At 61.3% G+C, this 57,671-nt stretch carries 42 protein-coding genes (1 of these 42 only partly in view); 15 read left to right on the top strand and 27 right to left on the bottom strand.

Going from position 1 to position 57,671, the window contains the following annotated elements:
• Positions 1-21 precede the first annotated feature (21 nt).
• The 6 genes from ACTNB2_RS02250 to ACTNB2_RS02225 all read left to right on the top strand — a co-directional run bounded on the left by ACTNB2_RS02250 (position 22) and on the right by ACTNB2_RS02225 (position 4,697).
• Positions 22-1,494 (top strand): InlB B-repeat-containing protein, encoded by a 1,473-nt coding sequence (locus ACTNB2_RS02250; protein WP_441044672.1) that lies wholly within the window; start codon positions 22-24, stop codon positions 1,492-1,494.
• 355 nt (positions 1,495-1,849) lie between these two features.
• The gene (locus ACTNB2_RS02245) at positions 1,850-2,443 is read left to right on the top strand and encodes a hypothetical protein (protein WP_441044670.1); all 594 of its coding nucleotides are present in this window, start codon (positions 1,850-1,852) and stop codon (positions 2,441-2,443) included.
• Between the two features lie 397 nt (positions 2,444-2,840).
• Entirely contained in the window at positions 2,841-3,011 is a 171-nt protein-coding gene (locus ACTNB2_RS02240) for a type II toxin-antitoxin system HicA family toxin (RefSeq protein ID WP_427795745.1), read from the top strand.
• A gap of 45 nt (positions 3,012-3,056) precedes the next feature.
• Complete coding sequence (locus tag ACTNB2_RS02235; protein WP_427795744.1) at positions 3,057-3,509, top strand: helix-turn-helix domain-containing protein; 453 nt, start codon at positions 3,057-3,059, stop codon at positions 3,507-3,509.
• A 142-nt stretch (positions 3,510-3,651) separates the two neighbouring features.
• Positions 3,652-4,440 (top strand): ADP-ribosylglycohydrolase family protein, encoded by a 789-nt coding sequence (locus tag ACTNB2_RS02230; protein WP_441044666.1) that lies wholly within the window; start codon positions 3,652-3,654, stop codon positions 4,438-4,440.
• Positions 4,441-4,475: 35 nt separating this feature from the next.
• The gene (locus ACTNB2_RS02225) at positions 4,476-4,697 is read left to right on the top strand and encodes a hypothetical protein (protein WP_441044664.1); all 222 of its coding nucleotides are present in this window, start codon (positions 4,476-4,478) and stop codon (positions 4,695-4,697) included.
• Between the two features lie 267 nt (positions 4,698-4,964).
• Here the strand turns inward: ACTNB2_RS02225 and ACTNB2_RS02220 are convergent, their stop codons facing one another.
• A complete protein-coding gene (locus ACTNB2_RS02220; RefSeq protein WP_441044662.1) occupies positions 4,965-6,302 on the bottom strand; it encodes a hypothetical protein in 1,338 nt (445 codons plus the stop codon).
• Positions 6,303-6,520: 218 nt separating this feature from the next.
• Here ACTNB2_RS02220 and ACTNB2_RS02215 point away from each other — a divergent pair, with 218 nt between their 5' ends.
• The gene (locus tag ACTNB2_RS02215) at positions 6,521-7,702 is read left to right on the top strand and encodes a cation diffusion facilitator family transporter (RefSeq protein ID WP_441042061.1); all 1,182 of its coding nucleotides are present in this window, start codon (positions 6,521-6,523) and stop codon (positions 7,700-7,702) included.
• A 110-nt stretch (positions 7,703-7,812) separates the two neighbouring features.
• Here ACTNB2_RS02215 and ACTNB2_RS02210 read toward each other — a convergent pair whose 3' ends face one another.
• The 12 genes from ACTNB2_RS02210 to ACTNB2_RS02155 all read right to left on the bottom strand — a co-directional run bounded on the left by ACTNB2_RS02210 (position 7,813) and on the right by ACTNB2_RS02155 (position 30,869).
• Positions 7,813-8,769, bottom strand: a complete 957-nt coding sequence (locus ACTNB2_RS02210) for a hypothetical protein (RefSeq protein WP_441042063.1) — start codon at positions 8,767-8,769, stop codon at positions 7,813-7,815.
• A 180-nt stretch (positions 8,770-8,949) separates the two neighbouring features.
• The gene (locus tag ACTNB2_RS02205; protein ID WP_427794639.1) at positions 8,950-10,617 is read right to left on the bottom strand and encodes a formate--tetrahydrofolate ligase; all 1,668 of its coding nucleotides are present in this window, start codon (positions 10,615-10,617) and stop codon (positions 8,950-8,952) included.
• Between the two features lie 146 nt (positions 10,618-10,763).
• Positions 10,764-11,831, bottom strand: coding sequence for a Holliday junction branch migration DNA helicase RuvB (ruvB, locus tag ACTNB2_RS02200; protein WP_441042065.1), 1,068 nt, complete (start codon positions 11,829-11,831; stop codon positions 10,764-10,766).
• Entirely contained in the window at positions 11,831-12,451 is a 621-nt protein-coding gene (gene ruvA, locus ACTNB2_RS02195; protein ID WP_427747730.1) for a Holliday junction branch migration protein RuvA, read from the bottom strand. The genes ruvB and ruvA overlap by 1 nt, the downstream gene beginning before the upstream one ends.
• Positions 12,451-12,972 (bottom strand): crossover junction endodeoxyribonuclease RuvC, encoded by a 522-nt coding sequence (gene ruvC, locus ACTNB2_RS02190; protein ID WP_035137351.1) that lies wholly within the window; start codon positions 12,970-12,972, stop codon positions 12,451-12,453. The genes ruvA and ruvC overlap by 1 nt, the downstream gene beginning before the upstream one ends.
• Positions 12,973-13,266: 294 nt before the next feature.
• Positions 13,267-15,279 (bottom strand): hypothetical protein, encoded by a 2,013-nt coding sequence (locus tag ACTNB2_RS02185; RefSeq protein ID WP_441045694.1) that lies wholly within the window; start codon positions 15,277-15,279, stop codon positions 13,267-13,269.
• 90 nt (positions 15,280-15,369) lie between these two features.
• Positions 15,370-15,732, bottom strand: coding sequence for a desulfoferrodoxin family protein (locus ACTNB2_RS02180; RefSeq protein ID WP_427747728.1), 363 nt, complete (start codon positions 15,730-15,732; stop codon positions 15,370-15,372).
• Between the two features lie 165 nt (positions 15,733-15,897).
• Positions 15,898-19,371, bottom strand: a complete 3,474-nt coding sequence (locus ACTNB2_RS02175; protein ID WP_441044659.1) for a DEAD/DEAH box helicase — start codon at positions 19,369-19,371, stop codon at positions 15,898-15,900.
• Between the two features lie 162 nt (positions 19,372-19,533).
• Positions 19,534-23,337, bottom strand: coding sequence for a DNA polymerase III subunit alpha (gene dnaE, locus ACTNB2_RS02170; RefSeq protein WP_427727452.1), 3,804 nt, complete (start codon positions 23,335-23,337; stop codon positions 19,534-19,536).
• A gap of 263 nt (positions 23,338-23,600) precedes the next feature.
• Positions 23,601-27,227, bottom strand: coding sequence for a UvrD-helicase domain-containing protein (locus ACTNB2_RS02165; protein ID WP_441044656.1), 3,627 nt, complete (start codon positions 27,225-27,227; stop codon positions 23,601-23,603).
• A 3-nt stretch (positions 27,228-27,230) separates the two neighbouring features.
• Positions 27,231-30,329, bottom strand: a complete 3,099-nt coding sequence (locus ACTNB2_RS02160) for a PD-(D/E)XK nuclease family protein (protein ID WP_441044654.1) — start codon at positions 30,327-30,329, stop codon at positions 27,231-27,233.
• Between the two features lie 240 nt (positions 30,330-30,569).
• Complete coding sequence (locus tag ACTNB2_RS02155; protein ID WP_154515917.1) at positions 30,570-30,869, bottom strand: YerC/YecD family TrpR-related protein; 300 nt, start codon at positions 30,867-30,869, stop codon at positions 30,570-30,572.
• A gap of 326 nt (positions 30,870-31,195) precedes the next feature.
• On the opposite strand from ACTNB2_RS02155, the gene ACTNB2_RS02150 reads away from it, so the two are divergent.
• Positions 31,196-31,561 carry a phage holin family protein gene (locus ACTNB2_RS02150; RefSeq protein WP_427717799.1) on the top strand — a complete coding sequence of 122 codons (366 nt, stop codon included), beginning with the start codon at positions 31,196-31,198 and terminating at the stop codon, positions 31,559-31,561.
• Between the two features lie 137 nt (positions 31,562-31,698).
• Here the strand turns inward: ACTNB2_RS02150 and ACTNB2_RS02145 are convergent, their stop codons facing one another.
• Positions 31,699-32,127: an RrF2 family transcriptional regulator gene (locus ACTNB2_RS02145; RefSeq protein WP_154515923.1), complete on the bottom strand. Its 429-nt coding sequence runs from the start codon at positions 32,125-32,127 to the stop codon at positions 31,699-31,701.
• 251 nt (positions 32,128-32,378) lie between these two features.
• Between ACTNB2_RS02145 and cysK the strand changes: the two genes are divergently transcribed.
• Positions 32,379-33,317, top strand: coding sequence for a cysteine synthase A (cysK, locus tag ACTNB2_RS02140; RefSeq protein ID WP_154515926.1), 939 nt, complete (start codon positions 32,379-32,381; stop codon positions 33,315-33,317).
• A 58-nt stretch (positions 33,318-33,375) separates the two neighbouring features.
• Positions 33,376-34,599 carry a tRNA 2-thiouridine(34) synthase MnmA gene (gene mnmA, locus ACTNB2_RS02135; RefSeq protein WP_441032308.1) on the top strand — a complete coding sequence of 408 codons (1,224 nt, stop codon included), beginning with the start codon at positions 33,376-33,378 and terminating at the stop codon, positions 34,597-34,599.
• 8 nt (positions 34,600-34,607) lie between these two features.
• On the opposite strand, the gene ACTNB2_RS02130 is transcribed toward mnmA, so the two are convergent.
• The 4 genes from ACTNB2_RS02130 to ACTNB2_RS02115 all read right to left on the bottom strand — a co-directional run bounded on the left by ACTNB2_RS02130 (position 34,608) and on the right by ACTNB2_RS02115 (position 39,517).
• The gene (locus ACTNB2_RS02130; protein WP_441044652.1) at positions 34,608-35,981 is read right to left on the bottom strand and encodes a hypothetical protein; all 1,374 of its coding nucleotides are present in this window, start codon (positions 35,979-35,981) and stop codon (positions 34,608-34,610) included.
• Positions 35,982-36,120: 139 nt separating this feature from the next.
• A complete protein-coding gene (locus tag ACTNB2_RS02125; protein WP_441044734.1) occupies positions 36,121-37,140 on the bottom strand; it encodes a M42 family metallopeptidase in 1,020 nt (339 codons plus the stop codon).
• 264 nt (positions 37,141-37,404) lie between these two features.
• Positions 37,405-38,571, bottom strand: a complete 1,167-nt coding sequence (gene fucO / locus ACTNB2_RS02120) for a lactaldehyde reductase (RefSeq protein ID WP_154515935.1) — start codon at positions 38,569-38,571, stop codon at positions 37,405-37,407.
• A gap of 229 nt (positions 38,572-38,800) precedes the next feature.
• On the bottom strand, positions 38,801-39,517 hold the full coding sequence (locus tag ACTNB2_RS02115; RefSeq protein WP_154515938.1) for a YoaK family protein: 717 nt from the start codon (positions 39,515-39,517) through the stop codon (positions 38,801-38,803).
• A gap of 250 nt (positions 39,518-39,767) precedes the next feature.
• On the opposite strand from ACTNB2_RS02115, the gene ACTNB2_RS02110 reads away from it, so the two are divergent.
• On the top strand, positions 39,768-41,912 hold the full coding sequence (locus ACTNB2_RS02110) for a YgiQ family radical SAM protein (protein WP_441032249.1): 2,145 nt from the start codon (positions 39,768-39,770) through the stop codon (positions 41,910-41,912).
• Here the strand turns inward: ACTNB2_RS02110 and ACTNB2_RS02105 are convergent.
• The 7 genes from ACTNB2_RS02105 to ACTNB2_RS02075 all read right to left on the bottom strand — a co-directional run bounded on the left by ACTNB2_RS02105 (position 41,909) and on the right by ACTNB2_RS02075 (position 51,109).
• The gene (locus ACTNB2_RS02105; RefSeq protein WP_441044650.1) at positions 41,909-42,820 is read right to left on the bottom strand and encodes a CPBP family glutamic-type intramembrane protease; all 912 of its coding nucleotides are present in this window, start codon (positions 42,818-42,820) and stop codon (positions 41,909-41,911) included. The two genes, ACTNB2_RS02110 and ACTNB2_RS02105, sit on opposite strands and share 4 nt — an antisense overlap.
• An 88-nt stretch (positions 42,821-42,908) precedes the next feature.
• A complete protein-coding gene (locus tag ACTNB2_RS02100) occupies positions 42,909-43,112 on the bottom strand; it encodes a type II toxin-antitoxin system RelB/DinJ family antitoxin (protein ID WP_117647680.1) in 204 nt (67 codons plus the stop codon).
• Positions 43,113-44,032: 920 nt separating this feature from the next.
• Complete coding sequence (locus tag ACTNB2_RS02095) at positions 44,033-45,415, bottom strand: 6-phospho-alpha-glucosidase (protein WP_427795718.1); 1,383 nt, start codon at positions 45,413-45,415, stop codon at positions 44,033-44,035.
• A gap of 3 nt (positions 45,416-45,418) precedes the next feature.
• Positions 45,419-47,035, bottom strand: coding sequence for a PTS transporter subunit EIIC (locus ACTNB2_RS02090; RefSeq protein ID WP_441042084.1), 1,617 nt, complete (start codon positions 47,033-47,035; stop codon positions 45,419-45,421).
• Between the two features lie 99 nt (positions 47,036-47,134).
• The gene (locus tag ACTNB2_RS02085) at positions 47,135-47,989 is read right to left on the bottom strand and encodes a PRD domain-containing protein (RefSeq protein ID WP_441042086.1); all 855 of its coding nucleotides are present in this window, start codon (positions 47,987-47,989) and stop codon (positions 47,135-47,137) included.
• Positions 47,990-48,007: 18 nt separating this feature from the next.
• A complete protein-coding gene (locus ACTNB2_RS02080; protein WP_427795715.1) occupies positions 48,008-48,520 on the bottom strand; it encodes a PTS sugar transporter subunit IIA in 513 nt (170 codons plus the stop codon).
• Positions 48,521-48,967: 447 nt separating this feature from the next.
• A complete protein-coding gene (locus tag ACTNB2_RS02075) occupies positions 48,968-51,109 on the bottom strand; it encodes a DEAD/DEAH box helicase (RefSeq protein WP_441042088.1) in 2,142 nt (713 codons plus the stop codon).
• A gap of 639 nt (positions 51,110-51,748) precedes the next feature.
• Here ACTNB2_RS02075 and ACTNB2_RS02070 point away from each other — a divergent pair.
• The 4 genes from ACTNB2_RS02070 (at position 51,749) to ACTNB2_RS02055 (ending at position 55,401) form a co-directional block, all read left to right on the top strand.
• A complete protein-coding gene (locus ACTNB2_RS02070; protein ID WP_441042090.1) occupies positions 51,749-54,091 on the top strand; it encodes a heavy metal translocating P-type ATPase in 2,343 nt (780 codons plus the stop codon).
• A gap of 147 nt (positions 54,092-54,238) precedes the next feature.
• Positions 54,239-54,460 carry a heavy-metal-associated domain-containing protein gene (locus ACTNB2_RS02065; RefSeq protein WP_154515953.1) on the top strand — a complete coding sequence of 74 codons (222 nt, stop codon included), beginning with the start codon at positions 54,239-54,241 and terminating at the stop codon, positions 54,458-54,460.
• A gap of 51 nt (positions 54,461-54,511) precedes the next feature.
• Complete coding sequence (locus tag ACTNB2_RS02060) at positions 54,512-54,781, top strand: metal-sensing transcriptional repressor (RefSeq protein WP_229778266.1); 270 nt, start codon at positions 54,512-54,514, stop codon at positions 54,779-54,781.
• Between the two features lie 146 nt (positions 54,782-54,927).
• Complete coding sequence (locus tag ACTNB2_RS02055; protein WP_427747716.1) at positions 54,928-55,401, top strand: hypothetical protein; 474 nt, start codon at positions 54,928-54,930, stop codon at positions 55,399-55,401.
• A gap of 90 nt (positions 55,402-55,491) precedes the next feature.
• Here the strand turns inward: ACTNB2_RS02055 and ACTNB2_RS02050 are convergent, their stop codons facing one another.
• Together ACTNB2_RS02050 and ACTNB2_RS02045 are read right to left on the bottom strand one after the other, a co-directional pair.
• A complete protein-coding gene (locus ACTNB2_RS02050) occupies positions 55,492-56,895 on the bottom strand; it encodes an amidohydrolase family protein (RefSeq protein ID WP_441044647.1) in 1,404 nt (467 codons plus the stop codon).
• Positions 56,896-57,353: 458 nt separating this feature from the next.
• On the bottom strand, positions 57,354-57,671 hold the final stretch of the coding sequence (locus tag ACTNB2_RS02045; RefSeq protein WP_441042094.1) for a hypothetical protein. The gene runs 759 nt beyond the window's last position; the window shows 318 of its 1,077 coding nt (coding positions 760-1,077); its start codon lies off the right edge, out of view; it ends in the stop codon at positions 57,354-57,356.

Genomic DNA, 57,671 nt, shown 5'->3' with positions numbered 1-57,671 from the left:
TAGAGTCGAAGGAGTCTCAGCATGAAGTCGTTTTTGAAAACGGCCTCTCGTGCGGTCGCAGCGCTGTTTGCCGTTGCGCTCGTCACGATGGGCGTAGCATCGCCTGCTTTCGCAGACGACGTCACCAGCACGATTACCAATGCCCGCACCGGTAAAACCTACGATAAACTTGCCGACGCTACCGCCGATGCGCAGACCGGCGACACCATCCTGCTCGGTGAGGGCAACTACACCCTTTACAAGGTGAACTCCGAGGGTCACACCAAGGGCAAGGATCTTACCTTTGAGGGTCTGGGTACGGACAAAACCGCATGGAACATCGGTGCGGAGGTTCCCGATCCTGCAAACTATGGTACCGAGTACAACGGCGACTATTCCTTTGACGGTGCCGGCACCGTTACGTTCAAGAACATGAAGCTGCGTTCGGGCTCTGCGAACTATCTTGGCTTCATTCGTGCCGACAAAACCGTGGTAGACAGCTGCATTGTTAATGGCAAGACGTTCTACTGGGGTTATTCTTCCGCCGAGTTCAGGAACACGACGTTCAACGCCCCGAATGGCGATTACGCCATCTGGACGTACAGCTCGCCGACCATGACGTTTGACAGCTGCACCTTTAATGCCAGTGGCAAAGTCATCAATGTCTATACCGATCACAGCGCGGGCAGCCATGACATTACCGTTAACGTGAATAGCTGCACGTTCAACTCGAAGGCGCTTATGGGCATTTATAAGCAGGCGCTCAATATCAACGATTCGAACATGGGGAACTATAAGTACGATATTTACGTGACCGGAAGCAATAAGGTCACGGCCGAGCGCGACAACACCACCTGCTCGCAGCTCTTTGGCTTTGGTGGCAAGCCGGGCAACAACACCGGCCGTACCGATGTCACCATCGACGGCACGAAGGTGTGGTCCAACAAGACGATGCTCACCCACAGTTACACCGACGGCGAGCACGACAACAAATTCAATGTCACCTACACCGAGTGGGCCTCTGACAATGCCGGCACTTGGACTCGCACGGGAACCCCTAAGTGCGAGTACTGCGGCTTCGTCAAGCCTGATTTCGTGGAGAAGGCCTACGATCTCTCCTACGACCTGAACGGTTCCGAGGATAAGCAGACTGCCGATTTCGCACCCGCTGAGTGCAAAATCGAGGCCGAGGTTACGGCCGAGCAGCCGGTGCGCAAGGGCCACTCCTTCGTGGGCTGGAACACCGCAAAGGACGGCTCCGGCACAAGCTATGCCGCGGGCGACAAGGTCGAGCTTTCCGCTCCTGTGACGCTGTTCGCCCAGTGGAAGAAGGACGAGCCCGCGCCCAAGCCTTCCGACAACAAGCCTGCCGGCAAGCCTGCAAATAAGACCAAGGCAAACAAGCAGGATCTGCCCAACACGGGTGACGCCTCAGCCAACATCGTCGCTGCTATGGGCATCATGGCAATCGCCTGCTTTGTCGCCAGCGCTGTCGTGTCTAAGGTTCGCAAGTAATTTCAACTTCGAAACACGCCGCAGCAACTTGTTGCAACGCAAAGGGGTCCGCACCGCAAAAGGTGCGGACCCCTTTTTACACAAAAAGCTGTGGCGAGGCGCCCACGATGACCAACCGGATGCGTCCGTCGTCAAGATCCGCAGCCCCGGCTACGCTCCGCCCCACCGCACCAAACATGGGACCAGTGGAAGGACAGCAGCACCGGCCCTCCCCTCTTTTGCGCCCAGACATATTGCCACTTAACGGCGCAAATCCGGCCATCAGAAAGGGACACATGGCCCACCCTAGCGAGCCGTCCACGCGTACAGTAAAGGCAGGTAATCCATGGGCGGTTACAGATGAGGAGACACGACCATGAAAAAGAAGGCCTTTGCGATTCTCACCCTCTGCATCAGTCTCTTTGCTGCAGTTGCCCTGGTAGGTTGCGGCGGAAGCGGTGGCGCTACCGGCAGTGACGATGGCAGCGGCGCGGAAAAGCCGGCCGTGGATATGAGGACCGACTTCATCTGGTTTAAGGTCGAGGTCCCCGAGGGCGTCGAGATCACCGACGTCGCAGGCGACACCGCCGATAGGGCCCAGTTTAAGTTCACCGAGAGCGAGCACGCCAGCGACCGCTTCATCCCCGTCTTCGACTCTGACAAGAACGCCGACGAGCTGTTCGACTACGAGGCAAAGTGGAAGGCCAACTCCGGATGGACCGAGAGCGATCCCGTTAAGTACAACGGCAAGACCTGGCGCAGCGCCTACTTCACGCACTCGGGCGGCGTGACGACCGAGTACTTCACCGACGTTGACGGTGGCAGCGTGTATGTGCGCATCGACAACGTAGAAGAGCACAAGGACGCTGTCGAGACCATGATGAAGTCCCTGGAGTTTGCCGATGACATCGCCAAGGCCAAGACCGAGGCCATGGACGTCAAGCTCGACGATATCGAGATCAAGCGCTAAAGCTCCAACGGCATGCAGCAGCGCCGTTTTAGCTCAGCCGGGATGCAAGGTGTGACTCCTTGCATCCCGGTTTTTTGTGTTCGAAAGCGCCCGGTCACATCACCATATTGAGCACGTTGACGAATTCCTGCGCCTGGGAGCGGCTGCTCAGGCTAAAGACACAGGCAGTCAACAGCCGGTTACGTAGAAAAACGTCGCGGTCCTTGATCCTGTTGACCCTTTTCGCGGTCGCGCGCAGAACACCAAATCGTGTCCGCACGAGCAAATAAACTAATACCACAAGGAATATAAGCCGCCATCCAAGGATGGCGAAGTGAGACAAAGGGTTAGCAATAGCGAAGATTTAAGTCTAAAACCCTTAGGAAGTGCTAATATATAGTTATTGAAAGAGGCTAAGATGCAGAGACGCGAATTGATTCGCATCCTCGAAGAAGCCGGCTTCATCTCGAAAGGAGGCACTAATCACGAGAAGTTCGTCAAAGGAGATAAACTCGTGCTCGTGAAACGCCACCGAGAGATTGAGGATCAAATTACCAAAAGAATCTTAAGGCAGGCAGGACTTCGATAGCTCATCCTCATCACATTTCGCATCGAGTTTTAGAGGAGGTCTTACATGGTTTACATATGGGAATTCGAGTTCTTTGATTCGGACGGCGTTGTCGACGCTGTGCCATGTGGCTCGCTGGGCGGAGGTGGAACGTTCGGATCCGACCTAAACGACGCTGTCGAAAGCGCCGCTGATTTTCTCGCATGCATGGTCGATGACCACCTAATGGGCGGCGTCGACCTGCCTGCGCCGGACTTTGGCCACGAGCCGCAGCACGGTGGCAAGATTATCGCCGTGGCCGTCAGTCGCGAACTCGGCGACATCCCCGCCGTCACCGCAGCGGATGCCGCGCGTATGCTCGGTGTTAGCTCAGCACGGGTATCGCAACTGATAAATGCAGGACTGTTGGATTCATGGAAGGATGGCACCAAGCGCATGGTGTCCAAAGCTTCCATCGAGGCACGACTCGCCGACGCACCAAAGGCAGGGCGCCCAAAAGAGGTCCCTATTGCTGTATAAAGCAATAGCGTTGCGGGTTTTTTCATTTGTCAGATTAGCTGACAAGCTCTCTCAATTCGGGACTCGCTGCGTCCCGAATTGAGCTGGACACACTGCCGCAGGTAGCCGCGCATCCTCAATCCAAAGTACGAGAGGTGTTCCCATGACAGACAGACCGAAAACAACGCTACGCGACTGTATTTACGGGCTTGCCGTCGGCGACGCGCTGGGCGTTCCTTACGAGTTCAGGCCCCGCGACACGTTCGAATGCACGGACATGATCGGCTACGGCACGCATGGGCAGCCCGCCGGTACCTGGAGCGACGACACATCTATGACGCTTGCCACCTGCGACTCGATTAGGGAGCTCGGGCATATCGACACCGCGGACATGCGCGACAAGTTCGTAGGCTGGATTGCCCGTGGCGAGTATACGATTGACGGTGTTTTCGATTATGGCGGCACGACCGCCCGCGCCCTGCACGCCGGCAAAGGAGGCTCTGGCGAGCGCGACAACGGCAACGGATCGCTCATGCGCATCGCGCCCTTGGCGTTCACCGATGCGACAGACGAAGAGATCAGCAAGGTCTCCGCGATCACGCACGCTCACAGAACGTCGACCGAGTCATGCGTCACGTTCATCGAGCTGATGAGGTCCGCGATGGACGGCGCGCTTCCCTCATGGGTGCTCCAGCTGAAAGACGTGCCCGAGCGTGAAATCAGGTCTGGCGGCTTCGTGCGCGACACCCTTAAGGCCGCCAGCTGGTGCTTTGTCAACACTAACAGTTACGAAGATTGCGTCCTTGCCGCCGTCAACCTGGGCGACGACACCGACACCACCGCAGCCGTCGCAGGCGCCCTCGCCGGCACAGCCTACGGCATGGACGCAATTCCGCAGGAGTGGATCGACACCCTGCGCGGCAAAGAGCTGATTGAGAGCTGCTTGTTTTAGATCGCGGCGGCAACAGAAACAAGCCAGGAGGCATCATGGAGAGGAAGACTGTACACATAGATGAGTTCCAAGTGGACGAGCACGAGATTCCGCTACTCCCAGCAGGGCTGAAGGAGGAAGGAGACCTCTATGTCCTCCCCGACGGGCGTTATCTTCCCTGCGGAGTCTACAAGACCGCGGACGGCGACTTGCTCCTCTATGAGCCATCCGAACTTAGTTTCTTCGGGCAGATGACTACCCAATTCAAAGAGAGCTAAAGGCTTGATTGCCCGTTAGATCGACACTGTTCCAAACCAGGGGATGGGTGGAGAAGGGGGTCATAGAAAAGGGCCGGTTGCAGCCGGCCCTTTAGACATTAGCTCCTGCGTTGCCCGCGTCTCCGAAGTTTAAGCGCTGAGGAGCGGGTTCCGCGGCACACCTTGATTTTACACGGTGGGGCGGCTCTTTTGCAGCCGTCCCACCGTTTATTTAGATCTACTACGACGGACAGCTCGCACTACTGCGCACTGTCCCGTACCGCCCCCCTACTTACCAAATATCGCGCCAAACAAACCCTTGCGTTTGGGCTTCTCCTCTCGGTAGGAGCCCTCGACTGCCGCTGCCACCTGGCGCGGTTGCTCGCCGCCTCCGCGGCGCACGATCTGGTACAGGAAGGGCGATTTAACGTATTTGACCTCGATGGGTGTGGCGTGCACTGTACTTTCGTTCGATAGATGCAGGCTCGGGTTGAGCGGTGCCACCACATGCGTCTCGCGCTTGTTGCTAAACACCACCGCGGCCGCGCGGCCCGTCTGGCCGTTTACGGCAATGCGCACCTGCTCGCCATCGCGGCTGTCCGACGCGGGACGGTCGACAAAGTAGACCGGCACCATCACCAGGCCGTCCTTATGCTTGCGGGCCTTGCGCGCCCACGTGCGGATACTCTTTTTATTGAGCCCCAGCACCGCCTCGGCATCGTTGCCGGCAATGTCGAGCGCCAGCTTATCAATGACCACCTGGTCCTTGGTAGATGCATCGACGGAAACGACGCGGAAGTCGCCTTCCTGCATGGCGGGATCGAACGGCCCCACCTTGGCAAAGTCCCACGGCTCCAAAATGCCCATAAGACGAACGTCCAGGTAGTTTGCCCGCGGATATGCCCAGTCGAGCACCTCGTAGTACACCAAGGTCTCCTTGCTCAGCCCCTTGCCCGGGAAGGACGCCATCATGCGCAAATCCGCGAGCGCCATGGGAAAGTAGAAGAGCATCATATCGTTTTGGATCGCGTCTTCTACATCGTGACCGGCAAAGGCTTCCGCATACTGGTGCACCAGCTGCAGCGCGTTGGCACGTGCCTGCTGCGGCGAGATTTCGCATGGAATACCCTGCTCGGGTACATACTCCGCGCCAACGCCCATGGTCAGGCGCTTGCTAAAGGTACCGGGCTTGAGTAGGTCTGCAACGCCGATCTTATTGCCGCAGGACGGGCACTCAAACACGCGCTGAGTGGACTCGCCTTCAAAGGATGCGCCACAGAAGGGGCACGGGATGCTCACGTGCGTGGCCTCCTGGAACTCCTGCGCCGTGCCGCGGTCCTCCCACAGTAGATGCTCCAGAACCGACTGGTTGCGCCAGTGCGTATTAAAGAAATACCAGTCGGGGTCCACCGGGCGCTCGAGCTGCGACACATGGGTGAGCTTAAGCAGCCCATCGACAACCGTCAGCGGCGCATGGCGAATGCCCAGGGCGCTCTTGGGCTCCCCCGCATCGGCCTGCCACGGAACGACCGTGCCGCAATAGGCGCACTCAAAGCTGCGTTTAGCCTGGTGCGAGTACATGGGGCCGCCGCAGTTTTGGCATTTAATGGCAAACATCTCGTCCATGGATACGTCCTCCTTTACGCAGGGGCTGTCGACATTAAGTATGTCGAGCAGGCAGGCACATGCCCATACCCATGTGGCCCAAAATGGAGCACCCGGTCGGACAAAAAGCCCCGCTCGTTAGCTCCCGCAGACCATTACTGCATTTTCTGAGCATCGGCGCACGGCGCGCCCATGCGAGCTACACTATCCCCTTAAACGAGGATGCGAGGAGGTACGCCATGCTATTTGTAAATCGGCTGGTACATACACTTGTTCCTGGCAGCGAGGGCGAGCCGGTCGATGCATCTTGTCGCACCAACGCGGGCTTTGCCGCAAGCCTCATTTGCATTGGCCTCAACATTACCTTGTGCCTGGCCAAGGGCATCGCGGGTCTGCTCGCCGGCTCTGTCTCGCTTGTCGCCGACGCCTTTAACAACCTCTCCGACGCCTCGAGCAACATTGTGAGCTTGCTCGGGTTCCGCCTTGCCAGCCGCCCGGCAGACGAAGGCCACCCCTATGGCCACGGCCGTTACGAATACCTCGCCGGCTTGTTTGTCGCCGTCCTCGTTTGTGCCGTCGGCATCAACCTGGTGCTCGAATCGATCTCCAAGATCATCAAGCCCTCCCCCACCGCCTACACGCTGGTCTCCCTAGCAGCCCTCGTCTTATCCATGCTCGTCAAATTATGGATGGCCGCATTCAACCGCGCGCTGGGCGACCGCATCGACTCGGAGACGCTCATCGCCACAGCGCAGGACTCCAAAAACGACGTTATCACCTCGGGCTCGGTCTTGGCGGCGGCGCTTATTTCGCAGACGACCGGCTTTGACCTCGATGGCTGGGCAGGCCTGGGTGTGGGCATCTTCATTTGCATCAGCGGCATGGGCCTGGTGCGCGACGCCATCAGCCCGCTGTTGGGACAAGCGCCCGACCCCAAGCTCGTCCAGGAAATCCGCGACAGGATCATGTCGTACCCCCAGGTCTTGGGCACACACGACCTCATGGTGCACGACTACGGCCCCGGCCGTCAGTTTGCCAGCGCACACGTAGAAATGCCCGGCGAGGGCGATGCCTTTGAGCACCACGAGATCCTGGACGCCATCGAACACGACATCAAACGCCAGATGGGCATCGACATCACGCTGCACTGCGACCCCATCGCCACCACCGGCGACGACCTGCGCGGCTGGGTCAAGCGTGGCGTCATGCAAATCGATCCCGCGCTCTCCATCCACGACCTGCACGAACACGACGGGTTCGTTTCGTTTGACCTGGTGCGTCCCGACGGCTTTCGCATCTCCGACGACGAGCTGTTGGAGCGCGTAACGCATATCGTGCACGAGCGCAGGCCCGATGCATCATGCGTTGTCACGTTTGACTCGGGCTTTAGCTCGCCCGACCGTCCGGCCGAACAGCTGTAATCGACAGCAAAACGGGACGCAGGACCGCCGACCAACGCGCATATGCGCCCGGTCACGCGATCCTACGTCCCGTTTTTGTTTGCACCGCTAAGGCTCTAGCCGCTCGGCCGCTAGTTTCCCTGCGCGCCCGAAATGCCATTTTGCAGGGCATCCCAGGCGTTCGTTGCCATATCACCCAGATTCTGAGCAGTATCACCGAGGTTCTGGGCTGTGTCGCCCAGCTCTTGCGCCTTATCCCCAAGCTCCTGTGCCTTGTTGCTCAGGTCCTCCAGCGTGTTAGAGCTCGAGCTGTCCGTGGTGCCCTGGTCGCCGGACGCATTGCCCGACGAGCCGTCCTTGCGCGTAAGCTGGACCTCAAGGTTGCCGTCAGCGTTGTAGTAGGCAGATGTGACGACCCAGTTGGCATCGACGACGGGCGTCGAGCCGTCGTCGGTCAGAATCACGGCATTCGAAAGATCGGCCCCGCGCGACTTGAGAATCTTTTTGGCGTTAGACCAATATTGCCCCGGGATATCGCTCAGGTCGACGGTGCCGGACTGGGCAGTCTCGGTCTGCTCGGCCGTGGTATCAGTCGTGGCGCCCCGCTTGTTGAGCATGCCCGACACGATGGCAAACACAACCGACAAGGCAAAGAAGATCGCCAGCACGATGAGGATCTTCTTAATCACGCTCGACGAACGCGAAGGCTTCTTCTCCTCGTCCTCGCCATACTGGGGGATGGACTTGGGATACTCACGATACGGCTCGCGCGCGTATCGGTCGTGCGACTCGTAGCGCGGCTGTGCCGTGCGCGGCATATATGTCGTCTGCTGAGGTTGTGGAATGGGATTTTGCAACAGGTCATCATAAGGGTCTACCGCCGCGTTGCCGTAGGGGTTCTGCGATGAGACACCATGCGGGTCCTGCGCCGCGTTTCCGTAATTCACAACGCGCGTGGGATCGGCCGGCACCTGCGTCGTATCGGGGGCAGCGTAGCCGGGATTCGGCACGATACGGGTCGTGTCGGCGCTACCGCCGGCCTGTGCGGAGCCATATCCGCCCATCACGGTCGTCTTATCCTGGTCCATGCAACGATTCCTTTCCGTCGCCCGTAAGCATCAAGTTATCCATGCATTCTACCCGCGTACAAGCCTATGACAGGCTAAGCCCGTCGGTATCTACAAGACGTGTGCGGGCCTAAGGATCAAAAAAGCCCCGCCGGGCTTTAGGAGCACGGCGGGGCGGGCTAGCGGCTATGAGCAACAGGCTTAGAACAGACCGGTGATGTTGCCGTCGTTGTCGACGTCGATGTTCTCGGCCGCGGGAACCTTGGGTAGGCCCGGCATGGTCAGAACGCTGCCGGTCAGCGCGACCACAAAGTGGGCACCGGCGGAAACCTTGAGCTCGCGCACGGTGATGCGGAAGCCCTCGGGCGCGCCCAGAGCCTTGGCGTTATCGCTGAAGCTGTACTGGGTCTTGGCGACGCACACCGGCAGGTTACCAAAGCCGTTCTCGCGCAGCTCGGCGAGCTGGCGCTTGGCAGCCGGCGTAAAGTCGACGCCATCGGCGCGGTAGACCTTGGTGGCAACGGCCTCCAGGGCGTCGGCCACATCGGCACCGTCCTCGTAGGCAAACTTGAGCTCGCTCGGCTGCTCGATCAGGCGCATGACCTCATCGGCCAGGTCGAGCGCACCCTCGCCGCCCTTAGCCCAAACCTCGGACAGCTTAACGTTGACGCCGAGCTTCTGGCACTCGGACTCGATGAGCGCAAGTTCGGCCTCGGTGTCCGTCGGGAAGCGGTTGATGGCGACCACGCAGGGAAGACCATAGACGTTCTGGATGTTGTCGACGTGGCGCAGCAGGTTGGGCATGCCGGCCTTAAGGGCCTCGAGGTTCTCGTCGTTGAGGTCGGCCTTGGCGACACCGCCGTTGTACTTAAGCGCGCGGGCGGTGGCGACGACCACGACAGCACTGGGGCGAACGCCCGTCATGCGGCACTTGATGTCCAGGAACTTCTCGGCACCAAGGTCGGCGCCAAAGCCGGCCTCGGTAATCGCGACGTCACCAAAACGCATGGCCATGCGGGTGGCCATGATGGAGTTGCAGCCGTGGGCGATATTGGCGAAGGGACCGCCGTGGACAAACGCGGGCGTGCCCTCGAGCGTCTGCACCAGGTTGGGCTTGAGCGCGTCCTTAAGCAGCGCAGCCATGGCGCCCTGAGCCTTGAGGTCGCGGGCGCGGACGGGCTCGCCGGCATAGCTGTAGCCGACGACGATCTCGCCCAAGCGCTCTTTGAGGTCGTTGATGCTCGTGGACAGGCACAGGATTGCCATGACCTCGGAGGCAACGGTGATATCGAAGCCGTCCTCGCGCGGCACACCCTGGGCCTTGCCGCCAATGCCATCGATAACATGGCGCAGTTGACGGTCGTTCATGTCGACGACGCGCTTCCAGGTGATGCGCTTAACATCGATGCCGAGCTGGTTGCCCTGCTGAATATGGTTGTCGAGCATGGCGGCCAGCAGGTTGTTGGCGGCACCGATAGCGTGGAAGTCTCCGGTAAAGTGCAGGTTGATGTCCTCCATGGGGATGACCTGGGCCCAGCCGCCGCCGGCGGCACCGCCCTTGACGCCAAAGACGGGGCCGAGCGAAGGCTCGCGCAGGGCAACGGCGCTCTTGACGCCGCGACGACGCAGACCGTCGGCCAGACCGATGGTCGTGGTGGTCTTGCCCTCGCCTGCAGGCGTGGGATTGATAGCGGTCACGAGGACAAGCTTGGCCTGGTGATCGGTCGGCTCGTTGAGCAGTGAATAGTCGACCTTTGCCTTGTCGAAGCCGTACGGAATCAGGTGCTTAACGTCGACGCCGGCGTTCTTGGCCACCTCGGTAATAGGCAGCGGCGTGACGGAACGTGCGATTTCGATGTCAGTAGGCATGGGCGGTCCTTTCGTTACCGGATGAGAAAAAGACCAATTCAGCATAGCACGGGCGCGCAATAGTAAAACGCCCATAACCGATGAACGGCGATATGTTTATCCAATGCCCAGCGATAGCCTACAGATGCGCTAAAACAAGCCCATTCCTACAGGGTCGGCTCGATACCCAAATGCTCGAATGTGCGCAGGGTTGCCTGACGGCCCTGCGGCGTACGAATCATCAACCCGCACTGCAACAGGTAGGGTTCGTAGACATCTTCGAGCGTACCCGGGTCCTCGCCCACCGCGCTGGCAAGGGTCGTCAGGCCCACGGCACGGCCGGAGAACGTCTTGGCGAGCGTCTCCAAGATGCGAATGTCCATCCAGTCCAGACCAAGCTCATCGATCTCAAAGAACTCGAGCGCCTGACGGCAGATATCAAGCTCAATAGGACCGTTGCCGCGCACCTGGGCGTAATCGCGCACGCGCTTGAGCAAGCGGTTGGCAAGACGCGGCGTACCGCGCGAGCGCGAGCCGATCTCGAGCGCGCTCAGATGGTCTATTGTCACGCCCAAAATGGTTGCCGAGCGCGTCACAATCTGGGCAAGCTCCTCGACCGTGTAGTAGTCCAGGCGATACGAAATACCAAAACGGTCGCGCAGCGGGCCGGTCAGCATACCCGAGCGGGTCGTTGCCGCCACCAGCGTAAACTTGGGGATATCCAGGCGAATCGAGCGCGCCGCCGGACCTTTGCCAATCACGATATCGAGCGCAAAGTCCTCCATCGCGGGATACAGGACTTCCTCGACCGAACGGTTGAGGCGGTGGATCTCGTCGATAAACAGCACGTCACCCGGCTGTAAGTTGGTAAGGATGGCCGCCAGGTCGCCGGTGCGCGCGATGGCCGGGCCACTCGTCGTCTTAATCTGAGCGCCCAGCTCGTTGGCGATAACGGTAGCCAGCGTGGTCTTGCCCAGACCCGGAGGGCCCGAGAAGATCACGTGGTCGAGCGTCTCGCCACGGCTCTGCGCCGCCTCGATCAGCACGCGAAGGCTCTGCTTGATATGCTCCTGACCGCAGTAGTCGTCCAGACGCTGGGGGCGCAGGGTACGGTCGACATCGAGGTCCTCGGGCGTCAGCTCCGAGCCCACCATGCGCTCGCCATGCGCCATGGATGCCGCCGGCGAGCTGCCGGGCGTCGCCCACAGGTCCTGAGAGTCATCGGCTTCCCACATCACGCATCCATTCCGAGTCGCTTAAGCGCCGCGCCGAGCAGATCCTCGACACGCATATCCTGCCCATCATACCCGCTCAGAGCAACATCGGCCTCCTGCGGGCTAAAGCCCATGGAAAGGAGTGCCGCGCGGGCATCATCGATGGCCGAGGGAGCGGCAGTGGGCACGGGCATCGCAACCTGTCCGGGAATCACGTCGACCGGCACAAAGCCCTTATCCTTGGCAAAGGTACTCTTGAGCTCCAGGATGAGGCGCTGAGCTGTCTTTTTACCCACACCGGGTACCTTGGCCATGCCCTTGTCGTCCTCGGCCATCACCAGCGAATACAGCTGCCCCACGGTATAGGTGGAAAGCACGGCGAGCGCCAAGCGCGGGCCAACGCCCGAGACGGACACGAGCCGGTCGAACATCGTGCGCTCGTCCTTGGAGGCAAATCCAAAGAGCGTCATGGCGTCCTCGCGCACCTGCATACGCGTGTAGAGGCGAACCTCGCCGCCGGGCGTCGGCAACGTGGCCGCAGTGCTGCCCGAGATGCCGAGCTCAAAGCCCACGCCCGACACATCGACGACAGCAGAGCTCATCGTGGCCTCGACAAGCGTTCCGTGGAGCTGGGAGATCATCAGTATCCGGTTCCTCTCTGTTGATAGAACTCGCCGCCGGTAAGCGCTCGGGTGCGGCTGAGGTTAACGTGGCAGATGGCGCAGGCCAGGGCATCGGCGGCATGGTCGGGGTGCGGGTCGTGATCGAGCTGCGTAAGCGTACGCACCATGTAGGCGACCTGTCGCTTATCTGCGGCGCCGGTGCCCACAACAGCCTGCTTAATCTGCATGGGCGTGTATTCGCCAATCTCGAGCGCGCACTCCGAAAGCGCCACAAGCGCAGCGCCGCGGGCATGCGCCGTGGGGATGGCCGAACGAACGTTAGCGCCAAAGTAGATGCTCTCGATAGCAGCGGTATCGGGACGATAGCGTTCGACAACGCCCTTGAGGTCGCGGGCGATATGCGACAGGCGCACCGCGAGCGGACTTCCAGCACTGGTCTCGATGCAGCCATAGGCACGACAGCGAACCTCGCCACGTCGCTCCTCGATAATCCCCCACCCCGTATGGGCCAAACCAGGGTCGATACCCAAGATAACCAAGCCAACCTCCCCTCGTCACAAGCGCAGCGCAAGGCAAGGCCCCACGCACTATTCACGAACGTCTGTTCTAGAATAACACAACAGCGACCGTATCTGGCAAGCAAGGTCGAACCATAGGTTGAGCATAAGTCAGCGAGCGAGTCCCTGCCGTGGCAAGGTGTCGCGAAAGAGGAGCGCCGCGTACTTCTGTACGCAAGCGACGGTTTGAGCGGCAGATGGCCCGGCAGGGGCTCGCGTAGCGTCGACTCGTTACGCGGTTTGGCAAAACCGCGTAACCTTTGCCCCATCCCCAGTTTAGTTCTGCGAGAAAAAAGGAAACTGACGGGGATCCACCGGCGGATGTGGCATCGGCGTGCCCTGGGGCCCGCCCTGCGGTCCGCCCTGGCCGCCCATCATCCTTTCGATGGCGTCCTGGACCTCGCCCTCGAACTTTTTCATTCCCTCGTGCAAACGACGCTGACCGTCCTCAGAGCGCAGCTCCTCCATCTGCTCGGGCGAAATACCCAACAGCTCACCCAACAGACCCATCATCTCACCGCGCATGCGATCGCCCGTATCGCTATCGGCAAAGCGGCGCACTTCGGCGCGCGCCAGTGAATCAACCGTCATGCGCTCCTTGCCGTTGAGCCCCAAATCGGACCACGCAAGCATGTACGGCCAAGCGCGCTCGGCAAACGAACGGGCCGAAACGATCGGCGCCGTCGGCAACATGCGACGGGCAGCCTCACCCTGTCGAACGAGCATCAGCAGCAGCGAGCAGGCCTCAGGCTTGCCAGCGGCCATCGGGATGTCGTCGAAAGATCGATTGCGATCCACGTGCGCCTCGAGCGCGCCATCGACCTCACCCGGCTCAAGCCCGCCGAGCAGCTGTGCCGCGCGGTCGAGCATATCGACCGGACCGTCGAGCGTCGAGAGCGCCTGCGCCAGCACTCGCTCCATACAATCTTCCACCGCGTTGAGCGTCACGAGCTCTTGGGGCACCACGGCAGACGTGCGGTTGCGCACGCGCGCCACAAACTCAAGCGTCGACAGGTACACATCGCCAAAGGGCGCAAAGTCGCCCTGGTAGCCACCGGACAGTGCGGGCGCCGCCAGCGCGTACTCGGTCTTGGAGAGCGGGCTCAACGCCATGGCGCCCAGCTCGAGCGCCGTATCCTCGAGCATCAGCCCCAGCGCACGCGAGCGCAGACGCTCGGCATCGCCCGCCGACACGTCGCGATCGAGCACACGCGCCGCATCCGGTGCGTCGCGCTCGACGGTGCGAATGTGCAGGCGCTCGGCAATCGCGCGGACGGCGGCACAGCGGGCAGCCTCGGCCTCTTCCTGAGCCGGCGTAAAGATACGGTTGCGCCCCAGCACAAGGCCAATCACATTACGCGGGCCCAGAGCGTCAACGGCAAGTGCCGCCAGCAGGGACGACGGCAAGTCACCCTCGAGTGCCACCACAGCACGCGACGCGCCGCGAGCGCGGGCATTGTCGCGCACGGCGAGCACCAGCGCCTGCCACAGCCACGCCTCGGAACGAAACTCGGGCAGTTCGTGATCTTCCAGGGCATCGAGCATCACGCCGCGCTGAATCTCCTGAACCAGCAGGCTCTCCTCAAAACACGGCGCCTGGGCCACCACGCGACCGCAGTCGTCGAGCACAAACGAACCGCCGGTATACACCGACTCGTCGTACGCACCGACCGGCGCCATGCAGGCAAACCACACGCTGCGCTTAGATGCGATCTTGCGGTAGGCACCGCTGCGAACGGCGGCGATGGCGGCAGTCTCGCGGTCGGTCATGTCAAACGCGCTGAATTGGAAATACGCAATGAGGTCAACACCGGTCGGCAACATCTCGAGTTCGCGGTCCAAGTCAAAAATCACGGCGATGCGCACGCCGTCCACGTCGAACACCGGCGGCGCCCAACGCGTATCGTTGTTCTCGCCACGCTGCAGGGCAATGCTCGATCGAGCCGGCACCACATGACCGTCCTTGAGCATCATGTAGTCAAGCAGCGGCTGGCCCTCAAACGAAACCGCCGCGGGCACGATGCAGATCATATCGAGCTCTTGGATACGCTCGGCAACACCGGTCAGGCCTGTCAGCATGTCGTGCTCAAAGTCGGCAGTACCCATCAGGCCGCCGGGCAGAGCACCCATAAAGAGCGGAGCCGGGACGCACAGCACGCGCGCCCCGCGCTCGTGGGCCAGACGAGCCTGGTCCTCGATGCGACCGCAAATGCCCTCAATATCACCCAGGCGCATATCGATCTGTGCAAGTGCGAGCTTCATGGCCCAGCCCTTTCCGTCGTAAACCATCGAAACCGTAGTAAAAGCGCCGGCCGCATAATGCAGCCGGCGCTTGCATGTGCATATGCTAGCTATGATACCCCGAGCGGGGGCGCGCTCCTAGAACGTCGCGGACCACAGCCCATGCAGGTTGCAGTAGGCATAGACGGTACCGGTCTTGGAGCCGCCAGCGAAAAACGTCGCGGGCTTCATGCCGGGCTCAAGGTAATGGACCTCCAGGCGGCCCTCGGCCTCAAGCGCGATCCACTCGATGTAGTGCTCGGGCAGCATGGGGTGCTCCGTCGAGCCCACGCGCGCACGAATGACGTGGCCGTCGCGCTCGGTCTCGACAACAGGCACGTGCTTCTCGTGCGCCGCATCCTCGGTGTTTGCCGTCAGCTCCGTGCAGCCGGCAGGGGTCGCAACGTCGTCGCCAAGAGCGGCAACGAGCTTGCCGTCGGAGTCTTTAAAGAATTTCGCCATGATGTTCTCCTTTGCTGATGTGCCAATGTTCTCGTTAGTTCTTATGCCCAAAGAGCGCCGAACCATCCATGGCATTTCAAATGAACACATAACGGGTGGGATAAACGGTCGGGCTAAGACGAACCGGCGACCTGGCCCAGCCCGGCAGCCCCATCCCGCGCGCAGCTAGCGACCGTCGCCACCGAGCAGCGCCAGAACGTCCTCGCGCGTGAACAGCGCCGACGAAATGCCATCACCGCCGAGCACACTGTTGACCAGGTCGCGCTTGGACTCCTGCATCTGCATGATACGTTCCTCGATCGTGTCCTTGGCGATGAGCTTGTACACGGTCACGGTGTGCTGCTGGCCAATGCGGTGGGCGCGGTCGGTCGCCTGGTCTTGCGCCGCCACGTTCCACCACGGGTCGTAGTGGATGACCACGTCGGCAGCCGTCAAATTAAGGCCCACGCCGCCCGCCTTGAGCGAAATCAAGAACACCGGCACCTCGCCCGCTTGGAACTGCGTAACCATCTTGGCGCGGCTCTCTTTAGACGATGCGCCCGTAAGCTTAAGGAAGGTGATATCCTCCTTGGCCAGGCGCTTGCCGATGATATCGAGCATGCCCGTAAACTGGCTGAACAGCAAGATGCGATGACCGCCGTCGAGCGCGCCGTGGACGAGCTCCATACACGTATCGAGCTTGGCGCTTCCCGCCTTGTAGTCCGCGTAATGCAGATGAGGATCACAGCAGATCTGGCGCAGCTTGGTGAGCTCGGCAAGTACCTTGAGCTTATCTTTTTTGAACTCCCCGGCCTCGCGGTGCTGCACTTGCTGGGCAATGCGGTCCTGGTTGGCCAGGTAGAGCTTGCGCTGCTCGCCGGTGAGCTGCGCCATCACCGTATCCTCGATCTTCTCGGGCAGGTCGGCCACCACGTCTTCCTTGACGCGGCGCAGCACAAACGGCGACACGAGCGCCTGCAGGCGAGCGGCGCTGTCACCCTCGGCGTGCTCGACCGGGCTTTCGAAGCGCTTGGCAAACGACTCGCGCGTGCCGAGCAGGCCCGGCATCAAAAAGTCGAAGATGCTCCAGAGCTCGGACAGGCGGTTTTCGATGGGCGTGCCCGTCAAGGCAAAGCGCACACCGGCCGGCAGACGCTTGGCGGCACGTGCCACCTGCGTGAGTGGGTTTTTAATGTACTGGGCTTCATCCAGCACCACGCGGGCAAAGTCCTGCTCGACGTACTCGTCGATATCGCGGCGCATGAGGTCATACGACGTTACGACCACGTTGTGCTCGGCCACGCCGGCAATTTGCACGCGACGCTGGGCCTTGGTGCCCAAAATGGCGCACACATCAATCGACGGGGCAAAGCGCTCCAGCTCGGCAGTCCAGTTGTACACGAGCGACGCAGGGCACACCACAAGCGTGGGCTTAGCGTCCCCCGCCTCCACGCGCGCCAGGATATGCGCGATCATCTGGAGCGTTTTGCCCAGGCCCATGTCGTCGGCCAAGATGCCGCCAAGGCCCAGATGCTCGAGCGAACCGAGCCACTGGTAGCCGTCGACCTGGTAGCCACGCAGCGTGGCCTTGAGCGAGGCCGGCACCGTAAAGTCCATCTTGCCGAGCGTGTCCAGGCGCTCGACGGTGCGACGGAATGCAGCGTCGCGATCGGCTTCGAGCGCGGACGTGCGCGCAAGCATGCTGTCGACGAACAGGGTACTCGACGCGGGAAGCGACACGCCGTCGAGCAGGTCGACAGCATCGACCCCCAGATCCTCGGCAAGGCCAAACGCGGCGCGCGCTCCCTCGTCCAGGCGAATGATGTCGCCCGACGTGAGACGAGCAAACGTCTGGTGACGCTTGTAGGAATCGAGGTAGATGGCAAGGTCTGCCGCCGAAAGGCCGCTCGCGCCCAGTTCGACGTCGAGCAGGTTGCTCTTGACGGTGGCGCGCACCGAAAGCTTGGGCGCAGGGCGGACCGAGATCTGGCGCAGGCGGTCGCTGAGCATGACCTCGCCCAGCTCGGACAGGGCAGACAGGCCCTCAGTCAGCAAGTGGAACAGGCTCTCGTCATCGCGTTCCTCAAACGCCAGGCCACCCTCGTAAAAGTCGAAATACAGAGCCGCCGTATCCATAACGCGAAACTCTGCCACCTCGTCGCGCGGCGGCACGCCCGGGCGCTGCTCTTCGAAGGGACTGCCCGGAGCGCCCATGCTAAAGAGATCTGCCGACCAGTCGCCGTAGGTAACCGTAATTTTGCAGGTCACGAGGCCATCGTCGACGCCGATCGCCATGGCAAAGCTTGGCTCGGGCGCCACGGTATCGAGCACAGCGGGCGCGGTAAGGTCGGTGTAGTCGCGCAAGATAGGCAGCGCCATGCGGCAAAACTCACCCACCTGGTCGGCGGCGATATGGACCGGTGTGCGGCAGGGCAACAAGTGCGATAGGAACGGCGCGGCATGTTGGGCAAACGCCGTGTCGGTACGGCGCGCGCGGCGCGTATCGACCAGATAGGCGACGTCGCCCGAGGCAAAGCAGTACGTATCGGCCGGAAGGCGCAAGTCGTAGCTGCCCCCGGCTGCCGGCACAATCTTGGCAGCAATCAGCGGCGGGCGCTTAGCCGGGACTTCGTTCTCCCCTTCCGGCAACGACTCGACCGTCACCTCGTAGGCGCGGTGCGTCGTCGTCCCCCGCGACCAAGCAGGTTCAAAGGACATGGTCCTGCCACGCAGCAGGTCCAGCACGGACACGATGGAATACTCGGATACCGGCAACTGACGCTCGGCGACAAAACCGCTGCGGGCAAAGTCGTACGATGCCGAGCGCGAGCTCGTAATATCGCCTAGGTAGGCGACCGTCATTGCAACAAAGTCGAGCAGCTTTGCCGACACGTCATCGAAAGCCTCGGGCACATGGGCAAACGTAAGCTTCTTGCCATAGGAGAACGTACCGCCGCGCACATAGGCATCGGCCATGCCGTCGATATCCTTAACCACGTAGGACACCGAGCCACAGCGGATGCGAAACTCAAGCGCCCAGCTAAAGCGATCGGCAAACAGCGGATTGTAGTACGGCACCAGCGAGGGCTCCAGCACTGCTTTGGGCGCATCGGGGTCAATGGTGCCGGCGAGCTTGCGGCGCATGGCCACGAGTTTATCCATGCGCGCGTCCGAAAGATCGGAAAGCGCTGCCACAAGGCTCGGGCTCGTGGGCACGGGCGCCGGGAAGGGAAAGTTGGGGTTGACCGCAGATGCGCTGGGCGCGGAGCGTGTGGGCTGCTTGGACTGTGCGGGCGACACCGTAAACGTGCGGACCGGCGTGCGCAAACCCTCGACGGGCTCGGCGCCGCTGGCATCCAGATACGCCAACGCCGTGGCGATGGCGTGCTTGCACATGCCGGAATAGCGGAAGGCGGCGGGGCAATCGCAGTCGTAATCGACAACCTCGTGCTCGTCCATATCGAGCGCCACGTGCGTCTTATACAGGTCGCCGCGCGAACCACGCACCGTACCCTCGATATTCACGTTTTTGGAGAAACGCGAGCCGGAGTCCTCAAACGACAGCACGGCGCCGTTGAGCATGAGCGAACGCCCCTTCATAAAGGTACTGCTGAGCGCCGCCTCCTTACGAAGCGCCTGCACAAACGTCCCCTGCGCCATCGCTTCCTCCAATCTCACCCGGGGTAGCTAATTTGGGACGGGGCTATTTTAGCTACCCCCATATGTCGGTTGAGATGTGTTCCGACCCCGACTCATTCGCCGTCAGCCAAAGGGTAGCTAAAAAAGCCCCGTCCCAAATTAGCTACCCCGCCAACGGCGTCCTTAGATCACCGTCACTCTGCCTTGGTTACCCACGATGGCCTTGGCCTCGGCCAACAGCGGAATCGAGCGTGCGTTGACCTTAGCAGGTACCTCGGCACGCAGCACGCGCCCGTCCGCCTGCTCGATAAAGATCTCTACGCGGTCGCCGCCCGGGTTGGCGGTGAGCACCGTGGCAAGACGCGCCATGTTGCCCTGGCTAAAGCGGCTGTTGGGCACCATGACCTCAAACACCTTGGGCTTGTTGTTCTCCTCGTTGAGCTCAAGCGGCACAATCTCCTGCGCGATGATCTGGTCGCCGCGGTCCGAGCGCTCGAGCTTGCCCTTAATGCGCACAAACGCATCGGACAGCTGCGCGCCGGTCTCGGGATCGACCTCGCCGTACAGATACCCCTCGGCCTCCTTGAAGGTCTTGGGGAACACCACGACCGTGGCCTCGCCTTCCATGTCCTCGAGCTGCACGATGCCCATGGGGTCGCCGTTTTTGGTCACGCGCTTGGACACGCTCGAGACCATACCGGCCCACCACAGCGCCTTGCCCTCGGGAATTTCCTGGTTGATGGTGCCGCCCGTGGGGTTTTGCACCTCGTAGCCGGTGTCGATCTGCGAGAACGAGAAGTCGCGCGCTTTGCTGAGCGCATACTCAAACGGGCGCAGCGGGTGGTCCGAGACATAGATGCCCAGAACCTCCTTCTCCTGGCTCAGCTTAAGGTGGCGGTCCCACTCCTGGCCATCCGGATCGGGTACGCTCACCTCAAAGCCCGAGCCCTCAACGTCGCCAAACATGTCGAAGAACGACGTCTGGCCGCTCGCGCGATCCTTCTGGCGCTTTGCCGCGGCATCGATGATGTTCTCGGGGTTGTTCTTGTCCACAAAGTGCATCATCTGACGACGCGGATACCCCGTGGAGTCGAAGGCACCTGCCTTGATGAGCGATTCGATCACGCGACGGTTGGCCTGGCTCGAGTCCACGCGCTCGACAAAATCATGCAGCGTCTTAAACGGACCGCCCGCCTCGCGCTCGGCGATAATCGCCTGCGCCACGCCGGTGCCCACGCCGCGGATGCCGGCCAGACCAAAGCGCACACCTTCCTTGGTAGCCGTGAACTCGGTACCGGACTCGTTGACATCTGGCGAAAGCACGGGGATGCCGTCGTGACGGCATGCCGAGACGTAGTGCACGATCTTGTCGGTCTTGCCCGTATAGGACGTCAGGACGGCCGCCATGTACTCGTGCGGATAGTGCGCCTTGAGCCACGCCGTCTGCATAACCAAGATGGCGTAGCCGGCGGAGTGCGACTTGTTAAAGGCGTAGGACGCGAACTCGAGAACATCGTCCCAAATCTTCTGGGCGACCTCGCGCGTGTAGTTGTTCTTGATAGCGCCGTTCATCCAGTGGTCGTAGGTGGTCTCGTCCGAGCCATCCTCCCAGTGGAGCACCGTCGACGTGAGCAGCTTGATCTTCTTCTTAGCCACGGGCTTACGGATACGCGAGTCCGATTCGCCCTTGGAGAAGCCGCACATCTCGACGGAGATGAGCATAACCTGCTCCTGGTAGACCATGGTGCCGTAGGTTTCGCCCAAGATGTCGTCCAGACGGTCGTCGTAGGAGACGGCCGGCTCCTTGCCGTTCATACGGTTGATGTAGGACGAAACCATGCCGGCGCCCAGCGGGCCCGGGCGGTACAGGGCGATCAATGCCACGACGTGCTTGTACTCGGTGGGCTTCATGTTCTTGATCGTGGCCGTCATGCCGGCGGACTCGACCTGGAAGACGCCGGCGGTGTGGCCGGAGCCCATGAGCTTAAAGATCTCGGGATCGTCAAAGGGAATCTCTTCCTCTTTGATGTCGATGCCGAAGTTCTTTTTGATGTTTGCCTTGGCCTTGGAGATAACCGTCAGCGTACGCAGGCCCAAGAAGTCCATCTTGAGCAGGCCCATGTCGGCAACGGTATGGCCCTCGTACTGGGTAATCTCGACGCCGCCCTTGGTGTCGAGCTTGGTGGGCACGTGCTCGTTGACGGGGTCGCGGCAGATCAGAACGGCGCACGCATGCACGCCCTCGCCACGGGTGAGGCCCTCGATCGAGAGCGCCGTGTCGATGATGCGGCGGGCGTCGTCGTCCTTTTTATAGGCCTCGGCAAAGTCGGGGTTAAACAGATCCTCTTTGCCGGGTTGTTTTTCGAGCACCTGCTTGAGCTTGACCTTGGGGTCGCTCGAGACCATCTTGGACAGGCGCTGGCCCATGTAGACCGGGTAGTCCAGGACGCGCGCGGCATCGTTGATGGCCTGCTTGGCCTTAATGGTCGAGTAGGTGATGACGTGGGTGACCTTCTCGGGACCGTAGAGCTGGCGAACGTGCTCCACGACCTCGAGACGCCGCTCATCGTCGAAGTCCATATCGATATCGGGCATCTCGGTACGCTGCGGGGACAGGAACCTCTCGAACATCAGACCGTTCTCGAGCGGGTCGAACGCGGTGATGTTCATGGCGTAGGCGACGATAGCGCCGGCGGCCGAGCCACGGCCGGGGCCGACGCCGATGCCGTTGTCCTTGGCCCATTGCACGTACTCGGCGACGATCAAAAAGTAGGCGGCAAAGCCCTTGTCGCAAATGACCTTGTATTCGTACTCAAAGCGCTCTTTGATGTTGACGCCACCGATCTCGCGCGTGGCCCAGTCGTCACCGTAGTGCTGGCGCAGGCCCTTCTCGCACTCGCGGCGGAACTGGCTCTCGTGCGTCTCGCCGGGATCGAGCAGCGGAAAGCGCGGCAGGATGATGGAGTCCCAGTCCAGCTCAACGTAGCACTTGTCGGCGATCTCGAGCGTGTTGTCGCAGGCCTCGGGGCAATACGGGAACATCGCCCGCATCTCCTCCTCGGTCTTCATGTAAAACTCCGAGCCGGTCATGCGCATGCGGTTGGGATCGTCGACCTTGGCGTTCATGCCGATGCACATGATGACGTCCTGCACGGGCGCGTCCTCGCGGCGCAGGTAGTGGAAGTCGTTGGTGGCGATGACCTTGACGCCCACCTGTTTGGCGATATCAATGAGCGTGCGGTCCATCTGCTCGTCGGTCAGGCCGTTATCGGTGGTAATGCCGTGTTCCTGGATCTCGATGTAGAAGTCACCAGGCTCGAAGGTATCACGGAAGGTCTCGGCCCACTTGATGGCGCCTTCCATGTCACCGCGGTCGATGTATTTGGGGATGATGCCCGCGATGCAGGCGCTGGTGCAGATCATGCCCTTGGCGTGGCGGCGCAGGTTGTCGAGCGTCACGCGCGGCTTGTAGTAAAAGCCCTGCACGGCGGCCTCGGAGACCGTTTGCATCAGGTTGACGTAGCCCTCCTGGTCCTTGGCCAGAAGGATCATATGGTAGAGCTCGGGCTTGTGGTCGCGGGCGAGCGTCTCGTCCGGCGTAAAGTAGACCTCGCAGCCAAAGATGGGCTTGATGACCAAAGGCGGCTTGAGCTCGTCGATATTGCCCTTCTCGTCCCACATGGCCATGTCCTTCACATACTGGGCATGCTCGCGCGGGTTTGCCTCGGGATCGGGCTCCACCAGCTCGTCGCGGCGGTCCTTTTCCAAGAAGGCCTTGTCGTGGCTCCACGTTTTGTACTCGGGCGTATTGTGGTTGACGGCGTCGCAGGCCAGCGCCAGATCGGGCACGCCATACATGTAGCCGTGGTCGGTAATGGCCACGGCGGGCATGCCCAGCTCTACGGCACGGTTGACCATATCCTGGATACGGGTTGCGCCGTCGAGCATGGAGAAAACAGTGTGGTTGTGCAGATGGACGAATGCCATGTGATGAGCTCCGATGCGGGTTCGTGTTCTGACTGAACGATTTTACCCCACGGCACGGACAGCGCCCGAACCTAGCCAAACCCACACGGGTAGCTAATTTGGGACGGGGCTTTTTTAGCTACCCTTTGACTGACGGCGAACGAGTCGGGGTCGGAATACATCTCAACCGATGTATGGGGGTAGCTAAAAGAGCCCCGTCCCAAATTAGCTACCCCTGAGCTGCAGTGGAATCGAAAAGGATTCCACCGCACGTTATCTGAGGGTTAGAGGTTGTAGGTGACCACCTGGGGCTCGGCGAGCTCGACTAAGACAGCTGGGGCCGTCTGCTCCACGCGGACGAACTTGACGGTCACCGTCTTAAAGCCCGCCTTATGCAGAACATCCGAATAGACGCGCGCCTGCAGGGCGTGCTTCTCGAGCAGCTGGTCGGGTGTCTCATCCGGCGTGCCACCCGTCTTGTAATCGATGACCAGCGCGCGTGACGGATCGGCCGGGTCGGTCGCCAGCGCATCGATGGCGCCCTCGGCATATGCACCGTAGCGGGCAATGTCCTTGTCCTCGCAGCCCAGCGAGAAGAACGGCACTTCGGCACGGACGCACGGCCAGGCAAGAAGCTCGGCACGGACCGACGACCTGAGCCAGCGATTCAGGGCAACGTCAAAACGCTCGCGCTGCTCCGGCGTCAGGCACCACAGGCGCGTCAGCGCATCGGCACGCTCAGCGGGCAGCGCATCGGCACCCATCTCGATGAGCCACTGGCAGGCGGCATGGAACGCCGAGCCCAGCGCCATGGGGTTGCCGGCGGGCTCGACAGCAGCCACGCCTGCATCGGCCATCTCCGAGCCATCCGACTCGGCATCGTCGCCTGCCTCGTCCATGGGAACACGCGCCTCGGCGGCACGGTCTTCCGTCTCGGCATGGAGCGCCGCGGCGATCGACGAATAGCTGTACGAATCACGCACCGGGAACGGACACGTGCCCATGCGCACGCCCGCCGCCTGGGGATATACGAGTTCAAACGAATCGGGCTTGGGGTCGGCAGGACCGGGCACGGTTGAGTGCACAGCATTATCGGCGACATCGGTATCGCCACGAACGAGCCTGCCCTCGGCATCCAGCGAAGCGTTGGCCTCAAACGCTTGCTCGCCAAAGGTAAAGTCCGAAAGCGAAATGAGCTCGTAGTCGCCCGGCTGGGAGTTGTCGAATACCAGGCGGTCGGCATCGAGCTGCGGCATGTCCAGAGCGTCGGTCGGCAGAATGCGGCGCAGCACGTCGTAGGTCAGATCGGTCTCGACATCGAAGGTCGGCGCCGTCACCTTGCCACGGCTCACGCCCGCATCCATCGCCAAGATCACCAGCTCGCGCGCACGGGTCATGGCAACATAGAGCAAACGGGCCCGCTCCTCGAGCGAAAGCTGCAGGTCGTCGTTGCGCAGGCGGGCAAATGCCTCGGCGGGAGAACCCGTCGCACAGACGTCCTCCATGAGCTCCGGCGGTAGCCACAGCGACGTGCCCTTGCCCTTAAACGCATGCTCAAACTGCTTTTTGACGTCATCGCCCTTTACGAACGTGCCGTCCGCGAGTTTAACGCCGTCGAAGCGTGCCGGCAGCGCCACGACCCGCGCTCCGCCCTCGACGCGACCCATCTGTGCCGCACCCGAGGACTTACGCACGCCAAAGCACTCGGCGACCGCCACGACCGGATATTCCAAACCCTTGGAGGCATGAACCGTCATGATGCGCACCGCGCCGTCGCCCTCCTCGTTGAGGGCGCCCGGGGCCTCCTTGCCCGCCAGGAAGCGATCGAAGGCAAGCGCAATGGAGCGCGGCGAGTTACCGAACTCGGCCTCCGCCTCGGCCACGGCATCGAGCGCCTTGAGCACGTTGGCGGCGATGGCCTTGCCCTCGGGGCCGCGCTGTGCCAGGCGCACGAACCAGCCGGAGGCATTGACCGCGTCGCGCGCGATGGCGGCAAACGAATCACGCCCCACGCGACGCAGTGCGTAGCGCAGCACCTCGCGGGCACGCGTCACGAGCGGCAAGCCCTGCAAGCCCGGCACATCGGAATCGCTCATGATGCCCGCATCGATGTTGCGGCGCGACGTCTCGCCCGTCTGATCGTCGAGTTTGGTCGCCAGCGCCAGGAACTCCTGGGCGCCGAGTGCAAACATCGGCGAGGCCAGCAGTGGCATAAGACCCTGCGCCGTATCGGCCGGATTGGCGAGGGCACAAACCAGGGCGCGCACCGTCTGCACCTCGGCAGCTTGGGCAAAGACCGAGCCGCCCGCGATGACGCAGTCGAGCCCCTGGTCACGGAAGGCCTGTGCGTAGACGTCTGCGTTGGTCATGCGGCCCAGCAGCAGCACCATGCCGCCCTGGGGCTGGCCGGCATCGGCAAGCGCGCGGAATCGCTCCGCGATCGCGCGGGCCTTGGCCTGTGTGCGCTCCTGCGTACTGCCGCCGGCAACAAAGAGGGCCTGGCGGCGCGAGGCATCCGCCACCAGCGTGTCCTTGCGGCCGTCGCTCGCCTCAAGATCCAAAAAGCCCCGCATCAGGCCGCCGTCATCGCCGTCGAAGACGCGGGCCACATAGCGCAGCACCTCGTCGTGGCTGCGGAAGTTGCGCACGAGCTTGACGAGCTCGCCGGCGGGGGCGTCGGACGTGGCAACCGTCTCCGACGCCGCCGTCGATTCCACTTTGCGCTCCTGGCGACGGAACACCTCGACCTCGGCGCCGCGGAAGCGATAGATCGACTGCTGCGCATCGCCCACGGTGCACAGCGCGCGCTCCCCCGCACCCGTCAGGTAGCGTATCAGGTCGACCTGCATCTGGTCGGTATCCTGGAACTCATCGATCATGACCATCTTAAAGCGGCCCTCGTACGCAGCACGAATGGCAGGGTAATCGCGCAGGGCCTCGTAGGCCATGCGCAGCAGGTCGTTATTATCGAGGGCGGACTGGGCAGCCTTCAGTGCGCGATACTCGGCCTCTACAGAGCGGGCCAAGCCCACCAGTGCATCGAGCGCGGGGGCACCGCAGGCAAGCACGATATTGATAAATGCATCGGCGGCCTCGGCCTTGAGCAGCTCGACCTGCTCCTTGGGGAAGGCCTTGCTCGCGCGCGGCATGGTGCACGACATCATGAGTCGCGCCGCATCGGCCATGGTCTTGCCGCTCGCCTCGAACGCGTCGATGGCGTCGAGCGCCGTCTGCGCCTTCTCGGTCGCGGCCTTGCTTGCGCCCAGCGCCGATCGATAGGCATCGGCGAGCGCCGAGGTATCGGCCTGGCCGCGCGCCACGCGCACGTCGTCCATGCCGCCCGGCAGCTGGCTCGAGAGCTCCAGCAGGTCGCGTACCAGGCCCTTGATGGTCGTGCCGGCGCCAAAGGGGCCGCCCTCGCCCGCCATGGGATACCAGGCGTAGAGGGCCTTGAGCGATGCCGCGAGCTCGGGGGCGGCATCGGGTGCCGTCGCGCGGGCCAGCACATGCTCAACAGCCTGGTCCATGAGCTCGTCGGTATCGGTGAGCACCGTGAACTCGGGGTCGATGCCCAACTCCAGCGCGTGTGCGCGCAGGATACGCGAGCACATGCCGTGAATGGTCGAGATCCACGCGTCGTCGACGGTCAGCGCTTCCTCGTCCATGCCCTCGTCGATAAGCGCACGGCGCACGCGATCGCGAATCTCGGCCGCGGCATCCTTGGTAAAGGTAATGGCGAGCACCTGGTCCAGATGCTCGACGAACGGACCGGATTCGGGCGAGAGCGCGTAGACGATGCGGCGCGTGAGGGTAAAGGTCTTGCCCGAACCGGCGCCCGCCGAGACAAACAGCGGACGGTCGAGCGTCTTGACGATCTGCAGCTGTTGCGGCATCAAGGTCGAAAGATCCATGGTCTACACGTCCCTCCTTACAAACGTTCCTTCGTGGTTATACGAGCAGCGGGCATGCGCGGCCTGTGTCGACGCCGGGTCGACAGCAGTGACGTTGCCCGCCTCGAGTTCGCGCAAGCGCTCGGCGATGCCGGCCTCCACGCGATCGAGCAGGGCGTCGAAGTCCATGCTGCCACCCTCGCCGGGAAAACCTTTCTTAAGGCCCGGGATGCGACCGTCGCCACGCTCTTCCTCGAGCAGCTCGGCGCTCGCGGCACCGCGCAACGCGGGCTTGCCGCCCTTGGTCGAAAAATAGAGTGCCGCACGGGTATCCAAATCCAGCGCCCGGCGCATGGCCTGGGCGTAGATGAGCGTTTGGGTATGTGGCGGCAACCAGCGCGGATCGTCGATGGGCGCCGTGCCCGATTCCTCGTCGCGCACCGTAGGGTCGGCGAGCTTAAACTCCTCAACGCCCGTGCGATGCTTGTAGTCAATCACCACAGCGCGATTCTCGGCATCCACATCCACACGGTCGATGCGCCCGCCGAGCGGCCAGCCGGCATACTCGACCTGGAGCTCGTTGAACGCAAACTCCAGGTAGCGCGGAGCGAAGGGGGCAAGCGCCTCGGACTCGTAGGCAAGCACGCCCTCCAGCTGCGGCAAGATCTCGGCCACCTGACGCTCCTCCACCGGCGAGAGCGGCACCAGCGGGCCCTCGTTGCCACGTTTGCCGGCGTGCTCGGCCAAGGTCTCGGCAAAGACCTCGTGCAGCAGCTCCTGCGCACGCGGCAGGTTTTCGGGCGTCACACGCTCCATGCCCTCTTGGGGCAAACGGGCATGCAGATGTTCCAGCACGTCGTGGACAAAGTTGCCCTTCTCCATGTTGCCAAAACCCGCGTCGATAGACTGGGGCTTAACGCGATACGAGACGAACCAGCACAGCGGGCAGGTGGAATAGGCCTCGATCTGCGAGGCAGACGTCAGACGCGGTACAAGCGGCGCGTCCTCGCCCTCACCGTCCCGATGGCGCAAGACCAGATATGGCACGGCCGCCTCGCTCAAATGCTGAGGAGCCTCGCATGCCACGCGCTCGCGCTTGAGGCCCTTGCCGGCTGCAGGGTCAAAATCACCTACGATATCGCCCTCGCCCACGCATGTCACCTGAGCGGCACCGGTGGCCTCGGCATGCGCCCGCAACTCGGTCCACACGGCAGCCGGATAGCACTCGCGCGCCTGGCGATCGTGCGTCACGCGCGCAAGCGCAACCGGGCCACGTGCCGCCCGCATCGCGTGGCCAAAGCGCACGCGCAACAAGGCCGCAGGCTCAAGCGTCACGCCCTCGCGACCAAGGCTCGCAGCCAACGTGGCCAGCGGTCCTTCCTCGTGTGAGAGCGGATAGCTGTCCAGATCGACATCGGCAAACAGCACGGCATCGTAGCTGCCGGGGCGCAGAGCCGCCGCATCGGCAAGCGAGGCAAAGCGAACCTGGGCACGTGGCGCACCGTCAACCTCGTAGGTCTCGTAATCGTAGGCGGTGCTACGCTTGTCCACCTTGGTGCGAATGCCATCGAGCACGGGCACGGTCGCGGCCTGTGACACGTCGAGCGCGCGGGCGCCATTCATAAGGATGTCGATGGCGTGGCGCAGCAGGGCCGTCTCCGCTTGGCGACGAGCTTGGCCATCCAGGCTGCCCAGCGAGCGATCGGGCAACGCCTCGGCAACGGCAAGCATGGCCTTGAGCGCCGTCACGGGCTTGTCGCGCCACAGTGCCTGGAACACGTCCGAGACCACACACGGTACGTTCTTAAACCAGTTTTCGTCGCTCGCCGCCTTGCGTGCGCCCCTCACCTGGCCTTGCACGCTCTGCAGCAGGCTCTTAACGCCCGCGGTAGTCTTGCTACGCGAGAGACGCATATTCCGATCGAAGATACGGGCATTGGCGGCATCAGCGCCCGAAAGCGGACTGTAGATCCAGTCGGCAAGCTCAGGCGCGGGCCACCACTCGGTCTTTGACGCCACACCCTCATCGGCCGCCTTCATGCGCTCGATCAAGCTGGCAAGCGCCGCAAACTGCCTGCCCGCAATGGATTGGGAAAACGCCGTGAATTCAGTTGTCTCGGCAGCGATATGACGAGCCGCCAGACGAGAGGCAAGCTCACCGAACAGCTGGGGTGCCCGGGCAGAAACAACGAGCACGCGTACGGGGTCGGCGGAGAGGCCGGCGGTATCGTCGGCCCCGAAACCCTGGCGCGCTTTTACCAGACCATCAATTGCGTCCGCATAAGCATGAGCACGGGCGTGGGGGCCGGAGACCTCAATAAAGGCAGGCTGAGCGGTAGCTCCACAAGCGGCATCAGACGCGACGGCGTCCTCCCCCAGCGGCGCGACCTCAAACAGCACACCGCTGGCATCAAATGCCGCGGCAAGTTCCTCGCGCATCGCCGCCTGCTCGCGAGCAAGCAGCACGACGACCTCTCCCCCACTGTTCGCCACAGCAGACAGCAGCTCGAGCAGACCGTGCGTAAACGACGTGACGCCGCGTACACAGACGGCACGGGCGCACGCCGGCAGATTATCGGCCAGGGCGCTGGCCATAATGTCAGCCGCCTCGCAGGGCTCGACCATATCTCGACGGTCCAAACCGCCCGCGTAGGCACGCAAAAGCTCGAACACACGAGCCTCGGCATCGCTTTTTGGCTCAGGCCGGCAATTGTTGCCACGGCATCGCTCGGCAGCTGTCCCCGCCACACCTGGCAGCACATCGCGGGCCATGCGCGCAAGCATGCGCACCGTGCCCTGGCTGCGCGAAAGCGGCTGCAGGTCGACATCATCGAGACGCGTGACCATGTCCGAAAACAGCATCTGGCGCTGCAGGTTGTCGACGAAACCGCGCCCGTCGCCCAAAAGCTCCCAAAGCAAGCGAAGCCACGACGCGGGCGTCTTGTAATCGATGCCCAGCGAAACGCCGGCTTCCGCCGCATCATGACGGCACAGGTCGAGCTCGGCAAACGTTGGCGCCAGCAGCACGGCACGCCCGTGGCGGGCAATAAGGTCGGCAAGCAGCGCCGACTCGGCATCGCTCAAATCCGTGCCGGCATTAGTGGTATAGATTCGAACAGGCATGGTCCTCCACTCAAACTGTTCGCAATAATCAATGCATCCATCCTACCCGCCCAAGCGGACACATTGCCACCGCAGCTTCATCTTTTGGCGCTTTGGAGACAAGTCGCTTTGCACCGCATTGGTGCCAAGGGGTCAGACTCGTCCGTTGGTGCAAAGGGGACAGGCTCGCTTGCACCAATTATTCGGCATATAAAAACCGCCCCCGGAGGAGCGGTTTTTCACAATTCGTTTTGCCGCGGCCTATTCGCCATCCTCCAGCTTAATGAGGATCTTGCGGTAGCCACCGTACTCGCCGTTGAGCGCCTTGGATACACGGCTCACCGTGGTGGACGAAGCGCCGGTACGGACCTGAACCTCGACATAGGGCTCGCCCTCGTCCAGGTAGCGCGCGACCTGCAGACGCTGCGATAGATCGCAAATCTCGCGCGGTGTGCAGATATCGGTCAAAAACGCTTGGATATCTTTCTCGTCGTCCAAAAGACTAAATGCGTGGACTAGCTGCTTGACATCAGGCTTGTCAAACATGTTCTCGATATTCATCGATCACCGCCAAACCCGCCAAAAGGCATCGAAGTTGATACTGGCACCGGGCATCGTTCGCCCATTCTATGCAATAGGGCAACGCATGTGGCTTTTGCCCGTAGCAGTTTAGCACACCACCAAACTAAAGTGACAAGACTCTCTGTCAGCGGCGCGTTTTTTAGGACGAACGCCGTTTTGAAACCGAATGCGCACGCAAGCTCCACGAATATCTGAGACAATGGGCGCCCAACGCAGAGGCGCACGCCAAGGCAACCATCGGATTCGCCGCGGCAAACGAGCTTACGCGCCACCAACACGTCACGCGCACCGGAAAGGAACCCACCATGCGCTTCTTGCTCAACTGGCTTTTGACCTCAATCGCTATCGCGATCGCCACGTTCCTCGTCCCCGGCATTCAGCCCTTCGGCATGGCCGACGCCTGGGTCTGCTTTGCCTTTGTGGGACTGTTCCTCAACGTCGTCGACTCGCTCGTCAAGCCGCTCCTGACGGTCATCTCGCTGCCGCTCACCATTATCACGCTGGGTATTTTTCAGCTTGTAGTCAACAGCTTTATGCTCGAGCTTGCCAGCTACCTATCGGTAAATCTACTGGGCGCGGGCATCTCCATTGCCAGCTTTGGGTCGGCCTTTATGGGTAGTATTTTGGTGTCCATCACTCGAAGCATCTTCGACAGCATCGCCAGGAACTAAAGCAACCGGATACGGACCGCCACAGCACGCCAAAACGAAGGCCGTCCATCGCAACGATGGACGGCCTTCGCCTTTGTCAAGCCTCAGAGGACAAGAAAATCTACCATTTCTACCCCGTCCCCAAATGGCTGGTGGGGCTAGATGACGTAGTCGTAGCCCCCGTTGGGGGCGACGAGCGCATCGAGCGTCACACCGTCGAGGTAGTCGTTGATGAGCTTGTCCAGGTTCTTCCACACGTCGAGCGTGGGGCACTCGTCAGATCGCGAGCAGCCCTTGCAGTCGCCATCCAGGCAGGCGACCGGCGCCAGGCTGCCCTCGGTCAGGCGCAAGATCTCTCCCACCGTGTACTGCTCGGGCGGGCGCGTGAGCACGTAGCCGCCGCCCTTGCCGCGCATGCCCGAAAGCATGTTGGCGCGCACGAGCGTAGCCAAGATGTTCTCGAGATATTTCTCGGAAATCCCCTGTCGCGCCGCGATCTCTTTGAGCGGGATGCGACCGGCCGCCTGGTGCTCGGCCAGGTCGACCATAACGCGCAGGGCGTACCTGCCCTTAGTAGAAACCAACATATATAGTGCTGCCTTTCGGTCTTTTAATCCGTTGAAATTCTAGCCGAAAAATTGGCTTTGAAAATACCCATTCCAGTCAAGGTGGTTAATCAGCTCGTAATAATCTCCTATTTCCTATTGCATTACTAGGCTTTAGTGTCTACTATGCTTGCCAACAGCTAAACAAACAACCTATAAGGTTTATGGGTTTAGCTACTAGGCCACCGTAAAACCACACGGTATCCAGTCGTTTGAACACTTGGAGGTTCACCATGAGCAAGGTTTATACGTCCATCGATCAGCTTATCGGCCACACCCCGCTTTTGGAGCTCACTCACTTTGAGGCCGATGAGGACCTCAAGGCCCGCGTGCTCGTCAAATTGGAATACTTCAACCCCGCCGGGTCCGTCAAAGACCGCGTCGCCAAGAACATGATTGACGAGGCCGAGAAGGCCGGCAAGCTCGTGCGCGGCGGCGACTATACCATCATCGAGCCCACGAGCGGCAACACCGGCGTCGGCATCGCCTCGGTGGCGGCGGCTCGCGGCTACAAGGTGATCATCACCATGCCCGAAACCATGTCCGTCGAGCGCCGCAAGCTTATGCAGGCATACGGCGCACAGCTCGTGCTCACCGACGGCTCCAAGGGCATGAAGGGCGCCATCGCCAGGGCCGAGGAGCTGCAGAAGGAGACCCCCAACAGCATCATCGCCGGCCAGTTTGTGAACCCCGCCAACCCCGCCATCCATAAGGCCACGACCGGCCCAGAGATCTGGGACGACACCGACGGCAAGGTCGACATCTTCGTCGCCGGCGTTGGCACCGGCGGCACCGTGACCGGTGTGGGCGAGTTCCTCAAGGAGCAGAACCCCGAGATTCAGGTTGTCGCCGTCGAGCCCGCCACCTCCCCGGTACTCTCCAAGGGCCAGGCCGGTCCGCACAAGATCCAGGGCATCGGTGCCGGCTTTGTGCCCGACGTCCTCGACACCCAGGTCTATGACGAGATCATCCCCGTCGAGAACGACGACGCCTTTGCCACCGGCCGCGCCGTGGGCCACAAGGAGGGCGTGCTCGTGGGCATTTCGTCCGGTGCCGCCGTGTGGGCCGCGCTGCAGCTAGCCAAGCGCCCCGAGAACGAGGGCAAGACCATCGTGGCACTGCTCGCCGATACCGGTGAGCGCTACCTGTCCACGGCACTGTTCCAGGACTAGAGCCTTTTTTCCCATAGGTTGAGCTCAAGGACGAACCTGCCTCCTCTCTCCCGGCGGTCTGAGCCCATCCCGTCAGGGTGTCCCACGAGACGTCCGAACTTGCTACAATGTCTGCGGCGCGGAACCAGCCTCCCGCGCCGCTTTTCTTTTTTGGCCACATGCCACCAAGGAGAACCTCCCCATGCACAACAAGCGCGTGCTCGTCGCCATGAGCGGCGGCGTCGATTCCAGCGTGACTGCCTATCTGCTCAAGTGCCAAGGCTACGAATGCGTCGGAGCCACTATGCGCCTCACCTGCCCTGCGCCCGATCCCGTCACGGGCATGAGCAAGGTCGACCGTGACATCGCCGATGCAAAGGCCGTCGCCGATCGCCTGGGGATACCTCACCATGTGCTCGACCTGCAGCAGGCCTTCGACCGCAACGTTATCGAGCGCTTCGTGACTGCCTATCAGGAGGGGCTGACGCCCAACCCGTGCATCATCTGCAACCGACATATTAAGTTTGGCGCGCTGCTCGACGCGGCACTCGATATGGGCTGTGACTACATTGCCACGGGTCACTACGCCAAAACGAGCCAAGCGCCCGATGGCACCTGGCAACTGCACCGCGGCGAAGACTCCAAGAAGGACCAGAGTTACTTTTTGTATTCGCTCACGCAAGAGCGCCTGGCACGCACAATCTTTCCGCTGGCAGGGTTGGACAAAGAGCGCGACGTGCGCCGCATTGCCGCCGAGCAGGGCTTCATCAACGCCAAGAAGGCCGAGAGCGAGGATATCTGTTTTATCGCGGACGGCGACTACGCGGGCTATATCGAGCGCCGCTGTGGGCATGCCGCCGAGCCAGGCGATATTGTATGGCGCGACGGCAGCGTGGTCGGACGCCACAACGGCGCACTGCGCTATACCGTCGGCCAGCGCAAGGGCCTGGGCGTCGCGATGGCGCGCCCCGTGTATGTAACGGGCGTCGATGCCGCCAACAACATTGTGCATCTGGGCGAGGCTGAGGACCTGACGGCGACAGCACTCACGGCCAACGACTGGATCTGGAGTGCCCCTGCCGACCGCATGGAGGCAGAGCTCACGTCCGGCGACATTCGCGTGGGCACCAAGTACCGCTACCGTCAAAAGGACCAGGCAGCGACCCTTACACGTGGCGCCGACGGACAGATGCTTCTGACCTTTGACGAGCCGCAGCGAGCCATCGCCCCCGGCCAGGCCGTCGTTATCTATCGCGGCGACGTCGTCCTGGGCGGCGGCACCGTAACCGCCGCCATCAAGTAGCCGCAGGATTATCGCCGCACGTGTCGAAGCACCCCAACAGCAGCATTCACCTCGATAACGCGACGCTCGAGGCCGCGGCAAATGGACTCGAGCCGGCCCTCCGCTGTGGCCCATTCGCTCTGCGAAAGAATCTCGATCGCCTCATCAACAAATCCGTTGAGCCGCGATGAATCGAACCAATCGAGTGAGTCCGCAAGCGCCAGCTGGACGGAAGGGTCGGGCCCAAACGGCTTAGCAGAAAACCCAAACTCCCCAGCTGCGAGCACGGCAGTTGGTACGTTGTACCACAGGCAGTTGCCGCTATCGAACAGCGGAGCAGGCCTTATCTCCAGGGTGTCGACATTGCGGATGATGCCGAAGTTTCGCCAATGGCGATCGCTGTTGGCCAAAAGGGCATCGCAGACAATCATCTGAGACATAGACCTTCTCACGGCAGCCTCGCCTGCTCCATGCTTACCAAGGAAGCGGCAGTACCGGTCGTATGTCGAGTTTCCCCGCTGGCTACCAAGTGCGCCCTTAACGTAAACAGCCGGAACGTATTCCTCGCGGCCGTCAAGAAAGTCGTCGCACAGACACACAGGGCCATCGAACATTCGCTCAACCGTATAAGGAACAAACTCGCCCTCCGACAACAAGCGACGATGTAGAGCCGTTGCAACCGCCTCGTTAAAGGGACGCTGATCGTCCATGCCGCACCCCTTGACCAGAACGCGAACAGCGTTGCGAATCATCCACGATTTAGGAAGCTCGCCCTCGGATGTGTTGTCGGGATTTTTAAGACCGATGCCCTCCAGCCAACCCGAACGTCCCTCGGGCGCCGATCGCTCAAAATCATTCTCGAAGTAATTGAGGTTTCGCCATTTGAGCCCGTCGCATTCTGCCGGCAGCAGCCAATAGCAATCCGAAAGCGAGAGGCCCAGGCACTGAACCGGGACCTCGATGCCACTGGCAATTCCCAGTTCACGATAGCGCGAGACGAGTCCGGGGCGAACATCGGGCACCGACCGATGGCTCCACCACACGTTGAGCTCCCGTTTATTCACCGTAGGAGAAGAGCTCGAGCACGTGCCAAACGGCATTCGTTGTGCATCGAGGACCTCCGCGATTTCGAAGGGAAATTCGCGCGACGGATCAAATGAGACATGCGCGACCTCATGGTCGGCCGACATCAGCGTAAACTTGCGCCCCACATCGGCCGCAGGACGGCGTCCACGTTTGCGGACCTTTTGATAAGCGACCGCGGAATTGTACTCGACCATCTTCCGTTCGCCCACAATATCGCACGCGAGCGTTCCCGATGCGGCAAGTTGAGATATGCGGGCTTTCGTAACGCCCAGCAGGCGGGCAGCATCACCCATAGACAAGTACTCAGACGTATCCATACACCGCATCACCTCGTTAAGTAATTTAAACGTTTAGTTAATAGATTATATACATCATAATACTAAACGACCCAAAGCGAAAAAAAGGCCCGAGAAATCGGGCCTTAGCGATTGGTCAGCCGAGTCGCAAGCTGCTCCCCTAGCGCTGAACGTAGGCGCGAACCAGCTCATAGGTATTGCGCACGCCGTCGATGTGGCTGCGCTCGTAGTTGTGGCTCGCGTACACGCCAGGGCCGATCAGGCCGTGACGGATGTCGTAGCCGGCAGAAAGCGTGGCCTCAACGTCCGAGCCGTAATGCGGGTACACGTCGATAGCGTAATCGAGCTCCAGCTCGCGCGCGATATTGGACAGCGTGGTCACCAGATCGTAGTTGTAGGGGCCGCCCGAATCCTTGGCGCAAATCGACACCATGCGCTCGGTGCAGCCCAGATCGTCACCCACGCAACCCATGTCAACGCTGATCATCTCGCGCGTGTCGGCCGGCACGAAAGCGCCACCGTGGCCGACCTCCTCGTACACCGTAAAGAGCAGTGAAACCTTGCGCGAAAGCGTCACCTCGCCAGCGGCGACGGCACGCGCCAAGCCCAGCAAAATGGAGGCCGACAGCTTGTCGTCCAAGAAGCGGCTCTTAATGTAGCCGCTCTCCGTCACCGTGGTGCGCGGATCCATAGCGATGATGTCGCCCGTCTGAATGCCCAGCTCAAGCACGTCATCCTTGCTGTCGACATTCTCATCGAGCAGGATTTCCATGTTCTTCTCGATGGTCTTGACCGGCTCGTCGGCCACGTGCGCCGAAGGCTCGGTATTGAGGACCACACCCGTGTACACATTGCCATCGCGCGTGTAGACGGTGCAGTTCTCGCCATCGGCCGTAGACCACTGATGCCCGCCGAGCGTCGTGGGACGCAGGCGACCATTGTCCTTAATGGAGCGCACCATGGCGCCCAGGGTATCGACATGGCTCGCCAACACAAGCGGCTCGCCCTCGCCGCCAAGCTCAACCAGCACGTTGCCCTTATTGGAACGCTCGGGGCCAAAGCCCATATCGCGCAACGTTTCCATTAGATAATCAGTCGCCGCACGGGTATAGCCCGTAGGCGAAGCAATAGAAGTCAGCGTCTTCAACTGGTCAGTAATATAGGAGAGCGTAGAATCCATCTTGGACACCAAAGTCACCCTTTCATATCGAATTAAACCCACAGCAACGATACCACCGCGAACCATCTTTTTACCTAGCGAGACAACCCATCGGGCTTCTCAGAGCAGCGCCCGCCACGATAACGAGCCGGCGGGCCCCGCCCGTTAGCCCCACAATCTTTCCGCAGGACAGAAGGAGGCCCCGCCGCACGTAGTGTGCAGCGGGGCCTCCGACATGTCCGAGGACGATTGTGGGGCTAACGGGCAGGGGCCCGCCGAACCATGTTAGGCAGCCGGGCAGATCTTCTTGAAGAGCTCGATGACGTCGTCGAGCGTCGCCTCACGCGGGTTGCCCGGGAAGCAGGCATCGGCCATGGCGTCCTTGGCCAGGACCTCGATCTCGTCAGCCTTCATGGCCTCGCAGACGTGCGGGATGTTCACGTCAGCGGAGAGCTGCTTAACGGCGGCGATAGCGGCGTCGGCAGCCTCATCGGTGCTCATGCCCGTGGTGTCAACGCCCATGGCGACGGCGACCTTGGCCAGGCGCTCGGCGCAAACCGGCTTGTTGAACTCCATGGCAATCGGCAGCAGCATGGCGCAAGCGACGCCGTGCGGGGTGTCGTAGTGAGCGGACAGGGTGTGAGCCATGGCGTGATCGATGCCCAGGCCAACGTTAGAGAAGCCCATGCCGGCAACATACTGGCCAAGAGCCATGCCCTCGCGGCCGGAGCCGGGCTGGCCGGACTTGGCCTCGGCAACGGAGTCGCGCAGGTTCTCGCTGATCAGCTTGATGGCCTCAAAGTGGAACATGTCGGAGAGCTCCCAAGCGCCCTTGGTGGTGTAGCCCTCGATGGCGTGGGTCAGAGCGTCCATGCCGGTGGAAGCGGTCAGGCCGGCGGGCATGGAAGCCATCATGTCGGGGTCGACGACGGCGACCTCGGGGGCGTCGTTGGTGTCGACGCACACGAACTTGCGGACCTTCTCGGGGTCGGTGATGACGTAGTTGATGGTCACCTCAGCAGCAGTACCGGCGGTCGTCGGCACGGCGATGGTGAACACGGCGTGGTTCTTAGTGGGAGCAACGCCCTCGAGGCTGCGGACATCGGCGAACTCGGGGTTGTTGATGATGATGCCGATGGCCTTGGCAGTGTCCATAGAGGAGCCGCCACCGACGGTCACGATAGCATCAGCCTCGGCGGCCTTGAAGGCCTCGACGCCGTCCTTGACGTTCTGGATAGTGGGGTTGGGCTTGATCTCGGAGTAGAGGCTCCAAGCGATGCCGGCGGCATCGAGCTCGTCGGTCACCTTAGCGGTAACGCCAAACTTGACCAGATCGGGGTCGGAGCAGACGAAGATCTTCTTGTAGCCGCGACGCTGGAGCTCGCCGGGGATCTCCTTGATGGCGCCGGAACCATGATAAGAAATGGTGTTGAGAACGAAACGATTAGCCATTGATAGCCTCCCATCGTGTGCGGGGCACCCATTACGCCCCACGCTATGGCTCCCATCCTAACGCTTTTGAAGCGAAAAACGCGTGAGAACGTCAGATTATTTAAAGCGTTTCAACAACTGGTATCGTCACCGCCTGACCACTAAACAAAAAAGGGGCGGCCGAGATGACCGTCCCCTCCCCATTATTGATCAGTGTGGCAAGGGGTCAGCCCCTTGCCACATCCTGCCGCTATTTTTGGCAGGCCTCTTTCCAATCTTCGCAGGCGCGCTTCCAGCGAAAACGCAGGTCGCGCTCGCGGTCGATAAACATGATGGCAAACGCCACGAACAGCAGCACGCTCGCCACCGCAATAGCGTGCAGCCCCATGCGCTCAATACACCAGTTTCCCAGCACAGCGCCAAACACAAAGGTAAAGATCACGCCAAAGTACAGCAGGCCGTTTTCCAAAAAGCCGCGCTTGTGGGTGATGATGTAGTCGTCCACGTTTTGCAGCGCATTGCGCAGGTTACCGATGCACATGGTCGTGGCAATACCGTGACCGTGGATCTTGCGAAAGCTCTCGACCTGCATACCGCAGGCAAACGAGATGAGGCAGTTGGCGAGCAAGTTGTAGCCGCCACCGGGGATAAAGCTCACGCCCAGCAAGATGACGGCTTCAAAGAACACCGTCACCTGGCGCCAGTGAATCACGCTGCCAAACCGTTCGTGTACCAGGTCGGCAAGCATAATGCCCACAGCAAACGACACCACAGGGAAGAAATAGCGCCCCGCGAGCGCCCAATTGCCCTCCGAGATGCTCACGCCCACCAGCAAGATGTTGCCCGTCTGCGCGTTGGCGAAAACATGGTCGCGTCCAATGTACGAATAAACGTCCATAAAGCCACCGGCGAGCGCCAAGATGATGCCCAGCTCAATAGACTCCGATATCTGTTTGGCACGCTGCATCGTCGTGCGCCCTCCTTGTTGACGACCCTCTCGTGCGTTGGCGGAAACATAGCCGCCGTTCATACTGTAACCCATTGACAACATGGCGCGCCCGCGAGACGGCTTCCCCAACGCGCAGATACACCGTCTGGAAACAAACGGCGGGCGCGGCATCGACACACGACACCTCGTGTACTCCACCAGTCTTTTTAGCCCCGTCCCAAAAAGACTGGTTACAATTACGTGCAGCATACAAACACCGGGAGGAATCGTGGCAAAAAAGCCCCAGGACGCTCAGCACAACCAGCACGGCAAGCATGCCCAACGCGGCCAGCAGCAAAAGCGTGGAAGCAAAGCCCAGGGCTCGCGCCCCGCGCATGTCCCGGCAGCGCCTGTCCGCCCCTGGCGCCCGGGCCGCGATAAGTTCCTCCCCGTCAGCCGCGCCGACATGGATGCGCGCGGCTGGGACCAGTGCGACTTTGTCTACATCTGCGGCGACGCCTACGTGGACCATCCCAGCTTTGGCATGGCCATCATCAGCCGCGTCCTCGACGCGCACGGCTACAAGGTGGGCATCATCTGCCAACCCGACTGGACCGACCCCGCCAGCATCACCGTGCTCGGCGAGCCGCGCCTGGGCTTTCTCGTCAGCGCCGGCAACATGGACTCCATGGTCAACCACTATTCGGTGACCAAGCACCGCCGCCACACCGACGCCTATACCCCCGGTGGCGAGGAGGGGCACCGCCCCAACCGTGCCGTCACGGTCTACGGCAACCTCATCCGCCAGACATTCAAGGACGCCCCCATCATCATCGGCGGCATCGAGGCAAGCCTGCGTCGCTTGGCCCACTACGACTACTGGCAGGACAAGCTCAAGCGCTCGGTACTGCTCGACTCGGGCGCCGACATCCTCATCTACGGCATGGGCGAGCACGCGATTGTCGAGATCGCCGACGCGCTCGACGCGGGACTGCCCGTCGATCAGATTACCTATATCAACGGCACCGTCTACCGCACGGGTTCGCTCGACGAGGTCTACGACTACGACCTGCTGCCCAGTTGGGACGACCTTACCGCCGACAAGCTCAACTACGCGCGCAGCTTTAACGTGCAGCAGCAGAATATGGACCCCATCACCGGACATCGCCTGGTAGAGCCCTACCCCAACAGCGTCTATGTGGTGCAGAACCCGCCGTCGGCGACGCTCACCACCGACGAGATGGACGAGGTGGCCGAACTCCCCTACGCACGCGATTGGCATCCCGATTACGACGCGGCGGGCGGCGTGCCGGCCTTTGCCGAGATCAAGTTTTCCATTAGCTCCAACCGCGGCTGTTTTGGCGAGTGCTCGTTTTGCGCGCTCACCTTCCACCAGGGTCGCGTGCTGCAGATGCGCAGCCACGACTCGATCATGCGCGAGGCCGAGCTGCTCACGCGCGATCCCGAGTTTAAGGGCTATATCAACGACGTGGGAGGGCCGACGGCCAACTTTAGCCGTCCCGCCTGCGACAAGCAGCTCAAGCACGGCGTATGCAAGAACAAGCGATGCCTGTGGCCGAGCGTGTGCAAGAACATGGTGGTCGACGAGAGCGGCTACACCCAGCTGCTGCGCGACCTGCGCCAACTACCGGGCGTCAAGAAGGTCTTTGTCCGCAGCGGCATCCGCTTCGACTACACCATGGCCGATGCCTCGGACGAGTTTTTGCGCGAGCTGCTGGAGCACCACGTCTCGGGCCAGCTGCGCGTAGCACCCGAGCACGTGAGCGACGCGGTGCTCTCCGTGATGGGCAAACCGAGCCGAGCCGTCTACGACGCATTCTGCCGTAAATTTGAACGCTTGAACCGCGAGTACGGACTCAAGCAGTACGTGGTGCCGTATCTGATCTCGAGCCACCCCGGATCGACGATGAAGGAAGCCGTGGACCTTGCCGAGGCCGTGCGAGACATGGGCTACATGCCCGAGCAGGTGCAGGACTTCTACCCCACGCCGTCCACCATGTCGACGTGCATGTACTACACCGGCGTGGACCCGCGCACCATGGAGCCGATCTATGTGGCGCGCGACCCGCACGAGAAGGCCATGCAGCGCGCGCTCATCCAGTATCGCAAGCCCGAGAACTACAAGCTCGTGCGCGAGGCGCTAGAGAAAGCCGGGCGTCGCGATTTGATCGGCTACACCAAGCATTGCCTGATCCGCCCCGTGCCGCCACGCCCGGGCGAGACATCTGCCGGCGGCGGACATGGCACCGGCAAGAAGGGCGGCAAGGGCCACGGTGGCGCTGGCGGCGCTGGAGCCAAGGGGCCCAAGGGCGGCAAGGGCCACGGCGGCATGTCGCGCGCGCAGAACACCGCCGGGCGCAACCGTGCGGCTCAGGGGCGTCAGGGTGCCAACGGAGGCGGTCGCCGCAACTAAGGCAGCAATGCGCTCGCTGCGTCCATCCCACACGCGTGGCGCAACGAGCGCATTGCCTCAACGAGGATGACGCCGGCGATAGCGACCGTAATTGCCACGTCGACCGGCGTGTTCACAAACCACAGCAGGCCCATGAGATACGACCCGGCATTAAAAGCAAAGTGCAGCAGGATCGTGTAGCGGAGCTTTCCGGTCGTCACGAGCACCCAACCAAAGATGAGGGCGGCGGCACCCGCGTAGCAACCCTGCACCCAATTCATGTGCATAAAACCGAAGATTGCCGCCTGCAGCATAATCGCCGCGGCGACACCCCACGTGCTTGGGGCCGCCCAGGACACTATGGCGCCGTCTTGCGCACTCGCACGACGCCGGCGCTTCCAGAGCGGACGGCACTGGGGATTAAACGCACGCAGCGAAAACTCAAAGATAACACCGCGCACCAGGAGCTCTTCGCAAAACGGCGCGCCGAGCACCGTGGTCAGGACGGCAAGAGGACTGGTATCGCCCATGCCCGTTTCCTCGACAAGCTCGCTGTAGTCGGCCGCGGCATCGGGCAACAGCGACAGCACGGCGTCGGTCACGTAGCTAACGACCACCTGCAGGGCAAGACCGATCACGATAACGCAGGCGATGCGTTTCCACGCCCCACGCGCTCCCCCGCCGAGCGGATGCTCGCTTTGCGAACGCGCCATAAACGAGCGCGGCCACAGATAACGCCACCACAGCAGCGCCATCAAAAACGACGCCGTCTGAGCGGCGGCCTGAAGCAATTGAATGTCGAGGTCATCGATCGAAAAACCCATGAACACCGATGCGACGCCAAGGGCGGAGAACAAAACGACGCTCAGGGCAATATCGGCAGCGACAACGCCAAAACAGGCAAGCGCCCACGCTATCGCATTGAGCATGCCAGCCTCCTCAAAACCCGGTACTTGGGAACGTTCCTTAACTGCCGGCAGAAAATGAACGTCCCCAAGTACCGGCAGTTTGGGACAGTCATTGTTGATGAGAATCGGGTGCAGTGCCAAAGGCCCCGCTGGGCGAAATGTCGAACGGGAAGGTGCCGCAGCGATTGAACGCGGCGATAAACATGCGGATGGCATTGGACGGCGTGGTGCCCACGAGCTGGGTTGCCGCCGCGAAGGCCGCCTTTTCCTCGGGCAAGACCTTCGCGACAACCGGGGTCATGTGTTCTGCCATGGCGCTTCCTTTTTGAAACAACGGTAGTGCGGATAGATGCGGGCCACGCGGCTGGGCGACGGGCTGTGAAGGCAACCCGATTGGCCCGCATCTGGAGTTTGTTTCTGCGGCGTTGGTATTACTTGGTATTCCTAAGTTATACCCGGCAGATAGAATACCACACCCGGTCCCATGGGGACGGAGAAAAGACGGATTATTTTGTTGCTGGGTTAGTATTTAGAGCGTGATGATGTCCGAGATATCGAGGGCCTAAGCGTCGGCGTATGGCGCGCCCAGGCTGGGTATCCGGCGCATGGCGCCCTATTGTCTTGCATAATTTCGCTTATGCCATGCATAAAAAGACGGGGGCACTCCTTCTCGTCCCAACGTACCCCCGCTTGTACCGTGCAAAAACCGGAGTTTTCAGCATCGCGGCCCCCGCAGGCGGTGCCGCAAATCGTGGACGCCGCGCGATTGGCGTCGTTTTGGGGCACGGCGCGACGCGAAACGCGCGTTATCGCCGCGCCGGACGCCGTCAGCCAACCCAAATCGCCTGCCGAAGGATCCCGCTGGCTCAAAAAGACGATTCCGGCGCGTATGCAGTCACCCCGGCTTGCTGAAAACTCCCGAAAATGCACGGCGCGCCCCGGGGGACCCGTGCGCGCCACGAAAAACACGCCCGCATCCAAAAGAATGCGAGCGCGAAAGCCGGATGGCGGCAAGGGCGCCAGGCAGCGGGCGAAATCCCCGGCGTGTCCGCCCGGGCACCGCGGCCGCCGCGCGTCAGCAGAAAACCTCATGCCCTGCGTTGATGTCAGAGAGCCCATCCCCCGTATCAATCCTTTGCGCAAAACGGAAATGCCCCGTCCGCGCAAGCACGCGAACGAGGCATTAATCAAGTTTTGCGGTCAGCGACTCTTTTGCGCCAGCGTCTTCTGCCTTTAGCTAAGCTCGGGCCAGTAACCCTTGTTGGCCTCGATCATGTCGTCGAGAACCTCCTTGGCGACCTTCATCGACGGCACGGTCTTGTTCAGCGTAAAGGCCTTGAGCGCCTTCTCGTACGAACCCTCGATCGTAGCCTCGACCAGGAGCTTCTCGGAGTTCAGCTGCTGCATCATGAGGCCCTGCTGGAACAGCGGAATGTTGTCGCGGCTGATGACTTCGGGGCCGTTCTTGCCAATGTAGGCAGGCAGCTCGACCATGGCGTCGTAGGGCATGTTGGGGATAGCGCCCTTGTTCTCGCAAATGACCAGGAAGCGCTGCTTGGTGTCGTTCTTCAGAGCGATAGCCAGGTCGGCAATCCAGTCGCCGTGGCTGCCCGCATAGAACGTGCTCTCGTCGATCTCGCCCGTCTTCTCGTAGTGATCGATACCATCAAAAAGGTTCTTCTCGCGCGTCTCCTCGACCTCATTCGCACGGGTGCGCTCGGGGTTGGAGTGCTCGACGAACTCCTTCTGCTGCAGGTAGTAGTTCAGATACGTGTTGGGCAGATACTCCGGGAAGCACTCCATGATCTCGTACACGCCCTTCCAGACGTAGTACCAGCTGCCCTTGGTGTGACGGTTCTGCTCGGGATGCTCGTCGGTGGCCTCCTCGGGCTTCTTGGACATCAGCGAGCTCATGCCCTTGAGATACGAATCGGCCAGCAGAATCTCATGCTCCTTGATGTACTCGCGCAGCTGCGGGAGCACCTCCTCGCCCTTGTGGCGGATCGAGGTGAACCAACCAAAGTGGTTGAGGCCAAAGTAATCGTACTCGACATCCTTCTTGTCGATATCGAGCGCGGCGCAAACCACGTCGATAATCGCGATCGGCATGTCGCAGATGTTGATGATGCGAGCATTGGGACGCAGAACGCGGCAGGCCTCGGAGACGATGGCGGCAGGGTTGGAGTAGTTGAGAATCCAGTAGTCCTTCTTGGCGTACTTCTCAACGTCATCGATCAGCTCGACCATGGGGAAGATGGTACGCATGCCATAGGCAAGGCCGCCGCAACCGCAAGTCTCCTGACCCACGCAGCCGTGACGCAGCGGAATCTTCTCGTCCTGCTCGCGCATGGCATAGCCGCCCACGCGCATCTGGGCAAACACGAAGCTCGCGTCGGTAAAAGCCGTCTTTTTGTCGGTGGTCACCGTAAGCTTGATGTCCAGGCCAAGGTCCTCGTGCAAAATCCAGTCCACGAGAACGCCGATCTTGCGCTGACGCTCCTCGTTGATGTCGTACAGACGAATCTCGTCAACGTCGAGCTCGTCCTTGCGCAGGGCGATGGACTTTACGATGCCCGGGGTAAAGGTGGATCCGCCACCACACAGAGTAATGATCATTGTTTACTGCTCCTTCTCAATTGCGTTCTCGACTTTGTCGCGCATCTCGGCGACCTTCATGCCGAAGATGATCTGGATATTATTGCCATTGCGGTTGATGCCGCTGTTGGGCACGTGGTTGATGAGGTTCTCATCGATGAGGTCCGGGTTCTTAACGTTCACGCGGAGACGCGTAAAGCAGTTCTCGAGCTCCTCGATGTTGTCCTTGCCGCCAAGACCTGCGACCAGGTCGGCAATGCCTGCATCGACGCCCTCTGCGGGAGCCGCGGCAACAGCATCCTGCTTCACCGCGACAGATGCAGCGGCCTCGCCCTCGGCAACGGGCTCGGCGAGCTCGGACTCCTCCTCGCGACCAGGCGTGTGGAGGTTGAGCTTCTTGATAAGGAAGGTGAAGAGGAAGAAGTACAGAGCGGCGTTGACGACTCCGAGCACCAGCATAACCGGCCAGTTGGTCTTGTCGACACCCAGGACCAGGTTGGAAACCACGACGTTGATGATGCCGCCTGCAGTCGAGGCGGGCACGGAGAGGACCTTGAGCAGGACCAGGAAGATGCCGGAAAGAACCGAGTGAACGACAAAGAGCACGGGAGCGGCAAAGACAAAGAGGAAGTCCATGGGCTCGGTCACGCAGGAGAGCACGACGGTGATGATCAGCGGGATGATAACAGCCTTGGTCTTGTCCTTGTTCCCCTTGTAAGCAGTGAAGATAAAGGCGAGACCGATACCGATGTAGGGCCACAGGTTGTTGAAGGCATAGCTGTTGAAGTAGGTGCTATCGGAGAAGGGCTGGCCCGTCATTGCCATCTCGGCGACACGGATGGGATAGGCGCCGGCGATAACCTGATCGCCCAGCGTCAGGGTGCCACCCACATCGGAGAACTGGAACGGGATGGAGATGAGGTGGTGCAGACCGGTGGGAACGAGCAGCTTGTTGAGCATGCCGTAGATAAACAGACCGATGTTGCCCGACTCCTTAATGATGCCGGCAACGGAGGAGATAGCACCCTGAACCGGAGGCCAAACGATGCAAAAGCCAGCGCCCATAATCCAGGAGATGATGATCATGATCAGGAACGGAAAGCGAACGCCCGAGAACATCGACAGGGCAATGGGGAACTGCTTGTTCGAGTACTTGTTGAATACGGCACCGGTGATGCAACCAAGAATGATGCCGCCAAACACGCCGGTATCGAGCACTTGGATGCCCATAACGGTGCTCTGGCCAGTTCCGGTAAGGCCGAGCATGCCGCTCGCCTCGGCAAGAGAGCCGGTGGCGTTGAGCACGATGTTGTTAGCCTGCAGGAACAGGAAGAACGACATCAGGGCGATCAGCGAAGCATGGCCCTTGTTCTTCTTTGCCATGGCGCCGGCGATGCCCACGCAGAACAGAATCGAGAGGTTGTTGATGATAAACATCAGCGACTGATAGACAACGGCGCCCACGAGCTGGAACAGACCGAAGCCCAGCACAGGGACCATGGCGCAGATGGTCTTGTTGGTCAGAATAATGCCCACGATGAGCAGGATGCCGGCAACCGAGAGATACATCATCGGCTGGACGATCGATTTCGCGAACACCTCCAACGACGCTTTGAAATTGAACTTCTTTTTTGCGGTCATAGCGGTACTCCCCTTCCTTTTCCGCAAATTAAGACAGATGTGCCCTAGACAAGACCGTGAGCCTTGCCTTATATCAATCGATGTGTGGGCACGTTATGCCTAGAGACCAGGTTCTCCAAGCAGGTTAACAATGTGATATGCGAGATAACTCTTCTCGGCATCGGTAACGACAACGTTATAGGTAGACGACAAGTGGGCGGCTATGGCGTCCGCGCACGAGAATGCACACGGATACGCCGTTTCATCGATTCGGAACAGCGCGTCTCCGTTGATTTGCCCGGCCGTAGGATCGAGCGCTCGCTGTGCGAAAAACTGAAGGTGACGAACGAAACGTTCGTAAGGCAACGAGGTGTCATCGAGGGTCGTAGCATAGCGCTTGGAAACAATCGCGAGCACGTCACGAACAAGCTGGACCGAAACAATCAAACGATCGGAGCGTTGCGGCATGGTGGCGTTGACGATGTGCAGCGTAATGAAACCCTGCTCTTCTTCGCTCATCTGGATGCCCATATACTCCTTGACAATCTGCAACGCACGGCCCGCAAGCGCATACTCCTTGCGATAGAACTGCTGGATCTCGAGCAGCAACGGATTCTCACAGGAGACGCCCTTGCGCTCGCGCTCCAAAGCAAGGCTGATATGGTCTGCGAGAGCAATGAGAATCTTGTCGTTGATATCAACATTGAGCTCTCGACGGAGCATCTGAACAATGTCCTCGGCAATCACGAGGTTGACGGTGGGGATGGACTCCAAAAGATGCGCCAAGCGGTCAATCGTACGCAAATCCTGAGAAGTTCCCTCCTGCAACGCGTAGGTCTTTTCGATCGACGCCTCATCGATGGCATCGCCGGCATGACGGCCAAAGCAGAGGCCTCGACCGATGACGATGAGCTCGGAGCCATCGTCCGAAGTGACCATTGCGACGTTGTTGTTAAAAACTCGCTTGATAACCACGGTACCCACCACAAGAACTTACTCAGAAAGCCAGACGACAGACTCTTTAACAACAACAGGGCCGGAAGCATGCTCACGAAGAGTCGAGTTCTCTGAGCGCTCGCACACGATAACGAAGACTGTGGGATCGAAGCCGGCGGCGCGGACCGCGTCGAAATCGACCTCGACGAGGGGCTGGCCCGCGTCGACATGGTCACCCTGGGCAACAAGCGCATGGAAACCCTTGCCTTCAAGCTTAACAGTATCGATTCCGATATGCAGCATCACCTGAGCAGAGCTGTCGTCGGACATGATGCCCAGCGCGTGCTCAGTCGGAAACAGCGCCGCGACGGTGCCTGAAACAGGAGCGCACACCGTTCCCTCTTGGGGAACCACGGCAACGCCATCGCCCACCGCACGGCTGCTAAAAGCAGGGTCATTGGTATTTTCTAGATGAACAAGCTCGCCGGAAACGGGAGCGAGGATTTCGAACTCGGAAGCTGCAGTCTTCTGCTCATCCGAACCGCCCATCAGGCGAGAAAAGAAACCCACGGTGGCATGTCCCTTCATAAATATAGCCCAACCAAAATCAAGCGAATGCATCCATAGAGACACACCCGTTCAAAGACTTTGGTTAGGCCCACGTCCGAGGGACTCGGTAACCTTCCGCATTTCTTTTACGGGAGCTATTGTAGACAAGCCCAAAGCCGGAACAACCATTATGACCGATGAACGGTATTTTTTCTTCGATAAACGGTATTTAGGCGACACTTGGGGACACTCCTTGTTTGGTGCATTGGGGACAGGTTACTTTGCACCAATCATGAGTTGCGGTGAAATAGGGACTGAAAAGCCGCTCAAAAGGCCAAAACAGTCCGTACTCCACCGCAACTTCAAGACGTTGGTGCATATGAACCCGTCCCCCTTGCACTAAAAAGGGCCCCGAGCATAGTCTGCTCGAGGCCCAAACTCGTGTCGCCTTACCGCGCGACGCGTATGTTACTTGCGCTTGCCGCCGCCGTCACCGGGGCGACGGGAGCTGCCGCCGCGCTTGCCGCCACGGCTGTTGCCATAGCTGCCACGGTTATCGCGACCGCCGGCACGGCCACCACGGGAGCCGGCCTGGTTGCTGCCACGTCCGCCACGGTGGCCGCCGCGGCGCTCTTCGCGGGTATCGTCGTAGTTGCGCCAGTCATCGCGACGATCTCGACTGGCACGCGGATCGCGACGATCGCGCGACTCGCCAGAACGGCCGGCGCCACTGCGGCCGCCATTGCCGCGAGCATCCTCGCGACGCTCACCGCCGCGGCCGCCGCGCTCTTCAAAGCGCTTGCTGCCACGGGACTCGCCGCCGCGCGAGCCACGGCCCTCGTCCTCGCGCTCAACACGGCGACGACCGCCGCGGTCCTCGTCCTCGCGGCGACGGCGATGTGCCTCGCCCTGGAACTGCTTGGCACGGCGCTCGGCACGGTTGCCGCGCGGGGCCGGCTCGACGGCACCAGCACCGGCACGCTCCTCGGCAGCCACCTCGCGGGCCACGCTCTCCACGGCCTCGTCCACGCGAGCCTGAACGCCCTCGCGCACGCGGGTCTTGCCGCCGCGCTTGGGACGGCTCGGGCGCTCGCTGTCGCCGCGACGCTCATCGCGACCACGGTTGGAACGACCGGCCACATCGCCGTAATCGTCGCCGTTGCGCTTGCCGTCGCGACGCGCCTGCTCAAGCTTCTTCTTGCTCTTGGACTTACCGCGCTTGGTCTTCTTCTTCACCTTAAAGGCCGCAGGGTCGCGCTCGGGATCAACCGCGGGCGGATTGGGGCCCACGTGCAAGTCGCCGGCCTCGTAGATGTCGGCAGTCTTGTCCATGAGCTTCTCGATCTCGTAGAACTCATCCACGTCCTGCTCGGTCACAAACGTGATGGCCCAGCCCAGCTCGCCGGCGCGGCCCGTACGGCCAATACGGTGGATGTAGTCGGTCGGCTCGGCCGGCACGTCAAAGTTCACGACGTAGCGCACGTCGCTGATGTCGATGCCGCGGGCGAGCACGTCGGTTGCCACCAGCACGTCGACGGTACCGTCGCGGAAGGCCGAAAGTGCGCGCTCGCGCTGGGCCTGGCTGCGGTTGCCATGAATCGCGGCAGCCTTGATGCCCTTGCGCTCCAGACGACGGCAGCAGCTGTCGGCACGGTGCTTGGTGCGCATAAAGACGATGGTGCGCTCCGGGCCTTCCTTCTTGAGGAACTCGGGCAGCAGGTTGTTCTTGGCCTCGATGGACACCGGGAACACAAACTGGTCGACGGTGTCGGCGGTCGATGTGGCGGGCGCGATCTCCACGCGGGCCGGGTCGCTCACTAGGTCGGTGATCTCGCCCACGGCCTCCTCGTCGAGGGTCGCCGAGAACAGCAGCGTCTGGCGCTCGGCCGGCGTCTCGCGCACAATACGGCGAACGGCGGGCAAAAAGCCCATGTCGAGCATGCGGTCGGCTTCGTCGAGCACCAGCACCTTGACCTCGTCCAGGTGGCAAGCGCCCTGCTCGATCAGATCGACCAGACGGCCCGGCGTTGCGACCAGGATGTCGCAGCCGTACTTGAGGGCAGCGGTCTGCGGCTTGTAGCTCACGCCGCCCACAACGGTCACGGCAACATGGCCGGTGACGTCGGCGATCTTGCTCGCGACCTCGTCGATTTGCTGGGCGAGCTCGCGCGTAGGGGTGATGACGAGCATCACGGGGCCGCGGCCGTTGCCCTCGGGCTTTTTAGCACCGCGACGACGGTTACGGCCGCCGCGCTCGCGCACAGGTTTGGGAGGAGCGATGTGCTCCAGATTGTTCATGGTCGGCAACAAAAAGGCGGCCGTCTTGCCGGTGCCGGTCTGAGCGGCGGCAAGCAGGTCGCGGCCCTCGAGCACCACGGGGATCGAGCCGGCTTGCACGGGCGTCGGCGCCGTGTAACCCAGGTTCTCGATGGCACGAAGTATCTCGTCCGAAAGACCCAGCTCGTCAAAGGCGGGCAGGTTCTCGGTAGCGGACTCGACGGTCTCGGCGGCGCTGGCCTCGTCGGCCGCATCGAAGGCAGCCTGGGCCATGGCCTCGCGGGTCTCGTCCAGGATCTCGGCGTCAGTGACGTCGGATACAGAATTACGCATATGTTGTTGTTCCTTATCTGCACGCGCAAGGGGCACGGCATGCGGCCGCGCGGGCGTGCTTGGTAGTGCGCTAGTACATACAAAAACGGGTGCGCACAGAGAGGACGTTGCTCAGCACGCTGGCGATCGCTTTGGCAGCCATATCACGCGCCGTCCAGACGCAGCAGCTCTAAGCGATGGAGCAGATTCGCCGCCGGTTAGTATACCTGCACTCCGTATGCCCCCACGTAAACCACAGATGACGGGGCGGACGGGGTGGGTCTGGGCCAATTGTCTCAATCTGTAACAGTTACGAGGCAAAACCAGGTCTACACGTTACGAATCGAGACAAACCAAAACCTCGCAAAACAACATCTCGATCTGTAACAGATAGAGGTCATTTTCCCTGCCAGATGTTACAGATCGAGATGTTAAGCAACCGCCGAATTGTTTGTCTCAATCTGTAACAGTAACTCGGCAAAAACGGAACTAGATGTTACAGATTGAGACGAAGGGCGAGGATGGTGCACTAACTTGGCTGTCGACCCCCGTATCGGAATGTCATACATTTCAACTTTTTGCTATACACCCCCAGGGGGTATGGGTGTATAGTATCGAGAGGTTAACAATTCCAACACCGAACCACAGAAAGGAGAAGCCATGGCTCAAGATAAGTTCGACGTGGGCGGCATGACATGCGCCGCCTGCCAGGCGCACGTGGACCGCGCCGTGAGCAAGCTCGACGGCGTCGAGAACGTCGCGGTCAACCTACTCGCCGGTTCCATGATGGTCGACTACGACCCCGCGCAGGTCTCACCCGACGATATCTGCACCGCCGTCGACCGCGCGGGCTACTCGGCCTCACCCGTCAGCACGGGCACCGGTGCCGCCGGCTCAAACGGCAGCGCGCAAGCCAGGTCCGGCGCCGCCCATATGGAGTCGCCCACCAAAAAGCTGGAGGCCGCCGCCTCTGCCATGCGCACCCGCCTCATCGTCTCGATCGTCTTCCTCATCCCACTGTTCTACATAGGCATGGGACACATGCTCGGCTGGCCGCTGCCCGGCATCTTCACCGACCATATCCACAGCATGACGCTCGCCCTCACCGAGCTTGTCCTGCTCATCCCCATCGTCTACGTCAACGACGCGTACTTTATCAACGGGTTTAAATCGCTCGCGCACGGCGCACCCACCATGGATGCCCTCATCGCCGTGGGCGCCACCGCTTCCATCGCCTGGTCGCTCTATGCCATGTTCATCATGGCCGACCAGCTGGCCACGGGGCAGGTGCACGAGGCCATGATGACAGGCATGGACAATCTGTATTTTGAGAGCGCGGGCACGATCCTGTCGCTCGTCACCGTGGGCAAATACCTCGAGACGCGCAGTAAGTCCAAAACCGGCGGCGCCATCGAGGCGCTCATCGATCTGGCGCCTAAAACCGCGACCATCGTTGCCGACGACGGCAGCGAAACCACCGTCGACGTCGATAGCATCCTTCCCGGCCAGGTCCTGCGCGTGCACCCCGGCGAGTCAATCCCCGTCGATGGCGTGGTGCTCGAGGGTAGCTCGGCCGTGGACGAGAGTGCGCTCACCGGCGAGTCAATCCCCGTGGAAAAGACCGCCGGCGACACCGTCAACGCCGCCACCGTCAACCGCACCGGCTCGTTTACCTTCCGCGCCACGCGGGTTGGTGCCGACACGTCGCTGGCCAAGATCATCCAGCTCGTCGAGGATGCCAACGCCACCAAGGCGCCCATCGCCCGCATGGCCGACAAGGTCGCCGGCGTGTTCGTGCCCGTGGTGTTCGTGATCTCGGCCGTGACCTTTGCGGTGTGGATGGCACTGACCGGCAGCATAAACGAGGCACTCACCTCCGCCGTGGCCGTGCTGGTGATCAGCTGTCCGTGCGCGCTCGGCCTAGCCACGCCCGTCGCCATTATGGTAGGCACCGGCAAGGGCGCCGAGATGGGCATTCTGTTTAAGAGCGCCGAGGCGCTGGAGAACCTGCGCGGCGTGGGTACCGTGGTGCTCGATAAGACGGGTACGGTCACCCGCGGCAAACCTGCCGTGACCGATATCGCGGTAGCCACGCGCGCCGACGGCTCGCCCGCCATGAGTGAAAAGGCGTTACTGAAGCTCGCTGCCGCGCTGGAGCGCTCGAGCGAGCATCCGCTGGCCGAGGCGATTATGACCGAGTGCGAGACACGCGGAATCGTGGCGCGCATGGTCGAGGACTTTGCCGCCGTGCCCGGTCACGGCGTTACGGCACGCGAGGGACAAAACGCCATCGCTGCCGGTAACATGCGCTTAATGGACGAGCTGGGTATCACCGTGCCCTCAGGACTTGCGGAGCGATTTGCCGCCGAGGGCAAGACACCGTTGTTCTTTGCCAAGAACGGCGAGCTTGTCGGCACCATTGCCGTAGCTGACGAGGTCAAGGAGACGAGCGCCGAGGCCATCGCTGCGATGCGTTCACTCGGCGTCGACGTGCACATGCTCACCGGCGACAACCGTGTGACGGCCGAAGCAATCGCCCGCCGCGTAGGACTGAGCAGCAAGCAGGTCATTGCCGACGTGCTTCCCGCCGACAAGGAACGCCACGTGCGCGAACTGCAGGATGCGGGCGGCAAGGTCGCCATGGTGGGCGACGGCATCAACGACTCCCCTGCCCTGGCGCGCGCCGACGTGGGCCTTGCTATCGGCACCGGCGCCGACATCGCCAAGGAAGGGGCAGATGTGGTACTCATGCGCAGCGACCTCATGGACGTCGCCCGCGCTATCGAGCTTTCGCGCGCCACGATTCGCAACATCAAGCAAGACCTGTTCTGGGCGCTGTTCTACAACGGCATCGGCATTCCGCTCGCTGCGGGCGTGTTCTTCCCCCTCACCGGCTGGCAGCTCTCGCCGATGTTTGGCGCCGCGGCGATGAGCCTGTCGAGCGTGTGCGTCGTAAGCAACGCGCTGCGCCTGAAATCCTTTAAGCCTAAAGTGGCAAAATAGGCTCACCATTACGTCCATTTAGAACGGGTTTTCCAGGTGCCCGAGATTGACCTGAAAGAGGAACGACGCGTACTTTGGTACGCGAGCGACGGCTTGAAGGTCAAGGTCGGGTGCCAGGGAAAGCCGACATAACAGAGAGGAATACCCATGCGTTACACAATTAAGACTTCCGGCCTTATGTGTGGCCACTGCGACGCTACTGTCGAGACGGCACTGCTCAACGTTGCCGGCGTGACCGACGCCGATGCCGATCACGAGACTCAGACGGTACAGGTGGAGTGCGCCGACACCGTGGCCGCTGAGCAGCTCGCTGCCGCCGTCGAGAGCGCCGGCGAGAAGTTCCACGCCCTGTCCGTGACCGCAGCCTAGCTGCTACCAGAAGCATTCGACCCCATCGACCAGAAACGAGGACCCGCCATGATGGCAGACCACAAATCGGTGAACCGTATGCTCAAGACGGCGCGCGGCCAGATCGACGGCATCCTGCGGATGGTCGAGGAGGACCGCTACTGCGTCGATATTTCCACGCAGCTCATGGCCACACAGGCACTCCTCGCGCGCATTAACGCCGACGTACTCAAGGCGCATATCGAGGGCTGCGTGACTTCGGCAATCGAATCGGGCGACGAAGACCTCAAAGCCGCGAAGCTCGCCGAGATCGAACGCGTCGTCGACAAGCTCTCTAAGTAATCGGCGCATTGGGGACAGACCACTTTGCACCGTCTTGATGTTCCGAGGACAGGTATGTTTGCACCACATTGGTGCAGATTAACCTGTCCCCCTTGCTCTAAATCGGGTATAAAGGCGTGCGGCATATCGAATGAAAGGCAATTTGCATGAATGACTTTATGAAGGGCCGCAATGGCGCCGACGAGCTCACCATTGTGATGGGTTTTGCGGGCATCGTCATCGCGATGATCGGATCGATGGCCCGCATCCAGTGGCTCAGTTGGATCGCCATCGCCGTCATCGTGATCGGCGTGCTGCGCGGCCTGTCCAAAAACATCGACGCACGTCGCAAGGAGAACGAGGCCTTTGTCGCCGGCTCGGCTAAGGTCCCCGGCTTGGGCAAGTTTGTCGCCAGCTTGGGTGGCGGCGCTGCAGCGGCCAGCACCTCACGCGCGGCCGGCACCAGTAAGGAAGACTTTGAGCGTGCCAAGCGCACGGCCAAGAAGATGTGGAAAGGTCGCAAGACCACGGCATACCTCAAGTGCCCCAACTGCGGCCAGATGCTCTCCGTTCCCAAGGGCAAAGGCAAGATCCGCGTCACCTGCCCCAAGTGCCACGCCAAGATGGAGACGCGCTCGTAGCCGCCATACCGCAGGACAAAATAAAAGCCGAGGCCTCGCACTGGGACCTCGGCTTTTTTGAATGCGACAAAGGGCCCGCCCCCGTCACACCTACGCCACGCCGTCGCGGGCAAGCTCCTCGGCAAGCGCCTCGGCTGGCATGGCCATAATCGTGTCGAGCTCGGCGTCCACCTCGGGAATACGCTTCACCTTGAGTTTGCGCACCAGATCGCCACGACACATCACGTGTATCGGCTCGCGCAGAGCGCACAGGTCATCGAGCGGGTTCTCGCGCGTCACCAGGATATCGGCAGCCTTGCCGCACTCGATCGCACCGGTCTCGCCGCCCAGCCCCAGCAGCTCAGCATTGACCTGCGTAGCCGTATGCAGCGCAAACGCATTGCTCACGCCCACGTACTTGGCAAAATAGGCCACCTCGCGCCACATGTCGTACTGGGTCACGAACGGGCAGCTCGAATCCGTACCCAAACCTACCTTGATACCGGCTTCCAGCGCCGCACGAGCGCTCTCGATAATGCCCGAGCACACGATATCGCCGTTCTTCTTTTGCGTTTCGGTCGAATGAGTCTTCTCCGGATCGAGCAGCACAAACGGCAGTGCGGGGCTGATCGTGCAGGTCACACTCGGCGCACGCCCCTCGAGCTGAGTTCCCGCGGCGCCGCGGTACAGCTCCAGGATCTCGGGCGTCAACGGAGCGCCGTGCTCGATCGTATCGACGCCGGCCTCGAGCGCGGCGCGTACGCCCTCGGTGCTCTCGACATGAGCCATAACTGGAAGGCCCATATCGTGCGCTGCCTTGCACGCCGCCGCGGCAACCTCCACCGGCATACGCAGCACGCCCGGCTCGCCCACCTCGGTCGCATCGAACACACCGCCCGTTACGAACAGCTTAATGACGTCGGCACCGCGCGCATACAGGTCGCGCACCTGTTCGGCCGCCTCGGAGGGACTGTTGGCCACCTGGGCGAACAAGCCCGCGCCGTGGCCACCCGGCACCGTGACGCCCGTTCCCGGCGCCACCAAACGCGGACCCTGATACTTGCCGGCGTCGATAGCATCGCGCACGGCCAGATCGGCAAACAGCGGGTCGCCCGCGCCGCGCACCGTGGTCACGCCGCTTGCCAGCTGCTGTTGGGCGCTGCCCTTAAGGATGCTGCGGACAATGGCGCGGCCCACGGGATTATCGAGCTTCTTCATCAGCGCGCCCGCATCGCCCGCCGAAACCGGCTTGCCCGAGCCGCACAGATGCACATGCATATTGATGAGGCCCGGCATGAGATACGCCCCGGCTAGGTCGAGGACCTCGGCACCTGCAGGCGCCTGCGCAACAGCACTCGGCCCCATCCACGTGATGACACCGCGCTCAACGGCCACGGCCATGTCGGGCTGCGGCTCCATATGCTCCGAACCATCCAGGACGGTCGCATTGATAAACAATGTGGAACGATCGGCAGACGCCATATCGAGCTCCTCCCTCACGATTAACTTGAACATTTGTCCATTATCACCTAATGCGGCAAACTAAAGTCGAACATATCGGTTAGCGGAGGGACGAGAGAGATGTGAGGGCAAACGGAGACAGCACGGCAATGCTCCGGCCGTTCCAGCAAAACGTCTTGATTTGTAACAGGTAGACCAGGTTTTAGCAGCCAGATGTTACAGATCAAGATCTTTCGGCACCGCGGCCAACCTTTGTCTCAATCTGTAACAGTTGGGTCGAATTTTGGCCGCTAGATGTTACAGATCGAGATATTCTCCAGCCCTGTCGTCAAACATCTAAATCTGTAACATGTAGACAGGTTTTCGGCCTCTAGATGTTACAGATTTAGATCTTTTAGCGGCAGCCAACCTTCTGTCTCGGTCTGTAACAGTTACGAGGCCAAACGGCCCCTTGTTGTTACAGATCGAGACAAACTCGACAGGAACAACCACATCCGCGTTAGTCGTATCCCTCAGCGCCCATACCACTGACGCTTCCATCCCTCAGCCAAATCGGCCCGCTGCGAAATACCCGCCAGCCTCATCTTTTCAGCCAGCTTCCCCGGGTTCTTGAGCTCATCAAACGTGAACCTCAGCACCTTGTGCCCGAGCATTGTCAGATGAGATTCCCGCTGACGCTCTGCTACGAACGGGTCGACCGACTCCCGATCCCCACCATCCTGCAGGGTATACTTTCCTCTTCCGTCGAGCTCGCCAATCACGCACGTCCCGTCCTCGAGCCTCCAGAAATAATCGACCCGAAACACCTGGCTCGAATCGAGCGGATCGCG

This window comes from Collinsella sp. HCP28S3_G2, from assembly GCF_052065125.1.
Lineage (GTDB): Bacteria > Actinomycetota > Coriobacteriia > Coriobacteriales > Coriobacteriaceae > Collinsella.
Note: the sequence above shows the minus strand (reverse complement) of the source record. Positions and strands in the feature narration are given on the sequence as shown.

What these genes read in the sequence shown, in the direction of transcription:
- ACTNB2_RS02250 (WP_441044672.1), top strand. Translation starts at nt 22, where the DNA reads ATGAAGTCGTTTTTGAAAACGGCCTCTCGTGCGGTCGCAGCGCTGTTT.
- ACTNB2_RS02245 (WP_441044670.1), top strand. Translation starts at nt 1,850, where the DNA reads ATGAAAAAGAAGGCCTTTGCGATTCTCACCCTCTGCATCAGTCTCTTT.
- ACTNB2_RS02240 (WP_427795745.1), top strand. Translation starts at nt 2,841, where the DNA reads ATGCAGAGACGCGAATTGATTCGCATCCTCGAAGAAGCCGGCTTCATC.
- ACTNB2_RS02235 (WP_427795744.1), top strand. Translation starts at nt 3,057, where the DNA reads ATGGTTTACATATGGGAATTCGAGTTCTTTGATTCGGACGGCGTTGTC.
- ACTNB2_RS02230 (WP_441044666.1), top strand. Translation starts at nt 3,652, where the DNA reads ATGACAGACAGACCGAAAACAACGCTACGCGACTGTATTTACGGGCTT.
- ACTNB2_RS02225 (WP_441044664.1), top strand. Translation starts at nt 4,476, where the DNA reads ATGGAGAGGAAGACTGTACACATAGATGAGTTCCAAGTGGACGAGCAC.
- ACTNB2_RS02220 (WP_441044662.1), bottom strand. Translation starts at nt 6,302, where the DNA reads ATGGACGAGATGTTTGCCATTAAATGCCAAAACTGCGGCGGCCCCATG.
- ACTNB2_RS02215 (WP_441042061.1), top strand. Translation starts at nt 6,521, where the DNA reads ATGCTATTTGTAAATCGGCTGGTACATACACTTGTTCCTGGCAGCGAG.
- ACTNB2_RS02210 (WP_441042063.1), bottom strand. Translation starts at nt 8,769, where the DNA reads ATGGACCAGGATAAGACGACCGTGATGGGCGGATATGGCTCCGCACAG.
- ACTNB2_RS02205 (WP_427794639.1), bottom strand. Translation starts at nt 10,617, where the DNA reads ATGCCTACTGACATCGAAATCGCACGTTCCGTCACGCCGCTGCCTATT.
- ruvB (WP_441042065.1), bottom strand. Translation starts at nt 11,831, where the DNA reads ATGTGGGAAGCCGATGACTCTCAGGACCTGTGGGCGACGCCCGGCAGC.
- ruvA (WP_427747730.1), bottom strand. Translation starts at nt 12,451, where the DNA reads ATGATCTCCCAGCTCCACGGAACGCTTGTCGAGGCCACGATGAGCTCT.
- ACTNB2_RS02185 (WP_441045694.1), bottom strand. Translation starts at nt 15,279, where the DNA reads ATGGTTTACGACGGAAAGGGCTGGGCCATGAAGCTCGCACTTGCACAG.
- ACTNB2_RS02180 (WP_427747728.1), bottom strand. Translation starts at nt 15,732, where the DNA reads ATGGCGAAATTCTTTAAAGACTCCGACGGCAAGCTCGTTGCCGCTCTT.
- ACTNB2_RS02175 (WP_441044659.1), bottom strand. Translation starts at nt 19,371, where the DNA reads ATGGCGCAGGGGACGTTTGTGCAGGCGCTTCGTAAGGAGGCGGCGCTC.
- dnaE (WP_427727452.1), bottom strand. Translation starts at nt 23,337, where the DNA reads ATGGCATTCGTCCATCTGCACAACCACACTGTTTTCTCCATGCTCGAC.
- ACTNB2_RS02165 (WP_441044656.1), bottom strand. Translation starts at nt 27,227, where the DNA reads ATGGATCTTTCGACCTTGATGCCGCAACAGCTGCAGATCGTCAAGACG.
- ACTNB2_RS02160 (WP_441044654.1), bottom strand. Translation starts at nt 30,329, where the DNA reads ATGCCTGTTCGAATCTATACCACTAATGCCGGCACGGATTTGAGCGAT.
- ACTNB2_RS02155 (WP_154515917.1), bottom strand. Translation starts at nt 30,869, where the DNA reads ATGAATATCGAGAACATGTTTGACAAGCCTGATGTCAAGCAGCTAGTC.
- ACTNB2_RS02150 (WP_427717799.1), top strand. Translation starts at nt 31,196, where the DNA reads ATGCGCTTCTTGCTCAACTGGCTTTTGACCTCAATCGCTATCGCGATC.
- ACTNB2_RS02145 (WP_154515923.1), bottom strand. Translation starts at nt 32,127, where the DNA reads ATGTTGGTTTCTACTAAGGGCAGGTACGCCCTGCGCGTTATGGTCGAC.
- cysK (WP_154515926.1), top strand. Translation starts at nt 32,379, where the DNA reads ATGAGCAAGGTTTATACGTCCATCGATCAGCTTATCGGCCACACCCCG.
- ACTNB2_RS02130 (WP_441044652.1), bottom strand. Translation starts at nt 35,981, where the DNA reads ATGGATACGTCTGAGTACTTGTCTATGGGTGATGCTGCCCGCCTGCTG.
- ACTNB2_RS02125 (WP_441044734.1), bottom strand. Translation starts at nt 37,140, where the DNA reads ATGGATTCTACGCTCTCCTATATTACTGACCAGTTGAAGACGCTGACT.
- fucO (WP_154515935.1), bottom strand. Translation starts at nt 38,571, where the DNA reads ATGGCTAATCGTTTCGTTCTCAACACCATTTCTTATCATGGTTCCGGC.
- ACTNB2_RS02115 (WP_154515938.1), bottom strand. Translation starts at nt 39,517, where the DNA reads ATGCAGCGTGCCAAACAGATATCGGAGTCTATTGAGCTGGGCATCATC.
- ACTNB2_RS02105 (WP_441044650.1), bottom strand. Translation starts at nt 42,820, where the DNA reads ATGCTCAATGCGATAGCGTGGGCGCTTGCCTGTTTTGGCGTTGTCGCT.
- ACTNB2_RS02100 (WP_117647680.1), bottom strand. Translation starts at nt 43,112, where the DNA reads ATGGCAGAACACATGACCCCGGTTGTCGCGAAGGTCTTGCCCGAGGAA.
- ACTNB2_RS02095 (WP_427795718.1), bottom strand. Translation starts at nt 45,415, where the DNA reads ATGATCATTACTCTGTGTGGTGGCGGATCCACCTTTACCCCGGGCATC.
- ACTNB2_RS02090 (WP_441042084.1), bottom strand. Translation starts at nt 47,035, where the DNA reads ATGACCGCAAAAAAGAAGTTCAATTTCAAAGCGTCGTTGGAGGTGTTC.
- ACTNB2_RS02075 (WP_441042088.1), bottom strand. Translation starts at nt 51,109, where the DNA reads ATGCGTAATTCTGTATCCGACGTCACTGACGCCGAGATCCTGGACGAG.
- ACTNB2_RS02070 (WP_441042090.1), top strand. Translation starts at nt 51,749, where the DNA reads ATGGCTCAAGATAAGTTCGACGTGGGCGGCATGACATGCGCCGCCTGC.
- ACTNB2_RS02065 (WP_154515953.1), top strand. Translation starts at nt 54,239, where the DNA reads ATGCGTTACACAATTAAGACTTCCGGCCTTATGTGTGGCCACTGCGAC.
- ACTNB2_RS02060 (WP_229778266.1), top strand. Translation starts at nt 54,512, where the DNA reads ATGGCAGACCACAAATCGGTGAACCGTATGCTCAAGACGGCGCGCGGC.
- ACTNB2_RS02055 (WP_427747716.1), top strand. Translation starts at nt 54,928, where the DNA reads ATGAATGACTTTATGAAGGGCCGCAATGGCGCCGACGAGCTCACCATT.
- ACTNB2_RS02050 (WP_441044647.1), bottom strand. Translation starts at nt 56,895, where the DNA reads ATGTTCAAGTTAATCGTGAGGGAGGAGCTCGATATGGCGTCTGCCGAT.